The following is a 55,394-nucleotide window of genomic DNA, read 5'->3' on the forward strand; positions in this document are numbered from 1 at the left end:
CCCCCCCCCCCCCCCCCCCCCCCCCCCCCCCCCCCCCCCCCCCCCCCCCCCCCCCCCCCCCCCCCCCCCCCCCCCCCCCCCCCCCCACGCCGGTGCTCGGGTCGTGCCGACGGGGAGGACCGGTGCCCAGGGGAACGGCGGGTCCGGGATGTCTCCGCGCAAGCCCGGCGCGACGGCCTGGCCGGGTCCGGCCGGTGCACGATCAGGGTGATGGCGAGGAACTTCACGACGCGGCCCGCTCGGGCGCGGCACCGGGGCGGGTGCCGGTGCCGGCCTCGGCGTCGGGGTGGGCGATGCCCAGGTGGTCGCGCAGGGTCGTGCCCTCGTAGTCGGCGCGGAAGACGCCCTGTTCCTGGAGCAGCGGGACCACCTTGTCGGCGAACGGGTCGAGCCCGCCGGGGGTGATGTGCGGGACGAGGATGAAGCCGTCGGAGGCGTCCGCCTGCACGAAGTCGTTGATGGTCCGCGCGACGGTGGCCGGGGAGCCGATGAACGTCTGCCGGTTGCCGGTGTTGATGACCAGGTCGCGGATGGACCACTTGTTGGCCTCGGCGAGCTGCCGCCACTCGCGGGCGATGGCCACCGGGTCCCGGTACATCCGCACCTGGGCGCGGCCCCGGGAGATGTGCTCCTCGCTCACCACCGGGTCCACCTCGGGCAGCGGGCCCTCCGGGTCGTACGCCGACAGGTCCCGGTTCCAGACGAACTCCAGGTGCTTGATGGCGGTGGCGCCGCTGACCTGCTGCCGGCGTACCTCCCGGGCGAGTTCGGCGGCCTCCTGGTCGGTGTCGCCGAGGACGAAGGTCGCCGCGGGCAGGATGAGCAGCTGGTCGGGGCGGCGGCCGTACGCGGCGAGGCGGGACTTGACGTCGGTGTAGAAGGCCTGGCCCTCCCTCAGCGTGGAGTACCGGCTGAAGATCGCGTCGGCGCTGGAGGCGGCGAACTCGCGGCCCTCCTCGGAGTCGCCCGCCTGGAAGATGACCGGGCGGCCCTGCGGGGAGCGCGGGACGTTGAACCGGCCGTGGATGTCGAAGTGCTGCCCCTGGTGCACGAAGGCGCCGGCCTTGGCGTCCCGGAGGAAGGTGCCGGTGGCCTGGTCGGCGAGGATCTCGTCGCCGCGCCAGGAGTCGAACAGCTCGTGCGCGGTGGCGAGGAACTCCTTGGCGCGGGAGTAGCGCTCCTCCTGCGGCAGGAAGCCGCCGCGCCGGAAGTTCTCGCCGGTGAAGGCGTCCCAGGAGGTGACCACGTTCCAGGCGGACCGGCCGCCGGAGAGGTGGTCGAGGCTCGCGAACTGGCGGGCCACCTCGTACGGCTCGTTGAACGTGGAGTTGATGGTGCCGGTCAGGCCCAGCCGGTCGGTGACGGCGGCGAGCGCGGCCAGCACGGTGAAGGTGTCGGGGCGGCCGACCACGTCCAGGTCGTAGATCTGGCCGCCCTGCTCGCGCAGCCGGAGTCCCTCGGCGAGGAAGAGGAAGTCGAACTTTGCGCGTTCGGCGGTCCGCGCGAAGTGCGCGAAGGAGCTGAACTCGATGTGGCTGCCGGCGGCCGGGTCGCTCCACACGGTGGTGTTGTTGACGCCGGGGAAGTGCGCGGCCAGGTGGATCTGCTTCAGCGGCTTGCTCATGGCGGTAGGTCGTCCTCTCCGGCGTTCAGGCTGCTGCGTAGCGGTTGGCGGGGCGGGCGAGGCCGAGGAGGCCGCGCAGGGTGCCGGCCTCGTAGGCGTCCCGGAAGCGGGGGGGCCGCCGCAGCTCGGGCACCAGGTCGCGGGTGATCCGGGGCAGGTCGTGCCCGGCGACCGCGGGCCGCAGCCGGAACCCGGTCAGCCCGCCTGCCGCCAACTCCTCCAGCAGGTCGGCGAGTTGGGTGGCCGTGCCGGTGAAGATCCGGGCGTCGCTGGTGTACGGCTCGCCCGCGAGCGTGTCGAGGCGGTCGCGGCGGGCCTCCGCCTCGGCCCGGCTGTCGTCCAGGAAGACGACGAGGTCGCCGAAGACGTGCACGGTCTCGCCGGCGCGGCCCGCCGCCTCCTGCTCGGCGCGGATCTCGGCGACGATCGCCCTGGCCTGGTCCGCGTCGTGCGGGGTGACGTAGCCGATGTCGGCCTGGCGCGCCACGAGCCGGTACGGGACGGTCTGATGGGCGAGGGCGGTGACCAGGGGCTGGCCCTGCGGGGGGCGGGGCGTGATGGACGGGCCCTTGACACTGAAGTGGCGGCCCTCGAAGTCGATGTAGTGCAATTTGTCCCGGTCGATGAAGCGGCCGGTCGCCGCGTCCCGGATCTCGGCGTCGTCCTCCCAGCTGTCCCAGAGCCGACGGACCACTTCCACGTAGTCGGCGGCCTCGTCGAACAGGTCGGTGATCGCCTCCTGCGCGTCCGGGCCGTCGAAGCCGTCGATCCGGGGGACGGTGCGCCGGCCGAAGTGCGCGGCCTCGTCCGGGCGGAAGGTGGTCCGCACGCGCAGGCCCGCGCGTCCGCCGCTGACGTAGTCGAGGGTGGCGATCGCCTTGGAGATGTGGAACGGCTCGGTGTGCGTGGCCACCACGGTCGGGACCAGGCCTATGTGCCGGGTGACCGGGGCGACGCGGGAGGCGATGAGGACCGCGTCGAGCCGGCCGCGGACCTGGTCGGTGCGCTCGTCGGGTGCGAGGAGCCGGGAGGACTGCGGGCCGAGGCCGTCCTCGAGGGTGACGAAGTCGAGCAGGCCGCGTTCGGCCTCGGTGATCAGGTCGGTCCAGTAGCCGGCGGTGAACAGGTCGCGAGGGCGGGCGACCGGCTCGCGCCAGGACGCCGGGTGCCAGCCGGTGCCGTCCAGGGCGACGGCGAGATGCAGGGGTGCCGAGGGAGTTGAGGACACGTCGGTGCCTTCCTTGATGTCCGTACGAGAACACCGGCTCGCGGGGCCGGTGGCGGCCGGGGCGCGCGGCGTCGGCCACGGGCGGGCGCGGCGGGAGGAGCCCCGGGCCGGGGCGAGGGCCGGGGAGAGGTCAGTGGCGACAGAGCGCGGCGGAGACGCGCTGGAGGTCTATGTGCGGCCGGGAGTGCAGACGGACGGAGCGGTACGGGTGCGGGGCGCGCGGCGGGCGTGCCCGCGGGGGCACTCGGGTCACGGCCGTCACCTCCGTCCGTCGGGCGCGGCGGGCCGGGTCGGCGTCCGCCTGGCGGATCTCGTCATGACGTTGAACGTCCGGCTGTCACCGGTTGTTCCCGGGCTGCGCAGGTGCACGATGCGGGAGCGACGGCGCAGGGTGAACCCGATCGACTCGTAGAGCCGGATCGCGGGCGTGTTGTCGGCGGCGGCGTGCAGGAACGGGATGTCCCCGCGGTCCCGGATACCGGCCGCGACCGCGCGCACCAGCCGGGTGGCCAGTCCCCTCCCGCGGTAGGCGGGATCGGTGCACACGGCGCTGATCTCGGTCCAGCCGGGCAGCCGCAGCCTCTCCCCCGCCATGGCGACGAGCCTGCCCCGGTGCCGGATGCCGAGGTAGGTGCCCATCTCGACGGTCCGCCTCAGGAACGGGCCCGGCCGGGTGCGGGCGACCAGGTCGAGGATCTCGGGGACGTCGTCGGCTCCGAGGCGCACCGCCTCCGGAGCAGGTTCGGCCCGCAGCGCGGTGTCCACGAGCTGGACGCCCGCGCCCTCGCCGAGCACCTCCCAGCCGTCGGGAACCCGCTCGACCGGCTTGACCCGTACGGGGTTTCCCGGTCCGGCGAGCGTGTGCAGGTCGGCCCAGGCCGCCGGGTCCGCCGGGTCGGCGAGCGCCGCGAAGGCGTAGGTCTCCGGGCGGTAGCGGGCCGCGCGGCCGTACCGGTCGGCGAGAGGGGCGTGCGGGCCGGCGAGGGCGGCCCAGACGGCGTTGTCCAGGGCGGGAGAATCGGGCGGGGACGGGGCCGCGCCTGCGCGGACGTCGGTCGGATGAGCCACGGAAGCGATGCCCTCTCTCGACTCCATATGACAAATCGACAGCTCGTCAGGAGTTGTCCAGCGGCAGCCCGGGCGGGTTGACCTCCGACTTCGCCACGGACTCGTTCGAGAGACCGTAGGCGGCCAGCCACTTGCCGTACTGCCCGTTCTCGATCAAGTGGTTCAGCGCGTCGGCCAGCGGCTTGGCGAGTCCGCTGTCCTTCTTGGCGGTCGCGGCGATCAGCCCCTGGAGCGTCTCGCCGGCGCCGGAGAAGGTGCCCGCGTCGCGAGTGGCGTTGGGGGTGTTCGCGGTCTGCCGGGCACGGTAGGCGACCGCGGGGTTCGGACCGAAGAAGGCGTCGATCTTGCCGCTGTTCAGCGCCAGCTTGGTGGCGTTCTGGTCCGGGAAGTACTTGACGGTGAGCTTCTTCCCCTCCTTGGCCAGCTTCGCCTTCCACTCCAGGAGGATCTTCTCCTGGTTGGTGCCGGCGCCCACGCTGACCGTCCTGCCGGCGAGGTTCTCGTAGTCGCCGTCGAAGTTCCAGGGGTTCTTCTTCAGCACCTCGAAGGCCAGGTTGTCCTTGCGGTAGGAGGCGAACTCGTACTTCCTCTTGCGCTCCTCGGTGACGGTGACGTTGGAGAAGGCCACGTCGACCTTGCCGCTGTCGACGCCGACGAAGAGGTTCTCCCAGGTGGAGTTCCGGATCTCGGGCTTCAGACCGAGGACCGCGGCGACCAGGCGGCCGAGGTCGGGCTCGGAGCCGGTGAGGGTCTTCTGGTCGCTGCCCACGAAGTTCAGCGGAGCGGAGCCCGAGGGCAGGGCTCCGACGCCGATGACGAGCCTGCCGCTCCGGCGGACGGAGGCGGGCAGTTCGGCGCTGATGGACTTCACTTCGGAGACCTTCAGCGCGGTCTCCTCGGCGGCTCCGTTGGACAGGCGCCCCACCGTCACCGTGCCGGTGGCATCGGTCTTGGTGACGGCCTCGCTGTCGCCTCCGCAGGCGGCGAGCCCGGTGGCGAGGGTGGCGACGGCGGTCATCGCGGTGATGCCGCGGATCAGGGCGCGTCGGGAAAGGTGGATAGGCATGGCGTGGCTGTCCTTGTCTCGCTGATGAGGGTGGTGAGCGGTGTGCCCTGCGGGAGCGTGGAGGGCGGGGTCAGAGCACCTTGCCGAGGAATTCCCGGGTCCGGGCGTGTCGGGGCCGGTCCAGCACCTCGCCGGGCGGGCCCTGTTCGACGATCCGGCCGCCGTCGATGAAGACGACCCGGTCGGCGACCTCGCGGGCGAAGCCGATCTCGTGGGTGACGATGACGAGGGTGGTGCCGCTGGTCGCCAGGTCCTTGATGACGGCCAGCACCTCGCCGACGAGTTCGGGGTCGAGCGCCGAGGTCGGCTCGTCGAAGAGGATGATCCCGGGCCGCAGGGCGAGGGCGCGGGCGATGGCGACGCGCTGCTGCTGTCCGCCGGACAACTGCCGTGGGTAGGCGCCGGTCCTGTCGCCGAGGCCGACGCGGTCGAGGAGTTCCCTGGCGAGTTCCCGGGCCGCCGCCTTGGTCAGCCTGCCGGTGGCGGCGGGGGCGGCGGCGACGTTCTCCAGAACGGTCAGATGCGGGAAGAGGTTGAAGTTCTGGAAGACGAAGCCGATCCGGCTGCGCTGGGCCAGGATGGCGCGCTCGCCGAGTTCCCTGAGCCGGTCCCCGTGCCGCTTCACCCCGATCAGCTCACCGCCCACGCTGACGTGGCCGATGTCGGGCTTCTCCAGGTGGTTGACGACTCTGAGCAGCGTGGACTTGCCGGAGCCGGACGGCCCGAGGATCACCGTGACCTCACCGGGGCGGACGGTCAGGTCGATGCCGTCGAGGACGCGGTGGGAGCCGTACCACTTGTGGACACCGTGTACTTCGAGCGCGGCGGGGACGGTCTTGGGGAGGGTCTGCGTGGTGGTCATACGGCGGCCTCCCGGCGCAGCCGGGCCCGCAGGTCGGCGAGGCCGGCCCGGGCTTTTCCCAAGGGGGTCGGCGGCAGGGTGCGGGTGGCGCCCCGGGCGTAGTACCGCTCGACGTAGAACTGGACGACGGACACGGCGCTGGTCAGGATCAGGTACCAGACGGTGGCGACCATCAGCAGCGGCACGATGTCACCGGGGTAGGTGCTGCCCATCGACTGCACCGCGCCGAACAGGTCGAGCAGCGACACGTAGAAGACCAGGGACGTGCTCTTGATGAGGCCGATCAGCTGGTTGACGTAGTTCGGGGTGATGGACCGGAGGGCCTGCGGGAAGACGATCCGGCGGAACTGGTAGCCCTTGGGCAGGCCGAGCGCGGCGGCCGCCTCGTGCTGTCCCTGGTCGACGGAGAGGATGCCGCCGCGGACCACCTCGGCCGCGTACGCCGCCTCGTTGAGGCTGAGGCCGATGACGGCGATCGTCATGTCGGTGGCCAGCCTGGACTCGTCGAAGGTGACGAAGGCGGGTCCGAAGGGCACGCCGAGGCTCAACGTCTTGTACAGGGCGCTGAAGTTGTACAGGAAGATCAGTACGACGATGAGCGGCACGGAGCGGAACAGCCAGGTGTAGGTCCAGCTGACCGCGCGAGGCACCGGGCTTCCGGAGAGCCGGGCGAGCGCCAGCAGGATGCCGCCGAGGAGCCCCAGGACGGCGCTGAGCGCGGCGACTTCAAGGGTGACGAGGAGGCCGTCGAGGACGGTCGGGCGCAGGAACCAGTAGCGGAAGCGGTCCCACTGGTAGAAGGGGTTCGTGACCAGTCCGTGCAGGATCTGCGCGACGAGCACGAGGACGACGGCGGTGACGATCCACCGCCCGGGCCGACGCGGCGGCTGAAGTCGCTGGGAGGACAAGGGTGTTGACGGCGTGTCGGTGGCGGGCGGCGCCTCGGCTAGGGAGACGGCGGCGCCTGGGGGTTCACTCATGGCGGGCTCCGGCAAAGTCGGTCACCCCGGGGGGCCGCGCGGGAGCGGCGGTGGGCCACGACGGCACTGCGGCACGAGGCGGCGCACGGACGGGCGCGGAACCGGGGGCTGGGCGGACAACGGCACACCGGACGGACGGTGTGCGGCGGGAACGCGGGGGCTGGGAGGAGACGTCAGCCCTGACAGCGGGCAGAGCCCGGTGCGGTACACAGTGCGCTGTTCACGCGGAGCAGATCGACGGCGCGGTCGGCGACGAGGAGTCCGGCGTACGACGGTACGCAGCCCTGGGGGCGGCTCGCGGCCGTCCTGGGAGCTGCGTACATGGCGTCACCTGTCACTGTTCCGGCCCCGTGGGGCCTCGCGCTTACCGAAAACGTCGTCCGGTCCGGTCGTCACCTGGGGCACCCCACCGCGATGCGAGGGTTGCCGGTCAGCGAGCCAGGGCTTGGCGCTGACGCTCATGACCGTTCTGAGCCGTAAGTAAGGCAGTTGCCCGTTCGAATGTCAACGGCCGTCCGCCCAGTGGACATCGGCGACCCGCTCTCACCTGCGAGAAGCGTCCGGGGCGTCCGCCGCATGACCTGCCCAGTCCAGGATCTGGACAGCGGCTCCGGCGGCCTCCAGCCCGTGGCAGCGGCCGTGGTGGCGGCGGGCGATGCCGTCCAGGTCGAGGTGGCGGCCGAAGGCGGGGTGGGCGGCCAGGCGGCGGGCGTAGGCCCACAGGGCGCGGTGGTCGGCGATGCGGTGCACGGCGGAGGCGTCGAGATGGCAGCGGTGCACGGTGTCGAGCTGCACCAGGGTCACCCACAGCTCGACGTCGGCGGCGGTGAGCCGGCCGTCGGCCAGGTACTCCTCGCCGCTCAGCCGCCGCTCCAGCCGGCCCAGGGTGTCCAGCAGCACATCGAGGGCGGCGGCCCGCTCGGCCGGGTCGGCACCGGCGCGTCCGGCGCGCTGCGCGGCCTCCTCGATGCCCTCGGCGCACATCCGCTCGACGGCCTCGATCACGGACTCCAGGCCGGAGGGGTACAGGCAGGTGGGGCCGCCCGGCCGGAACCGGTCCAGGTCGCGCAGGATGTCGAGGGTGTGGGTGCTGACGATGCGTCCGGACCAGTCGTCGCTGAGCACGGGCGCGAGCGCCGGGCCGGTGTAGTGGTGGGCACTCGCCTCGTACAGCGGGCGCAGCGCCGCGTGGCCGCCGCCGGGACAGTCCGGGACAGCGGGCAGGAGGGTGACGGGACAGCGGGCGTCGAGGCCGAGGAGGCTGTGGCCGACGGCGAGGCGCAACCCGTCGGGGCAGGCGGTCGACAGATGGAGCCGGTAGCGGTGCGGCACGGCGTAGTGGCCGCTGCGCGCGTCCCGGCCGATCCGGCCCCGGAAGACGGGCGCGGCGCCACGGACGGACGGGACGGCGGCGAGCGGAGTGATGGACATGCGTCTCCCCTGGTGGTGGGTGTGCGGAGGGGCGCGCCGGCGCGGGCGCGACCGGTCGGTGGGGGCGAAGGGGCGGCCCGGCTCAGCGGTGGCGGCTGATCGCGCTGCACACACGCTGGAGGTCGATGTGGCGGCGGGAGGTGAGCAGGGGTGCGCGCAACGGCGTCCGGCCGGTCCGGCCGATGCCCGTTTCACGGCGCGCCATGATTTCCTACCTGTTCACTAGGATTCCCTCCGTGGAGTGTCGATCGGGCTCCGTGCGACGTCAAGGGGGCGTCCACGCCTGGGGATCGGGGCCGGCGCCGAGGACTCCGCAGAAAGGGAAACATGTGACATAGTACTGGCGTGGCGAAGCGACTGACCTGCGATGTCGTGGTCGTCGGGGCTGGAATGACAGGCGCGGCCTGTGCCCTGTACGCCGCGCGCGCCGGACTCGACGTACGGCTGGTGGACCGGGGCCCGGTGGCCGGCGGCACCACCGGCGCCGGCGAGGGCAACCTGCTCGTCTCCGACAAGGAGCCGGGCCCGGAACTCGCACTCGCGCTGATGTCGGCCCGGTTGTGGGCCGGGCTGGCGCGGGAGCTGGGGGCCGCGATCGAGTACGAACCCAAGGGCGGCCTCGTGGTCGCCCCGGCGCCCGGCACCCTGGCCGCGCTCCGGGAGTTCGCCGCGGACCAGCGGGCCGCCGGCGTCACCGCCGTACCGGTCGACGCCGACCGACTCGCCGAACTGGAACCCCACTTGGCGCCCGGCATGGCGGGCGCGGTGCACTACCCGCAGGACGCCCAGGTCATGCCCGCGCTGGCCGCCGCCCACCTGATCCGTGCCTCCGGCGCCGCCGTGCACACCGGCCGTACGGTGACCGGGGTACTGCGCACCGCGCGGGGGACGGTGTACGGCGTCCGCACCGACCGGGGCGACATCCACGCACCGGCGGTGGTGAACGCGGCCGGCACCTGGGGCGGCGGCCTCGCCTCGCTCGCCGGCGTCCGGCTGCCGGTGCTCCCCCGGCGCGGCTTCGTTCTGGTCACCGAGCCGCTGCCGCGCATGGTCCGGCACAAGGTGTACGCCGCTGACTACGTGGCCGACGTGGCCAGCGACTCGGCCGCCCTGCGCAGCTCACCGGTCGTGGAGGGCACGGCCGCCGGTCCGGTGCTGATCGGCGCCACCCGCGAACGGGTCGGCTTCGACCGCTCGTTGTCGCTGCCGGCGATGCGGGCGCTCGCCGCCGGGGCGATCGGCCTGTTCCCCTTCCTCAAGCGGGTCCGCGCGCTACGGACGTACGCGGGCTTCCGGCCGTATCTGCCGGACCATCTGCCCGCCATCGGACCCGATCCACGGGTGCCCGGCCTGTTCCACGCCTGCGGGCACGAGGGCGCGGGCATCGGACTCGCCCCCGGCACCGGGCAGTTGATCGCGCAGACGCTCACCGGGAAGGCACCGGAGCTGGACCTCACGCCGTTCCGGCCGGAGCGGTTCGACACCGAGGAAGGCAACGTCCAGTGAATCCGCACGAGTTGACGCGAACCCGGCCGGGCCCGGCCCGTACCGTCACCTTCGACGGCCGGCCCCTGGAGGCGCTGCCGGGCCAGACAGTCGCCGCGGCGCTGTGGGCGGCGGGCGTGACGGCCTGGCGCAGCACGCGCGGCGCGGGGCGGCCTCGCGGGGTGTTCTGCGGGATCGGGGTGTGCTTCGACTGTCTGGTGACCGTCAACGGCCGCCCCAACCAACGGGCTTGCCTCGTTCCGGTGCAGCCGGGAGACGTGATCCGCACCCAGGAGGGGACGGGCCGGGACGATGACTGAACGACCGCGTCTCGCCGTCGTCGGCGCGGGCCCGGCCGGGCTCGCCGCCGCACTGGCCGCCGCCGCACGAGGCGTCCAGGTGACCCTCGTCGACGCCGCCGACCAGGCCGGCGGCCAGTTCTACCGGCAGCCCGCCGCCGCCCTCGGCGCACACCGGCCGCAGGCCCTGCACCACCAGTGGCGCACCTGGGAGCGACTGCGGGACGGCCTGGACCGGCACCGTACGGCCGGCCGGATCACCCACCTGACCGACCACCATGTGTGGTGCGTCGAGCGGGACTCCGCCTCCGGTGCGTTCGCCGTGCACGCCCTGCTCGGCCCCGCGCAGGAGGACGGCGTCACCGTCCACGCGGACGCCGTGCTGCTGGCCACCGGCGGGTACGAGCGGGTGCTGCCCTTCCCCGGCTGGACGCTGCCCGGGGTCGTCACCGCGGGCGGCGCGCAGGCCATGCTCAAGGGCGGCCTGGTGCTGCCCGGCCGTAGGGCCGTGGTGGCCGGGACCGGGCCGCTGCTGCTGCCGGTGGCCGCCGGGCTCGCCGCGGCCGGCGCCCGGGTCGCCGCGCTGGTCGAGTCCGCCGGACCCGCCGCGCTGCTCCACCGGGCTCCCGCCCTCGCCGCACAGCCCGGCAAGCTCGCCGAAGGCGCCGGATACGCGGCCCGGCTGCTGCGGCACGGCGTGCGCACCCTGGCCCGGCACACCGTCGTGGCGGCGCACGGCACCGACCGGCTGGAGGCGGTGACGGTGGCCGCGCTCGGCCGGGACGGACGCCTGCGGCCCGGCAGCACCCGGCGCATCCCCTGTGACACCCTCGCCGTGGGCCACGGCATGCTGCCGCACACCGACCTCGCCGAGGCCCTAGGCTGCGCCCTGTCCGGCACCGCCGCACGGGTCGACGCCGAGCAGCGCACCGACGTGCCCGGCGTCTGGGCCGCCGGGGAGGCCACCGGCGTCGGCGGCGCGGCGCTCGCGCTCGCCGAGGGGCACATCGCCGGGCGCTCGGCCGCCGCCCGGCTGCACGGCACCGCCCCCGACCCGCGCGACTGGGCCGCCGCCGCCCGGGCCCGGACCCGGCTGCGCGCGTTCGCCACGGCCCTGGACGCGGTGTACGTCCCGCCGGCGGGCTGGGCGGACCGGGTCCCGGACGACACGGTGGTGTGCCGCTGCGAGGAGGTCACCGCCGGACAGGTGCGCGGGGCCGTCGGCTCGCTGGGCGCCGGTGATCTGCGCACCGTGAAGCTGCTCACCCGGGCCGGGATGGGCTGGTGCCAGGGGCGGATGTGCGCGCCCGCGGTGGCGGGCCTGACCGGCTGCCCGCTCACCACCGGACGACGCCCGTTCGCCCGGCCGGTACCGCTCGGCGTCCTGGCCACCCTGCCGGAACCGGAGTGAGGCCGACGCCCGAACCCCGAGCCGGCGCCCGATTCCCGAGTCGGCCTCCCGAACCCCGAACCGGCCTCCCGAACCCCGAACCGCCTCGCCCCGAGCCGGCGCCCCGAACCGCGAGCCGACCTCCCGAACCGCGAGCCGACCTCCCGAACCGCGAGCCGGCCTCCGAACCCCGAGCCGGCGCCCCGAACCCCGAGCCGGCCTCCGAATCCCGACCCGCCTCCCCCAACCGCTCAGTAATATGTCACACCCCACTGAATGAGGGATCACGCATGAGCAACCCGCAGCACCACCGCCCCTGGCGCGGCATCCTCGTCGCCACCGCCCTCCCCCTGCGCGCCGACCTCTCGGTCGACCTCGACCGCTACGCCGAACACTGCGCCTGGCTCGTCGCGAACGGCTGCGACGGCGTCGTACCGAACGGCTCGCTCGGCGAGTACCAGGTGCTCACCCCCGAGGAGCGCGCCCGGGTGGTGGAGACCGCCGTGGCCGCGATCGGCGGGGAACGGGTGATGCCGGGCGTCGCCGCGTACGGCTCGGCCGAGGCCCGCCGCTGGGCCGAGCGGGCGGCCGAGGCCGGCTGTACGTCGGTGATGCTGCTGCCGCCCAACGCCTACCGCGCCGACGAGCGGTCGGTCCTCGCCCACTACGCGGAGGTCGCGAAGGCGGGCCTGCCGGTGGTGGCGTACAACAACCCGATCGACACCAAGGTCGACCTGGTGCCCGAACTCCTCGCCCGGCTGCACGGCGAGGGGCTCGTCCACGCCGTCAAGGAGTTCTCCGGTGACGTCCGCCGCGCGTACCGCATCGCCGAACTCGCCCCGGAACTGGATCTGTTGATCGGCGCCGACGACGTGCTGCTGGAGCTGGCGGTGGCCGGCGCCAAGGGCTGGGTGGCCGGTTATCCGAACGCGCTCCCTCGCGCCTCGGCGGAGCTGTACCGCGCCGCGCTGGCCGGTGACCTCACCACCGCGCTCCCCCTGTACCGGCAGCTGCACCCGCTGCTGCGCTGGGACTCGAAGACGGAGTTCGTCCAGGCGATCAAGCTCTCCATGGACGTCGTCGGACGGTACGGCGGCCCGGTGCGCCCGCCGCGCGTCCCGCTGCTGCCCGAGCAGGAGGCCGCCGTCCGCGCGGCCACCGAGAAGGCCGTCGCCGCCGGCCTGGCGTGAGAGGAGCCGGACCATGCGCAGCAAGCTCGTCCTGCACGCCGTCGACTCGCACACCGAGGGCATGCCGACCCGCGTGATCACCGGCGGCATCGGCACGGTTCCGGGGGCGACCATGAACGAACGGCGGCTGTGGTTCCGCGAACACCGCGACGACGTCAAGCAGTTGCTGATGAACGAGCCGCGCGGCCACGCCGCGATGAGCGGAGCGATCCTTCAGCCGCCGGCCCGCCCCGACTGCGACTGGGGCGTGGTCTACATCGAGGTCTCCGGCTATCTGCCGATGTGCGGGCACGGCACGATCGGCGTGGCGACCGTGCTGGTCGAGACCGGCATGGTGGAGGTCACGGAACCGGTGACCACCATCCGGCTCGACACCCCGGCGGGGGTCGTGGTCGCCGAGGTCGCCGTGGAGGACGGCGCCGCGCGGAACGTGACACTGAGGAACGTGCCGTCGTTCGCCGTCGCCCTGGGCCGCGAGATCACCTTGCCGGACGGCCGTACCGTCACCTACGACCTGGCCTACGGCGGCAACTTCTACGCGATCCTGCCGCTCGACGCCTTCGGGCTGCCCTTCGACCGGGCCCGCAAGGACGACATCCTCGCGGCCGGCCTGTCCCTGATGGACGCGATCAACGCGGAGGCGGAGCCGGTGCATCCGGAGGACCCCTCGATCCGGGGCTGCCACCACGTCCACCTCTACGCGCCCGGCGCCACGGCCCGGCACTCGCGGCACGCCATGGTCATCCACCCGGGCTGGTTCGACCGCTCCCCGTGCGGCACGGGGACCAGCGCGCGCATGGCGCAACTGCACGCGCGCGGCGAACTCCCGTTGCACACCGAGTTCGTGAACGAGTCGTTCATCGGCACCCGCTTCACCGGCCGGCTGCTGGGCACGGCGGAGGTCGGCGGGGTGCCGGCCGTGCTGCCCAGTTTCACCGGCCGCGCGTGGATCACGGGGACCGCGCAGTATCTGCTGGACCCGACCGACCCGTTCCCGGAAGGGTTCGTCCTCTAGCGTCCTCTAGACTCACCCCGGTGATGCGTGACATGGCACAGGACACCCAGAGCGCCGAGATGCCCGCGCTCCCCCGGCTGGGCGGTCGGCGGAGCAGCTACCGCGAGCGGGTCGCGGACGCCTTGCGCGCCGCGCTGATCGCGGGCGAGCTGCGGCCGGGCGAGGTGTACTCGGCACCCTCGCTGGCCGCCCGGTTCGGTGTCTCGGCGACGCCGGTGCGCGAGGCGATGCTCGACCTCGCCAAGGAGGGGCTGGTCGACACCGTGCCCAACAAGGGCTTCCGGGTCACCGCCGTCTCCGACAAGCAGCTGGACGAGTACACGCACATCCGGGCGCTCGTCGAGATCCCCACCGTGGTGGACCTGGCCCGCACGGCGGACCGCGTCTCGCTGGAGGCGCTGCGCCCGGCGGCCCGGGAGATCGTCACCGCCGCGGTCGCGGGCGACCTGATCGCCTACGTCGAAGCCGACACCCGGTTCCACCTCGGGCTGCTCGCCCTGGCGGGCAACGCCCACCTGGTCGAGGTCGTCGCCGACCTGCGCAAACGCTCCCGGCTGTACGGTCTGACCGCGCTGGTGGAGGCGGGCCGGCTGCTCGCCTCCGCCGAGGAGCACCTGGAGCTGCTCGACGCCCTGCTGGAGCGCGACGAGAAGGCCGTACGCGCGATCATGACCCGGCATCTGGGGCATGTGCGCAGCCTGTGGGCGGCGACGGACTGACCGCGTCCGGCGCCGGACATCTCACGGCCGGAGATTCGCGGCGCGACGCTTTTTGCACGATCAGGCGGCCCGCACGGAACAAAAAACGGCGATTTTGAGCCAGATCGGCGCATCCCCGACCATGGAGCCCGTCCCGGTGATCCCGGGAACGTCAGTTCCATGAGAGGCGCACCACCCATGCACAACACCGGAACCGTCGCACGGTCGGCTCCGGCCCCCGCGGACATCCCCGCGGAGACCCGCACGGCTCCCGTCGAAGACCCGCACGGCGACACCGGCCGGCATGCCCGCCGGTTCGGCCTGCCCGTCGCCACCGCGCTGGTCATGGGCAACATCATCGGCGGCGGCATCTTCCTGCTCCCCGCGTCCATCGCCCCGTACGGCACGGTCAGCCTGGTCGCCTTCGGGGTGCTGACCGTCGGCGCCATCGCGCTGGCCCTGGTCTTCGGCCGGCTCGCCGCCCGGGACCCGCGCACCGGCGGCCCCTACGTCTACGCCCGCGAGGCGTTCGGCGACTTCGCGGGGTTCCTCGCGGCCTGGTCGTACTGGATCACTACCTGGGTGTCGAACGCCGCGCTCGCCGTGGCCGCCGTCGGATACCTCGACGTGCTGATCCCGGTGAACGAGCACCACTGGACCGCCTGTCTGGCCGCGCTGGCCCTCCAGTGGCTGCCCGCCCTCGCCAACTTCGCCGGCACCCGGTACGTCGGCGCCGTCCAGCTGGTGTCCACGGTGCTGAAGTTCGTGCCGCTGCTGCTCGTGGCGGTCGGCGGGCTGTTCTTCTTCGACCCCGACCGGCTCGGCCCGTTCAACTCCAGCGGTCAGGGGGCGATCGGCGCGGTGTCGGCCTCCGCCGCCCTGCTGCTCTTCTCCTATCTCGGGGTGGAGTCCGCCGCCGTCAGCGCTGGCGAGGTCAGGAACGCGCGCCGCAACGTGGGGCGCGCCACCGTGATCGGCACCGCGGGCGCCGCGCTGGTGTACCTGCTGGGCACGCTGTCCGTGTTCGGCACGGTCGCGCACGACCGTCTGGTGACCTCCACCGCGCCGTTCTCGGACGCCGTGAACACGATGTTCGGCGGCAGCTGGGGCGGTACGGCGGTGGCGCTCGCCGCCCTGGTGTCGATGACGGGGTGCCTCAACGGCTGGACCCTGCTGAGCGCCCAGACGCCGTACGCGGCGGCCCGCGACGGCCTGTTCCCGAGCGCCTTCACGCGCCGGCGGCGGGGCGTGCCGACGGTCGGGGTCGGCGTGACGGTCGTCCTCGCCTCGCTGCTCACCGTCTACAACTACCTGTCGGGCTCGGGCAGGGTCTTCGAGGTCCTGGTCCTGGTCACCACGTTCACCGCGACCGTGCCGTACCTGCTGGCCACGGCCGCCCAGATCTTCCACCTCGTGGCCGGCCGGCCCGAGGCGGTCGACCGGGCGCGGCTGGCACGGGACTCCGTGGTCACCGCGGTGGCCTCCGCCTTCTCGGTCTGGCTGATGGCGGGCGCCGGCTACGCGGCCGTCTACCAGGGCGTGCTGTTCCTGTTCGCCGGGATCATCGTCTACGCGGTGATGGCGGCGCGGCGGCAGCGCAAGCAGACATCCCCGGTGGAGGTGCCGTGACCGCCGGCGCCCGCGGAACCCCGCTTTCGCGCCGATGCCGCCACTCGGCGGGTCCCACCGGGTGACCCAGGCAAGCCGGTGCGGGGCCGCGGCCTCGTCCGGCGCCGGGTTGCCCGGTCGCCGCCGGCCCGTCGGCGGCTGCCGGCCCCGTCACGCGCTGCCGGACGCCGTGCGCGGGAGCGTGCTGTGCACTCCCGGCCGGTACTTGGGGATGCGGATCGTGATCTTCATGCCGGCTCCGACGCCGGTCTCGATCACCAGCCCGTGCTCGTCGCCGTAGACCTGCCGCAACCGCTCGTCCACATTGCGCAGCCCGATACCCGCCGAGGGGCTGCCCTCGCCGCGCAGAATGCGGCGGAGCCGCTCCGGTTCCATGCCGACTCCGTTGTCCTCGATGACGATACGGGCCAGCGCCCCCTCGTCCAGCGCGGTGATGCTGATCCGGCTGCGCTCGACGCTCTCCTCCAGCCCGTGCTTGACCGCGTTCTCCACCAGCGGCTGGAGACACAGGAAGGGCACCGTCACGGGCAGCACCTCGGGGGCGATCTGGAGGGTCACGCGCAGCCGCTGCCCGAACCGGGCGCGGACCAGCTCCAGGAACTGCTCGATGGAGCGCAACTCCTCGGCCAGGGTGGTGAACTCACCGTGCCGGCGGAAGGAGTAGCGGGTGAAGTCGGCGAATTCCAGCAGGAGTTCACGGGCGCGCTCGGGATCGGTGCGGACGAACGAGGCGATCGCCGCGAGGGAGTTGTAGATGAAGTGCGGCGAGATCTGCGCGCGCAGCGCCCGGATCTCCGCCTCGATCAGTCCCGTGCGGGCCCGGTCGAGTTCCGCGAGTTCGAGCTGTACGGAGACCCAGCGCGCCACCTCCCCGGCGGCCCGGAGCAGGGACGCCGACTCCCGGACGCCGAGCACGACGAGCGCGCCGAGCACCCGCCGGTCGACGGTGAGCGGCACGGCGGCGCCCCAGCGCACGGGACAGTCCGGGTCCGCGCAGCCGACGGCGAAGGTCTGGGCGCGGCCGGTGTCCAGCACCTGGCGGACCCGGTCCAGGACGGCGTCCTCGTGGTGGCGGCCCGGCCCGTCCCAGGCCAGCGGCCGATCGTGGTCGGTGAGGCCGAGCGCGGCCGTGCCGAACAGCGGCCGGAGCCGCCGTACCGCCTTGCGGGCCGCGTCCTCGGTGAGTCCGGCGCGCAGCGGGGGCGCGGCCTCCGACGCGGTGTGCAGGGTGTGGAAGGTGGCGCGCTCGACGGGGGTACCGGAGTCCGTCCCGCCCTCGGCGGCACGGCGGGCCAGCAGGCGTCCGACGGCCAGACCCCCGGCGAACGACAGCGGGGCTCCGGCGGCGAGCAGGGCGAACTCGTTCATGCGCGGGCCCTGTCGGCGGCGGGCCGATGGATCGTCATGGGGCGGTCACTCCTCGGCGGGTGGTGGGCGCGCCCTGGCCGGCCGGGCGTTCGGGCAGGTGGAGGCGGGCCATGGCGGCCTCGGTGCCGGCGGGGACACGGTCCCGGGTGGCCAGGGAGACCAGGATCATGGTCAGGAAGCCGAGCGGTACGGACCACACGGCCGGCCAGGCGAGCAGGGTGTGCGCCCAGCCGTCGGTCAGCGGGCCGGCGATGGTCAGGGCGACCGCGACGAGGGCGCTGCCGCCGCCGGTGAGCAGCCCCGCGATGGCGCCGGGCGCGGTGAGTCCGCGCCACCATATGCCGAGCACCAGCAGCGGGCAGAAGGAGGAGGCGGCCACCGCGAAGGCGAGTCCCACGGCATTGGCGACGGGCAGGTTGCCGGCGGCCACGCTCACCGTGACGGGCACGACGACCGCGAGGAGTGTCGCCAGCCGGAAGTGGCGGACGCCGAGCGAGGGCAGCACGTCCTGGCTGAGCACGCCCGCGACGGACAGGGTGAGCCCGGAGGCGGTGGACAGGAAGGCGGCACAGGCGCCGGCGGCGATCAGCGCGCCGAGCAGATCGCCGCCCGGGCCGCCGACGAGCCGTTCCGGCAGGACGAGCACGGCCGCGTCCGTGGTGCCGGTGAGCAGCAGGTCGGGGGCGTAGATCCGGCCGAGCAGGCCGTAGAGGGGCGGCAGCAGGTAGAAGCCGCCGACCAGGGCCAGCACGATCACGGTGGTGCGCCGGGCGGCGCGGCCGTCGGGGTTGGTGTAGAAGCGGACGAGGACGTGGGGCAGTCCCATGGTGCCGAGGAAGGTGGCGAAGATCAGCCCGTACGTCGTGTACAGCGGGTGATCGTTCTCGCCGCCCGACAGGGGCGCCGCCCAGCTGGAGGCTCCGCTGTGCCGTCCGTCGTCGGACTCACGCTCGGGCACCGGTGAGTCGGGCGGGAACCGGAGGGTCGTCCCGGCCCGGACCTCGTGCACCCCGGGGTCCAGCAGCAGGCGGCCGTTGTCGTAGCCCTGTCCGTCCACGGCGCCGGTCGCGACGGCCCGCAGCGGCGCCTCGATCCGGATGCGGACGGTGGTCTCCACGGTGACCTGGGTGTGCCGGCGGAAGGTCGGCGGTTCGTCGAGGGCGCCGGCGGGGCGCGGGTCGCCGTGCCAGGCGAGCACCAGGAAGATCGCGGGCACGAGGAGCGCGGTCAGTTTCAGGCAGTACTGGAAGGCCTGGACGAAGGTGATGCTGCGCATGCCGCCGGCGGCCACGGCGAGGGTGACGACGACGGCGACGAGCACGCCGCCGAGCCAGCGCGGCGCGCCGGTGACCAGGCCGAGGGTGAGGCCCGCGCCCTGGAGCTGGGGCAGCAGGTAGAGCCAGCCGACGCCGACGACGAGCACGCTGGCGACGCGCCGGGCGGCCTTCGACTCCAGCCGTGCGTCGGCGAAGTCGGGCAGGGTGTAGGCCCCGGAGCGGCGCAGCGGGGCGGCGACGAACACGAGCAGCACGAGATAGCCGGCGGCGTAGCCGACGGGGAACCACAGCATCTCGACGCCCTGGGCGGCGACGAGTCCGGCGATGCCGAGGAAGGAGGCCGCCGACAGGTACTCGCCGCTGATGGCCATCGCATTGAGGTACGGCGGAACGGTACGGGAGGCGACGTAGAAGTCGGAGGTGGTGCGGGAGATGCGCAGCCCCGTCGAGCCGATCACGAGGGTCGCGACGACCGCCGCCGACACGGCCACGATGCCGTACGTCTGGTTCACCCGGCGGCCCCGGGAGCGCGGGCGGGCCGGTGTGGCTGGGCGTCGGTCACCGTCAGGCCCTTTCGGCGAGGTCCGCGGTGTCCCGTTCGTTGCGTTCGGCGCGTACGACGTACCAGCGGCCGATGACGACGAGCGCGGGGTAGACGGCGACGCCGAGAACGGCCCAGACGATCAGGGCGCTGCCCGGCCAGGCCCCCGTGTCCGGCAGGGCCGTGAAGACGAGGGGCAGCGGACCGAGAAGGACGACGAGCAGACCGAACGCCAGGAGTCCCAGGCGGAGTTGACGACGTATCAGGGATCGCAGCGCCAGGGAGGCGACGGCCGGCCCCTCCTCGCCCACCCGGACGGAACCGGGGCGGGCAGCTCCATGGCCCTCATGACTCCCATGGCCTCTGTGGCTTCCGTGGTCCGCGCGGGCCGCACGCGGAGTCCCCGTGACCACTTCACGTCGAGGAGTCCCAGGTGCACTCATGCCGCGTCCTCCGACCGCGATGATCACACTTCGCAGTGGAGTGTACGCACCAGGAAACCAAAGTGACAGCTTCCGGTCAGCGACCGTTGCCGGACCGGTCCGCGATGGCCTTCTCTGCGAGAAGATCCCACACTTCACGGGCATTCCGCCGACTCACGACCAGCACAGAGGTGCCGACCGTGACCTCGAATCTCCCCCCATCGACCCGGAATTCGTCGATGCAGGCGAGGGAGACGAGATGGCGCCGGTGAATCCGCACGAAACCCCTCCCCCGCCAGCACTCCTCCAGCGTGGACAACGGAATCCGCACCAGGTGGCTGTCCTGGCGGGTGTACAGCCGGGCGTGGTCGCCCTGCGCCTCGGCGTGGGTGATGTCGGCGACGGACAGGAACCGGGTCACGCCCTCGCGCTCCACCGGGACACGGTCCGCGAGCGGCCGGGCCCCGGAGCGCCCCGGCCGGGCGGCGCGGTCGGCCGCGACCAGCTCGGCGACCCGCCGGACCGCCTCGGCCAGCCGCTCGCGCCGCAGCGGCTTCAGCAGATGGTCGACGGCCCGGATACCGGACGCCCGCAGGGCGTACTCCTCGTGCTCCGCGTGCGCGGTGACGAAGACGATCCGTGGCGGCTCGGCGAGCCCGGCGAGAAGCCGTGCGAGGTCCATCCCGCCGAGCCCCGCCATGCGGATGTCCAGGAACACCGCATCGACGCCCGCAGCACCGCCCGGCCCCCGCCGGCCCAGCCGCCGCAACGCCTCGGCCCCTTCGAGGACCCCCTCCGCCGACCGCACCCGGGGATCGGCCCGCAGCAGGAACAGCAGTTCGGCGAGCGCCGGTTCCTCGTCGTCGACGGCCAACACCCGAAGCATGGCGACTCCTCCAGGAAGCGGACGGAGGGGGCCGTGAACGTGTGGCGTCCCCGTGCGGGAGCACGGGGTGGGGGGTCGGCGGGTTCAACCGCGTGTCGGGGACCACACGGCGAAAGGCCGCGCCGGATTCCTCCGACACGGCCTCTGACCTGCTTCTCACAAGTCGGGACGACAGGATTTGAACCTGCGACCCCTTGACCCCCAGTCAAGTGCGCTACCAAGCTGCGCCACGTCCCGCCGCGGTCTCACGCGGAGCGTTCCGCGTGATCGCGCAGGTCAACATTACCGCACCTGGGCGGGTGCCCGTGTCGGCCCCGGTACGGGGTCCGGTGCGGACGGGTGGCCGGTGCGGCGGACCGGGACGAGGAGGGCGGCGCCGGTCGCGGCCAGGCAGAGGAGGGCGAGCAGGGCCCAGCCGTGGGTGTAGCCGGAGGCGTACGGCAGTCCCGAGGGCTGGAGCCGGCCGGTCACCAGGACGCTGGTGAGCGCGGCCCCGATCGAGCCGCCGATGGTGCGGATGTTGGCGTTCATCCCGGTCGCGGCGCCGGTCTGTTCCGCCGGCACGCTGCCCACGATGAGGTTGGCCATCGAGGCGAAGGCGAGTCCGATGCCGAGGCCGAACAGGCCCGAGACGACGGCCACCTGCCACTGCTCGTCATGCCACAGGGTGAGGAAGCCGCAGGCCAGCGCGCCGAGAGCGGCACCCGCGGTGAGCAGCGCCTTGGCGCCGACGCGGGGCTCCAGGCGGCCCGACAGGACGCCGGAGAGGAACATCGCGACCAGCATCGGCAGCATGAGCAGGCCGGAGGCGGTGACGCTGGCACCGAAGCCGTATCCGGCCGCGGACGGCGTCTGGACGAAGCCCGGCAGGAAGGACCAGATGGAGTACATGCCGGCGCCGAACAGCAGCGCGGCCGTGTTGGTCGTCCACACCGCGGGCAGCCGCAGCACCCGCAGATCGATGAGCGGTGTGCGCGAGCGGGCCTCGGTCACCAGCCATACCCCGAACAGCACGACGGCGGCGGCGAACAGGCCGAGCACCTTGCCCGAGCCCCAGCCCCACTGCCCAGCCTGGCTCAGCGGCAGCAGCAGGGCCACCAGCCAGCCGGAGAGCAGCACGGCCCCGACCCAACTGACCTTGCCCTCCGCCCGCTTGGGCGACTCGGGGACGTAGCGCAGCGCGATCAGGACGGTCGCGGCGACGATCGCCACCGGGATCCAGAACAGCCAGCGGTAGTCGAGCGCGGACACGATGGGACCGGCGGCCACGATGCCGACCCCGCCGCCGGCGGCGATCACGGCGGAGAGGTTGCTGATGCTGCCGCTGACCTCGCCGGGGGCGAACTCGTCCCGGATGATGCCGAAGGAGAGCGGGAACAGCGCGCCGCCGACGCCCTGGACGACCCGGGCGATGATGAGCACGCCGATGTTCGGGGCCAGCGCGGCGACGAGACAGCCCGCGAGGACGGCCACCAGGACGGCGACGAGGGTCCGCTTCTTGCCGGCGAGGTCGCCGACCCGGCCGAGGATCGGGGTGAAGACCGAGGCGGACAGCAGATAGGCCGTCATCACCCAGGTCGCGGTGGACTGGGAGGTGTGCAGGGCGTGCTGGACGGTCGGCAGGGCCGGCGCGATCAGCGACTGGAGCATGGAGAACACGCCTGCACCGGTCGCGAGGACCGTGAAGGTGAGGCGAGTGGACGCGCGGGGCATGAAGGAGCCTCTCCGAAAACAGGGATGCGGAGGGATGACAGGGACGCGGAGGTTCGAGTACTGAGTCGCGTACCGAGAGGCGCGGTCGTACGGGCCGGGCCAGGGAGTGTGCGGAGCCGGCCGCGCGGGCCGCGTCCGGCCACGGCGGAGCCGACCCCGCACTGTTAAAGTGGAGGTACGCCTCCACTGTAGCGGAGGTGAACCTCCGGTTCCAGTCGATTCCCTCCCGGGAGGCAGCAGTGACGGCCACGCCGTTCCCCGTCAGCGAGATCGTGGCGGCCCGCCGGCCGCACCGTAAGGACGCCGCCCGCAACTACGACGCCCTGCTCAGCGCAGCGCGCGAGGCGTTCGCGGAGCACGGCGCCGAGGCCTCCCTGGAGGACATCGCCCGCCGGGCGGGCGTCGGCATCGGCACCCTGTACCGGAACTTCCCGACCCGCCGCGACCTGTTCGAGAGCGTCTACGCCGACGAGGTCAACGCCCTGTGCCAGGCGGCCGTCGAGCTGGCCGACCGGGAGCCCTGGGAGGCGCTGACGGCCTGGCTGAACCGGTTCGCCGGATACATGGTCACCAAGCGCGCCGTGCGCGAGGCCCTCGACGGCGAGTCGGACATCTTCCAGTCCTGCCGCGACTCCATGTACGAGGCCGGCGGCCCGCTGCTGGAGCACGCGCAGCAGGCCGGTGTCGCCCGGGCGGACATGGACTTCGGCGATCTGCTGCGGATGGTCGCCGGGATCACGGCGACGGTGTTCGAGGACGACGCCCAGCGCGACCGGGTCCTCGCCATCGCCCTGGACGGAGTCCGCACGGCCCGCTGACCCGCTCCTCGATGGCCGCGTTCTACTTGATGACCGCGTTCGCCACCACCACCACGACCCCCAGCAGCGCGTCCCCCGGCCCCATGAGGACGGCGGTCGGCCAGCGGCGTGCCGACCAGCGGGCGGTGACGAGGCCGATCCCGAAGAGGATCACGATGTTGAGGACGAACGCCGCGTACTCGACGCCCTTCGCGGACCACCACCCCCAGCGCGCGCCCGCGAGCAGGAAGACCGTGGGCAGCACGGCCGTGACCAGGGGCCACTCGTTGCGCATCGCGAGCAGGACGTCCCATCGGCCGTGCGGGGTGCGCTCGGCGATGTAGTGGGCGTAGCCGTGGGCGAGGGCGGAGGCGCACGCGGTCACCAGCACCCAGGCCGCGTCGTAGCCACGGACGTCGGCGGACGTGTGCCCGTACCGGGTGAGCGCCGCGACCATCGAGCTGGCGAGGACGGCGCCGTACACGCCGCCGAACAGGACGATCTCCCGCGTGTCGTGCCGCCGGGCCGGCCGCCGTGGAGTCAGCCATGCCCCCATCATCCGGGCCCCACACCCCCGCCAGCCGGCGCTTCCCCGACGAAGTCTCCTCCGACCAGGCCCGATGCCCCACACCCGGGAGGTGGTCCGGGAGTCGCCGGACGGCCGACAGCTCCGCGGGGTCTGGCAGTTCACGCCGGGCGCGGTCACGGACACGGAGGCGGACGAAACGTTCGTGGTGATCAGCGGCTCGGCGACCATCGAGGTCGAGGACGGGCCGACGCTGACGGTGGGCCCGGCGACAGGGCGGTGCTCCGCGCGGGCGACCGTACGACGTGGACCGTGCACGAGACGCTGCGCAAGGCCCACGCGATCAACCTGTGATGAGGCCGTGGCAACCCGTGAGGCCTGGCAACCCGTGAGGCCCGGCAACCCGTGAGGCCCTGTCGGTCTCGGGGCTGTCTCAACCCGTGAGGCCGTCCCCGGGCGGCCCTGTCGTCCCGCGGATCTCCAGCGTCGGCGCGGCCAGCCGCACCCGTCCCTCGCGCTCCGGCCGTTCGAAGCGGTCCAGCAGGCAGCGGGCGGCGCGCCGGCCCACCTCGTGCGGAGCGGTGTCGACGGTGGTCAGCCAGAGGTGCCGCAGCCGGGAGACGCTGGTGTTGTCGTACCCGGTCACCGACAGGTCGCCGGGCACCCGCAGCCCCAGCTCGCCGGCCGCCGACAGCGCGCCCACCGCGGCCATGTCGTTGACGGCGAAGAGCGCCGTGGGCCGCTCGGTACGGCTGAGGAGGCGGACGGTTCCGCGGTAGCCGCCCTCCTCGGTCAGGTCGCCGGGTTCGACGAGCGGTTCGGCGCCGTGCGCCCGCATCGCCGTCTCGAAGCCCCGCCGGCGCAGGGCGCCGACGGCGCCGTGGCCCGCGAGGTGCGCGATCCGGCGGTGGCCGAGCCCGAGCAGGTGCTCGGTGGCGAGCCGGGCGCCTTGCTCGTCGTCCCCGGCGACGACGTCCACGCCCGGTGGCTGCGCCTCGCGCGCGCCCGCCACGACCACCGGCATCCGCCGCGCGAGCGCGCCGAGCCCGCCCGCGTCCGGGACCGTGCCGACGACCACCAGTCCGTCGACGCCCAGGTCCAGGAAGGGCTCGGCGAGGTCGTGGCCCATCCGCCGGCCCAGGCGGGCGTCGGCGAGGAGCATGTGCAGACCGGCCGTGTGCAGCAGGGAGTTGAGCCCGTCGAGCAGGTCCACGAACCAGGGGTTGCGCAGGTCGTCCAGGAGCACGCCGATGGTGCGGGTGCGCTGCTCGCTCAGGCTGCGGGCAGCCGCGTTGGGCCGGTAGCCCAGCTCGCGTACGGCCCGCAGGACCGCCTCCCGCTTCTCGGGGCGCACCGGGCCGGAGTCGCGCAGCACCAGGGAGACGAGCGACTTCGACACGCCGGCCCGTTCGGCCACGTCGCGGATCGTCGGCGGTCTCATGGGATGGACCGTTCCATGGGGCGTGCCGCGCTGTCAAAGGGTTGACACGCTGGTCATGTCCGAACAAAGGTGGCCTGGACCGCTGATGGACCGGTCCAAAAGAGAGGTGCTGTCATGGTGGACGCGCTCGGTGTCGCCGTCATCGGGTTCGGCTGGATGGGCCGGGTGCACACCCAGGCGTACGCCCGGCTCCCGCACCACTATCCCCGACTCCCGCTGCGGCCCCGGCTGGTCACGGTCGCCGAGGAGGTGCCGGGGCGGGCGGAGGAGGCCGCCGAGCGGTTCGGGTTCGCGTCGGCGACCCGCGACTGGCGCGAGGTGGTCGCCGATCCGCGCGTCCAGGCGGTGAGCGTCACCGCGCCGAACTTCCTGCACCGGGAGATCGGCGTGGCGATGGCCGAGGCCGGCAAGCACCTCTGGATCGAGAAGCCGGTGGGCCTGACCGCCGGGGACGCCCGCGCGGTCGCCGACGCCGTCGCCGAGGCCGGCGTGCGGGGCACGGTCGGCTTCAACTACCGCAACGCGCCCGCCGTCGAGGCCGCCCGCGAGCTGATCGCCTCCGGCGGCATCGGCACGGTCACCCACGTCCGCATCCGTCTCTTCAGCGACTACGCGGCCCACCCGGACGGCGCTCTGACCTGGCGGTACGAGCGCGAGCGCGGCGGCAGCGGAGTGCTGGGGGACCTGGCCTCGCACGGCGCCGACCTGGCCCGCTTCCTGCTCGGCGACATCGCCTCGCTCACCGCCGACACGGCGGTCTTCGTCCCGGAACGCGCCCGTCCGAGCGGCGCGACGGCCGGCCACGCCCTGGCCGCCGGCGGCGAGCCGGGCCCGGTCGAGAACGAGGACTACGTCAGCTGCCTGCTCCGCTTCGCCTCCGGCGCCCGCGGCGTCCTGGAGGCCTGCCGCGTCTCGGTCGGCGAGCAGAACAACTACGGCTTCGATGTGCACGGCACCCGGGGCGCGGTGTTCTGGGACTTCCGCCGGATGAACGAACTGAAGGTGAGCCGGGGTACGACGTACCAGGACCAGCCGGTGAGCACGGTGTACGTCGGCCCGGGCGCCGGCGAGTTCGCCGCGTTCCAGCCGGGCGCGGCCAACGCGATGGGCTACGACGACCTGAAGGTGATCGAGGCCTACCGCTTCGTCCGCTCCATCGCCGAGGGCACCCCGTACGGCACCACGCTCGCGGACGCGGTGCACAGCGCGACCGTGCTGGACGCGATGGCGGAGTCGGCCGCGAGCGGGGCGTGGGTCACCCTGCCGGGGTCGTAGGCATGTTGTACGGCGTGACCACCTGGATCGCGGACGGCAGGACCGGCCCGGCCGGCGGCAGCGCGCCGTGGAAGCGCATCACCTCGTGACAGGCCTCGCGCAGATCGTGCCGCAGGTCGTGGTGGAGCACGGCGGACAGGCGGTGCTCGCGCAGCAGCCGGGTGTTGTCGTGGTCCAGGTCGTGCGCGACGAACACGGCGCAGTCGCGGCCGAGGTCGGCGAAGGCCCGCAGGGTGGCGTTGTTGCCGCCGCCGATGGAGTAGACCGCCCGGATCTCCGGGTCGCGTTCCAGGGCGGCGCGGACCAGGTCGTACTGCGTTGCGTCCAGGCCCTGCCCCTCGGTGATCTCCACCAGCGCGCGCTCGGGATGCCGGGCCCGCATCACGCTGCGGAAGCCCATCTCGCGCTCCTCCTCGTTGCGGAAGAAGCCGCTGCTGAGGCTGGTGAGGACGTTGCCGGGCCGGTCGCCGAGCCACTGGCCCATCAGGTAGGCGGCGGTCGCGCCGGCCGCCCGGTTGTCGATGCCGACGTAGCCGACGCGTCCGCTCGCGGGCAGGTCGGTGACGAGGGTGACGACCGGGACGCCGGCGGCGGTCAGCCGGCCGACGGCCGCGGTGACCTCTGGGACGTCCGGCGCCTTGAGGATCACGCCCTGTGAGCCGCGCCGGGCGATCCGGTCGAGCGTGCCGACCAGTTCGCGGACCGGGCCGGTCTCGCGGAAGTGGAAGCGGGAGCGCACGACGGCCGGGTGCAGGGCGGGCAGTTCGGCCTCAAGGGCGGCGCGTACGGCGGTGGTGAACCGCTCGGGCGCCTGCGCCACGATGTCGACCATGAAGGTACGGCCGACCAGCCGGACCTGGGTGCGCTGCCGGTCGAGATCGGCGATGGCCCGGTGCACCTCCCGCGCGGTGCTCTCCCGCACCCCTCCCCTGCCGTTCAGCACCCGGTCCACGGTGGCCTCGCTGAGACCGGCCTGACGTGCGATCTCCCGGATCGGGAACGGGTGGCCCATGGACCGGCTCCTTGAGGGGTTTTTGATGGCCGCGTGCTGGTTGTTCGAGGGGTTTGTACTGACAAGAATGACAGGACCGCGCCGCTCCCGGTACCAGAAGCGCGGCGCTCCCGTGACCGAAAGAGGGACACCGATGTCCGTCGCCGCCGTGCCAGGCCGCGCCTGGCTGTCCGAGCAGGACTGCGATCTCGGCGCGTTCCGCGCCCTGGTCGAGCGGACCACGGACCCGGCCGGCTACCCGCACGCCGCGTCCGTCGAGGAGAACGTCCTCGTGTACGAGGGTGAGCGGCTGCGGACGGCCGGTGACCGGTCCGCGCTGGGGGCGGAGCTGGTACGGGCGTTCGCCGAGGGCCCCGGGATCGTCGTCGTCCGGGGTGCCTTCCCGGAGCCGGAGGTCGTCGACCGGGTCACGGCGGTGTTCGAGGCGCTGATCGCCGAGCAGCGGGCCACGGGCGCGACGGCGGGCGACCACTTCGCCGCGCCGGGCGCCAACGACCGGGTGTGGAACGCGCTGGAGAAGACGGCCCTGTACGACGCGGAGGCGTTCGCCGACTACTACGCCAACGACGTCCTGGCCCTGCTCGCCGCGGCCTGGCTGGGCCCCGGCTACCAGGTCACCTCCCAGGTCAACGTGGTCAACCCGGGCGGCGCCGGACAGACCGCGCACCGGGACTACCACCTGGGCTTCCTGAGCAACGCGGTGGCCGCCGCCTACCCCGCGCACGTGCACCGCCTCTCGCCCGCGCTCACCCTCCAGGGCGCGGTCGCCCACTGTGCCATGCCGGTGGAGTCCGGTCCGACGCTCTACCTGCCGTACTCCCAGCTCTACGAGCCGGGCTATCTGGCCTGGCGGCTCCCTAAGTTCCAGGAGTACTTCGCGGCCCACCACGTGCAGCTCCCGCTCGCGAAGGGCGACGCGGCCTTCTTCAATCCGGCGCTCTTCCACGCGGCCGGCGCCAACCGGACGGCGGACGTCCGGCGGACGGCCAACCTGCTGCAGATCTCGTCCGCGTTCGGCCGGGCGATGGAGACCGTGGACCGGGAGGCCGTGGTGAACGCGGTGTTTCCGGTGCTGCTGCGGCGCAAGGAGGCGGGCGCGTCCGAGGAGTGGCTGGAGAACGTGATCGCCGCGAGTGCCGAGGGCTACCCCTTCCCCACCAACCTGGACAGCGACCCGCCGGTCGCCGGGCTGGCCCCGCCGGCGCAGGCGGACCTGGTGCGGCGGGCACTGAGGGAGACATGGCGGCCCGGGCGGCTGCGCGAGGAACTGCGAGCGGCGGCGGAACGCCGGGAGAGCTGAGGCAGGGCATGGGACTTCTCGACGACAAGGTCGTTCTCGTCAACGGCGGCAGCCAGGGCGTGGGGGCCGCGATCGCGCGGGCCGCCGTCCGCGAGGGAGCCGTCGTGGCGGTCAGCGGGCGGCGCCCGGAGCCGGGGGAGGCTCTGGTGACGGAGCTGTCGGCGGCCGGCGGCAAGGCGATGTACGTCCAGGCCGATCTGGCGGACGCCGAACAGGCCAAGGCATCGGTCGCCGAGGTCGTGGACGCGTACGGCCGGATCGACTGCCTGGTGAACTCGGCCGGGCTGACCTCGCGGGGCACGCTGCTGGACACCACGCCGGAGCTGTTCGACGCGCACATCGCGGTCAACCTCAAAGGGCCGTTCTTCGCGATGCAGGCGGCGGTCGCCGACATGACGGCCCGCAAGGCGCCCGGCACGATCGTCAACCTCATCACCTCGTCGGCGCACGGCGGACAGCCGTTCCTCGCGCCGTACGTCGCCGCCAAGGCCGGCCTGGTGGGCCTGACCCGGAACGCGGCGCACGCCCACCGCTGGGACCGGATCCGGATCAACGGCCTGAACATCGGCTGGACCGCGACCGAGGGCGAGGACGCCACCCAGCGCGCATTCCACGGCGCCGGCGACGACTGGCGGGAGCGGGCCGCGGCCCGCCTGCCGATGGGCAAGCTCGGCCAGCCGGACGAAATCGCGGACTTCGTGGTCTTCCTGCTCTCCGAGCGGTCGGGGGTGGTCACGGGGTCGGTGATCGACTGGGACCAGAACGTGCTCGGCGGCCTCGACTAGAACTCCGCACCAACCCTAGGAGCAGTACCGCATGCGTATCGGAATCCTCGGCCTCGGCCGCATCGGCGCCTTCCACGCCGAGACCCTCTCCGGACTGGACGCCGTCGAGTCGCTCGTCGTCGCCGATCCGTTCGCTGACGCGGCCAAGGCCGCCGCCGAGCGGTTCGGTGCCGAGGTCGCGGACTCGCCGGAGGCCCTGCTGGCGGCCGGCGTGGACGGCCTCGTCGTCGCGGCCGCCACCGACGCCCATCCGGCGCTGATCCGGACCGGCGTCGAGGCCGGCGTCCCGGTCTTCTGCGAGAAGCCGGTCGCCCGCACCATGACGGAGGGCGTCGAGGTGCTGAAGGCCGTGCGGGACAGCGGCGTGCCGATCCAGATCGGCTACAACCGGCGCTTCGACGCGGGCTTCGCCGCCGCGCGGGCCGCCGTACAGGCCGGTGAGCTGGGCATGCTGCACACGGTCCGCTCGACCACCCTGGACCCGGCACCGCCGCCCGCCGCGTACATCGCCGCGTCCGGCGGCATCTTCCGCGACTGTTCCGTGCACGACTTCGACATCATCCGCTGGGTGACGGGCCGTGAGGTCACCGAGGTGTACGCGGTGGGCGGCAACCGGGGCGCCGACTACATCAAGGCGGCGGGCGACGCCGACACCACCGGAGCGATCCTGACCCTGGACGACGGCACAATCGCGGTGGTGTCCAACTCCCGGCACAACAAGCGGGGTTACGACGTACGCATGGAACTGCACGGCTTCGCCGACTCGATCGCCGTCGGCCTGGACGACAAGCTGCCGCTGCGCTCGGTCGAGCCCGGTGTGACCTTCCCCGCCGGCACCCCGCACGACTTCTTCATGGACCGCTTCACCGACGCCTACCGCGCCGAACTGACCGCGTTCACCGAGGTCGTGGCGGGCACCCGGCCCTCCCCGTGCACCGTCGAGGACGCCCTGGAGGCCGGCTGGATCGCCGAGGCCTGCACGCTGTCCCTGCACGAGCACCGGCCGGTGACGCTAGCGGAGGTACGTGCGGCGTGACCGCACGGTGACGGCGCCGGGCACCTGCCCGGCGCCGTCGGCGTGTCGGTCAGCCTCAGTACACAGCCTCAGTACCGGATCAGCCGCAGTACCGGATCAGCCACTCGTCCGGGTTGTAGGTGTCCCGCGCCGGGTCCGGCACCGTCGCCGGCTTCGTCTCCACCGTGTCCTGCGGGTGTATCCGCTCGGGCAGCGCGCCGAAGCGGTCTCGGCGCCGGGCCGCGGCGTCGGCCGCGTCCTGGGATGTGGTGCGAGCGTCCGTACGGTGTGTCATCTCGTCCTCCCGTCCGCGCGGGCGTTCCCCGTTGTCAGTCAGAACGCCCGCGTGCCCCCGTTGGTTCCCGGTCACTCGGTGACCGAATCCCTCGGAACAGCGCAGGAACCGGGCCGCGGTCGTCGGCACCGCGGCCCGGTTCCGGTGAGTGAGACCCTTCCGCCCTCAGGCCCCGCAGGACCGCAGGAAGCGCCGGGTGCGTACCGCGATCGGCAGCGGCTTGTCCGGCTCGCACGGGTACATGTCCTGCTCGACGATCGCGAACAGTTCCACGCCCAGCTTCTGCGCCGCCTCCAGCACCGGCCCCAGCTCCGGGACCCCGGAGGGCGGCTCGCACATCACCCCGCGCTGCACGGCCGGCCCGAACGGCACCCCGCCCGCGGCCACCTCGGCGAGGATGTCCGGGTCGACCTGCTTGAGGTGCAGGTACCCGATGCGCTCGCCGTAGGTCTCGATCAGCTTGACGCTGTCCCCGCCGCAGTAGGCGTAGTGCCCGGTGTCCAGGCAGAGGTTGACCAGCTCGCTGTCGGTCGAGTCCAGGAAGCGCTCGACGTGGTCCTCGGTGTCGATGTGGGTGTCGGCGTGCGGGTGCACGACGATGTCCAGGCCGTAGGTCTCCTTGACCTCGTGGCCGAGCCGTTCCATGCCCTTCGTCAGGTGCGCCCACTGCTCGGCGGTCAGCTCGGGCGGCTCCAGGATCTCGGCGGTCTTGTCGTCCCGCCAGAAGGAGGGGATGACCACCAGGTGCCGGGCGCCCATCGCCTGGGTGAGCGCGGCGACCTGACTGACGTGCGCCCAGGTCTCCTCCCAGACGGCCGGGCCGCGGTGCATGCCGGTGAAGACCGTGCCCGCCGAGACCTTCAGGTTCCGCCGGGCCACCTCCTCGGTGAGCCGCGCCGGGTCGGTGGGGAGGTAGCCGTAGGGGCCGAGTTCGATCCAGTCGTAACCGGCCTCGGCGACCTCGTCGAGGAAGCGTTCCCAGGGCACCTGCCGGGGGTCGTCGGGGAACCAGACGCCCCAGGAGTCGGGGGCGGAGCCGACCCGGATGCGGTCGAGCGGAGTGGGGTGCGCCATGATCAGGGGGTTCCTTCCGGGGAGGTCGCCACGGGTGCGGTGAGGTCGCCCTCCTCGGGCAGTTCCTCCACGTCGACGCCGCGGACCTGGGCCAGCTCGTGCTTGAGCGCGGCGAGTTCGGTGCCACCGGCCATGTGGTTGGTCAGCTCCTCCAGGCCGATCCCGCTGCGTTCGGCGCTCAGTTCCAGGGTGCCGAGGCGCAGGACGCTGAAGTGGTCGCCGACCATGTAGGCGTGGTGGGGGTTGTGGGTGATGAAGATGACGCCGAGGCCGCGGTCCCGGGCGGCGGCGATGTACTTCAGCACCACGCCGGACTGCTTGACGCCGAGGGCGGCGGTGGGCTCGTCCAGGATGAGGACGCGGGCGCCGAAGTAGACGGCGCGGGCGATGGCCACGCACTGGCGCTGGCCGCCGGAGAGGGTGCCGATGGGCTGTTCCAGGTCGTCCAGGACGATGCCCATGTTGCGCAGTTCCTGGTCGGCGGTCTCCTTCATGCGGGCGATGTCGAGACGCCGCAGCGGCCAGGGGCCCTTGGTCATCTCGGAGCCGAGGAAGAAGTTCCGCCACACCGGCATCAGCGGGACGGTCGCGAGATCCTGGTAGACGGTGGCGATGCCCCGGTCCAGGGCCTCGCGCGGGGTGGAGAACCGCACCTGCTGTCCGTCCACGAGGAACTCGCCCTCGGTGTGCTGGTGCAGCCCTGAGATGATCTTGATGAGGGTGGACTTGCCGGCGCCGTTGTCGCCGAGCACGCAGGTGACCTGGCCGGCGTGGACCTTCAGGTCGACGCCGTGCAGGGCGCGGATGTTGCCGTAGGACTTGCCGGCGGCGCGCAGTTCGACCAGGGGTCCGTCCTGGGCGGGCGCGCTGTCCTGGAGGACGGCGCCATGGGTTCCGGTGGTGTTGTCGGTCATCGCTTACCTCCGGGTCGCCGTGCGCTGGACCCACAGATTGATCAGGACGGCGCCGAGGAGCATCACGCCGAGGAAGGCCTTGAACCAGTCGGGGTTCCAGCCGGCGTAGACGATGCCCTGCTGCACCATGCCGAACATGAAGGCGCCGAAGACCGGGCCGATCGCGGAGCCGTAGCCGCCGGTGAGCAGACAGCCGCCGATGACGGCAGCGGCTATGTAGATCAGCTCCTGGCCCACGCCCTCGCCGGACTGCACGGTGTTGAACGAGAACAGGTTGTGCATGCCGACGAACCAGGCGCCGAAGCCGACCAGCATGAACAGGGTGATCTTGGTGAACTTCACCGGGACACCGACCGCGCGGGCGCTGTCCTTGTTGCCGCCGACGGCGAAGATCCAGTTGCCGTACTTGGTGCGCAGCAGCACCCAGGTGGCGAGGGCCGCGAAGACCAGCCACCACACCACGGTGATCTTCACCTGGACCCCGCCCACGTCGAAGGAGGAGGCGAAGATCTTCCGGGCCTGGCCGAAGCCGTCCATGTCGCTGATGTCGTCGGTGGCGACGTTGCCGGTGACCAGCTTGGTCACGGCGAGGTTGGCGCCCTGGAGGATCAGGAAGGTGCCGAGGGTGACCAGGAAGCTGGGCAGCCCGGTCTTCACCACCATCCAGCCGTTGAAGGCGCCGATCGCCAGGGACACGATCAGGGCGACGATCACGCCGGTCCAGACGTTCACCGTCAGCTGGTAGCTGAGCATGCTCGCGGTGAGCGCCGAGGAGATCACGGCGACGCCGGACGAGAGGTCGAACTCCCCGCCGATCATCAGCAGGGCCACCGGGAGGGCCATGATGCCGATGGTCGAGGACTGGTACAGGATGTTCGCCATCGAGCTGCCGTCGCGCACCGGCGGCGCCGCGATCAGGAAGAAGACCAGGACGGCGACGGCGCCGAGGAAGACGCCCACCTCGGGCCGGGCCAGCAGCCTCAGCGCCAGCGGGCGCCGGGCGGTGCGGCCGTCGGACTGCTTCGGGCCGGACGCCGGCGGCCCGCCCACCGCCGGCTCAGCCTGCTGGGTCATGCTCATCACCGGGTGCCCTTCGCGGCGAACTCGGCGACCTTGTCGACGTTGGACTTGTCCACGAAGGCCGGGCCGGTGAGCACGGCCTGCTCACCGCCGCCGCTGTAGTTGCCGTTGTTCTTGTAGAGCCACAGCGAGTCGACCGCCAGGTAGCCCTGGAGATAGGGCTGCTGGTCGACGGCGAACTCGATGGTGCCCTTCTGCACCGCCTTGACCAGGTCCTTGTTGAGGTCGAAGGTGGCCACCTTCGCCTTGCTGCCCGCGTCGCCCACCGACTGCACCGCGGTCAGGGCGAAGGGGGCGCCGAGGGTGACGACGGTGTCGACCGACTTGTCCTGCTTCAGCTTGGCCGTGATGGTCGACTTCACGGACGGCATGTCGGTGCCGTTCACATACAGGGTCTCAGTGGTGCCCTTGAACGTCTTCTTCACGCCGTCGCAGCGCTGGGTGAGGCCCACGTTGCCCTGTTCCTGGATCACGCAGACGATCTTCTTCGCGCCGGTGGTGTTGAGCTTGTTGCCGAACGCCTCGCCCGCCACGCTCTCGTCCTGCCCGAAGAACTCCAGCAGGCCGAGCTTCTTCCAGTCGCTCAGTCCGGAGTTGAGGCCGACCACCGGGATGCCGGCCTGCTCGGCCTTGGCGATCGCGCCCTTCATCGCGTCGGGCTTGGCCAGGGTGACCGCGATGCCGTCGACCTTCTGGTCGATCGCGTTCTGCACGTAGTTGGCCTGGTTGCCCGCGTTGGGGTCGGCGGAGTAGATCAGCTTGATGTTGTCCTTGGCCGCAGCGGCCTCCGCGCCCTTGCGGACGGTGTCCCAGAAGGTGTCGCCGGGCGCCTGGTGGGTGACCAGGGCGACGGTCATGCGGGGGGTGTCGGCCTTGCCCGCGGAGGGGTTCGCCGCTTCCTCCTCGGCCTTCTTGCCGCCGGAACTGCTGGAGCAGCCGGCCAGGGTGAGGGCTGCCGCGGCGGCCAGGGCCACGAGGGGGGCCAGTCTGCGGGAGCGGGGACGAGAAGAGCGGTCCATCTTTCCAGCACCTCACTGTGCGTGCGACGGGGCAAGGACGCTGTTGCGTTGGGACGGGATACAAGCCTCTGTCGAGCCCGCTGTCAATACTTTGTTAAGACATCATTTCACAAGCAGGTCCGAATGTAAGTACAAATCATTGACACCTTGGGCGTCCGGGACCTACACCTGAGAGGCATGAGCCCAGTACACCGCGCCCCGCAGCGAACGGCACCGGGTGATCGCGCGCTGGATCCCGTGGCCTTCGCCCTGGACCGGTCGAGCCCGGTGCCGTTGTACTACCAGCTCGCCCAGCAGCTGGAGGCGGCCATCGAGCGCGGTGTGCTGGTCCCGGGGAACCTGCTCGGCAACGAGGTCGACCTGTCGGTGCGGCTCGGGCTGTCCCGGCCGACCGTCCGCCAGGCGATCCAGTCCCTGGTCGACAAGGGGCTGCTGGTGCGCCGCCGCGGGGTCGGCACGCAGGTGGTGCACAGCCAGGTCAAACGCCCGCTGGAACTCAGCAGCCTCTACGACGACCTCGAGTCGGCCGGACAGGGCCCGGCCACCCGGGTGCTGCGCAACGAGCGGATCGCGGCGTCCGCCGACGTGGCCGCCGCCCTGGGCCTCCCGGAGGGTGCCGAGGTCGTCGTACTGGAGCGGTTGCGCTCCACACACGGCCGGCCGGTGGCGTTCCTGCGCAACCACCTGCCCGCCTCCCTGCTCGAACTCGGCACCGAGCGGCTGGAGTCCACGGGTCTGTACCGGATGCTGCGCTCCGCCGGGATCTCCCTGCACAGCGCCCGCCAGTCCATCGGCGCCCGCGCCGCGAGCGCCGAGGAGGCCGCCCTGCTGGAGGAGCGGGAGGGTGCGGCCCTGCTCACCATGCGGCGCACCGCCTACGACGACGCGGGCCGGCCGGTGGAGCACGGCAGCCATGTCTACCGGGCGTCCCGGTACGCCTTCGACTTCCAACTGCTGGTCAGGAGCTGAAACGGAACGATCTCTTTCACACAGCCCCCTCGGCCGCCCCGGCCGTGGGGGCCGTTGCGTCCCCCCGCCTGTCAACGATGCAGGTGACGGTGACGATTACGTTTCGGGCAAGAGACACCTCAATGCGACCGGAGCTATTGACGCATGAGCGGACATGGGGCTGTTATTACGCCCACGATGTTCGGTCGAGTTGGTTTCTGAGCGGTTTCGAGCCTTTCGGTGATCAACTCATCCCCTTGGCCGAACCCTGTATGCATCAGGAGCCGCCATGCGCCTCTCGCCCTCCGGTCTCTCCGTCCCGGGTCCCAGCCGACGTTCCCTGCTGCGCGGAGCGGGCGGTGCCGCCCTGCTCGCCGGCGCCGGCATACCCCTGCTGTCCGCCTGTGGAGGCAGCGGTTCCGGCTCCGACCCGAAGACCGTCACCCTGGGCTCGAACGCCTCGGACGCGGTGCCCAAGAAGGCCTTCGAGAGCGTCTACGCGGCCTTCAAGAAGCAGTCGGGCCTCACCGTCGATGTGAACACCAAGGACCACAACACCTTCCAGGAGCAGATCAACTCGTATCTCCAGGGCACGCCGGACGACGTGTTCAACTGGTTCGCCGGATACCGCATGCAGTTCTTCGCGGCGAAGAAGCTGGCCACGCCGATCGACGACGTGTGGGCGAAGATCGGGGACAACTTCCCGGAGGCGATGAAGAAGCTCAGCAAGGGCGAGGACGGCAAGTACTACTTCGTGCCGCTGACCACGTACCCCTGGGCGGTCTTCTACCGCAAGAGCGTCTTCCAGCAGCACGGCTACAAGGTTCCCGCCACCTGGGACGACTTGGTCGCCCTGTGCAAGCAGATGAAGAAGGACGGCCTCGTCCCGATCGCCTTCGGCGACAAGGACGCCTGGCCGGCGATGGGTACCTTCGACCAGATCAACTTCCGCCTGAACGGCTACGACTTCCACGTCGAGCTGATGGCCGGCAAGGCGTCCTGGACCGACGCCAAGGTGAAGGACGTCTTCGACCACTGGGCCGAGATCCTCCCCTACCACCAGGACGGCTTCATGGGCCGTACCTGGCAGGACGCCGCGCAGACCCTGGTCGCGAAGAAGGCCGGCATGTACCTCCTCGGCTCCTTCGTGGCCCAGCAGTTCACGAACAAGGCCGACCTGGACGACCTCGACTTCTTCGCCTTCCCGGAGATCAACTCCGCGTACGGCCAGGACACCGTCGAGGCGCCGACCGACGGCTTCATGGTCAGCAAGTCCCCGAAGAACCACGAGGGTGTCGTCAAGCTCCTGGAGTACCTGGGCAGCCCGGCGGCCGAGGAACTGTACCTGAAGACCGACCCGAGCGTCGTCGCCGCCTCCAGCAAGGCCGACACCTCCTCCTACTCGGCGCTCCAGAAGAAGGCGTTCGAGATGATCGGCAGCGCCAAGAGCCTCACCCAGTTCATGGACCGCGACAGCCGCCCCGACTTCACCTCCACGGTGATGCAGCCGGGCTTGCAGAAGTTCCTCCAGAACCCCAAGGGCGTGGACAGCCTGCTGTCGTCCATCGAGCGCCAGAAGAAGACCATCTTCGCGTCCTCGTGAGCGCCCCGATGACCACCGACACGACGACGAAGACCCCGGAGCCGGCGGCCGTGCCGGCTCCGGGGGCCGCGCCCGCGAAGAAGCGGGTCTCGCAGGGACACCGACGCCTGCTGACCCGCCGTGACCGGATCACGCTCGCCCTCATGGCGGGCGTGCCCACCGTCCTGCACGTGATCCTCGTCTGGGTCACCGCCCTCGCCTCGATCGTCCTCGCCTTCACCACCTGGGACGGCATCGGGTTCGACTCGATCAAGTGGGTCGGCCTGGACAACTTCAAGCAACTCTTCACCGACAACCCGCAGTTCTGGCCGGCCGTCCAGCACAACGTCATCTGGTTCGTCGCGCTGATCCTGATCCCGACGCCGTTCGGCCTGTTCCTCGCGGTCCAATTGGACAAGCGGATCCGGTTCAGCCGCGTCTACCAGACCGCGTACTTCCTGCCCGTCGTCATCTCGATGGCGTGCATCGGCTTCGTCTGGCAGCTGGTCTACAACCCGGACACGGGCCTGATCAACAGCATCATCGGCGCCAACAAGCCCGGCCACTACATCGACTGGATCGGCGACCCCGACCTCAACCTGTGGGCCGTCCTCATCGCCGCGTCCTGGCGGCACGCCGGCTACATGATGATCCTCTACCTGGCCGGTCTGAAGAGCGTCGACCCGTCGCTCAGGGAGGCGTCCGCGCTGGACGGCGCAAACGAGTGGCAGACGTTCAAGAACGTCATCTTCCCGACCCTGCGCCCGACCAACACGGTCGTCCTCGTCGTCACCATCATCGAGGCACTGCGCGCTTTCGACCTGGTCTTCGTCTTCAACAAGGGCGCCCAGGGCACCGAGTTGCTGTCGATCCTGGTCACCAACAACATCATCGGCGAGTCCAGCCGTATCGGATACGGCTCCGCCATCGCCGTCGTCCTGCTGGTGATCTCCCTCGCCGTCATCATCCCGTACCTGATCGCCACCTTCCGGAAGGAGCGGCGCGCATGAGCACCGTGAGCGCCCTGGGCAAGCGGCGTACGCCCATCCGGCCGGCCCGGGTCCTGCTGCACGTCTTTCTCGCGGGCACAGCCCTGGCCTGGCTGGCGCCCCTGCTCTGGGCGGTCTTCTCGGCCCTGCGCCCGTACAGCGAGACCAGCGCCAAGGGATACGTCTCCTGGCCGGACACGCTGAACTTCGACAACTTCACGAACGCGTTCCAGCAGTCGGACATGCTGCACTACTTCGGCAACACGCTGATCATCGCGGTGCCGGCCGTGCTGCTGACGCTGTTCCTGTCGTCGATGGTCGCCTTCTACGTCAGCCGTTTCGACTTCCGGGTCAACCTGGCGCTGCTGCTCGTCTTCACGGCGGGCAACCTGCTGCCCCAGCAGGTCATCATCACCCCGCTGTACCGGCTGTACCTGCTCACGGACCTGCCGGGCATCACCGCGAGCGGCAAGCTGTACGACTCCGCGCTGGGCCTCGTCCTGATCCATGTGGCGTTCCAGTCCGGCTTCTGCGCGTTCGTGCTGAGCAACTACATGCGCTCGCTGCCGCACGAGCTGACCGAGGCCGCGCTGGTCGACGGCGCCTCGGTGTGGCGGCTGTACTGGCAGATCACGCTGCCGCTGTGCAAGCCGGCGATGGCCGCCCTGGCGACCCTGCTGTCCATCTGGATCTACAACGACTTCTTCTGGGCCCTCGTGCTGATCTCCACCGGCGAGAACATGCCGATCACCTCGGCGCTGAACAACCTCTCCGGCCAGTACTTCACCGACCCGAACCTGGTCGCCGCCGGTGCCCTGCTGACCGCGATCCCCACTCTGATCGTGTACTTCGTGCTCCAGCGCCAGTTCGTCAGCGGCCTGACCCTGGGCTCCAACAAGGGCTGACGGGCCCGCACCCGAAAGAGACCACCGTGAAGCGCACCCTGTCCGTTCCCGGTATCGCCTACGGCGGCGACTACAACCCCGAGCAGTGGCCCGAGGAGGTGTGGGCCGAGGACATGCGCCTGATGCGCGAGGCCGGGGTGAACCTGGTCAGCGTCGGCATCTTCTCCTGGGCGCTGCTGGAGCCGTCCGAGGGCGTGTACGACTTCTCGCGCATGGACAAGATCCTGGGCCTGCTGCACGAGAACGGCATCGCCGCCGACCTCGCCACGCCCACGGCGGCGCCGCCGGCCTGGTTCTTCCGCGCCCACCCGGAGGCCCTGCCGGCCGACCGGGACGGCCGTACCCTCTCCTACGGCAGCCGCCAGACGTTCTGCCCGTCCAGCCCCGCCTACCGGCAGGCCGCGCTGCGCGTCGCGGGCGCGCTCGCCGAGCGGTACGCGGACCACCCGGCGGTCCGCATGTGGCACGTGCACAACGAGTACGGCTGCCACAACGCGGCCTGCTACTGCGACACCAGCGCGGCGGCGTTCCGACGCTGGCTGCGCGACCGGTACGGCGACGACCTGGCGGCGCTCAACCACGCCTGGGGCACCGCGTTCTGGTCCCAGTGGTACTACGACTGGGAGGAGATCCTTCCGCCGCGCGCCACCGGCGCGGTGTCCAACCCGACGCACCAGCTGGACTGGCGGCGGTTCTGCTCCGACGAGCTGCTGTCGCTGTACACGGCGGAACGGGACGTGCTCCGCGCGGCGGCGCCCGCGATCCCGGCCACCACCAACTTCATGGTGAACTTCAGCTTCGACGCGCTGGACTACTGGCGCTGGGCCCCCGAGCTGGACATCGTCTCCAACGACCACTACCTCCGGTCCACGGACCCCGAGCCGCAGATCGACATCGCGCTGAGCGGCGATCTGACGCGCTCGCTCGCGGACGGCCCGTGGCTGCTGATGGAGCACTCGACCGGCGCGGTGAACTGGCAGCCCGTCAACCGGGCGAAGAACCCTGGGCAGCTGCGCAGGGACGCGCTCGCCCACGTGGCGCACGGCGCGGACGGCATCGCGTACTTCCAGTGGCGGCAGTCGAAGGCGGGTGCCGAGCAGTGGCACTCGGCGATGGTGCCGCACGCCGGGACGGACAGCCAGATCTGGCGGGACGTGGTCCGGCTCGGCGCCGACCTGAAGGCGCTGGCCGAGGTGCGCGGCAGCACCGGCACCGCCGAGGTGGCGATCGTCTGGGACTGGAACGCCCGCTGGGCCCTGGAACTCCCCTCCCAGCCGAGCGGCGAGCTGTGCTACCTGGACCTGGTCCGGGCCTGGTACGAGCCGCTGTGGCGGTCGGGCGTGGCCGTGGACTTCGTCCGCCCCGACGCGGACCTCACCGGCTACCGGCTGGTGCTGGCCCCGAACCTGTACCTGGTCGACGAGGCGGGCGCGGCGAACCTCACGTCGTACGCCGCGGGTGGCGGCACCCTCGCGGTCGGCTTCCACAGCGGGGCCGTGGACGAGAACTGCCATGCCCGGCTGGGCGGTTACCCCGGAGCGTTCCGGGAGGTGCTGGGCGTCCGCTCCGACGAGCCGTTCCCGCTGCTGCCCGGGGAGCCGGTCGCGCTGACGGGTGCCGTGCCGGACGGGGCGACGGGCACCCTGTGGTCGGAGCGGGTGCGGCTCGCTGGTGCGGAGGCGGTCGCCTCGTACGCCGACGGGCCGCTGGCCGGGGTTCCGGCGGTGATCCGGCTCGCGCACGGCACCGGGTCCGCCTGGTACCTGGCCACCCTGCCGGACCCGGCCACGATGGCCGCGCTGCTGGACCGCGTCCGCGACGAGGCGGGCGTGACGCCGGTGCGGACCGCCCCGCCCGGGGTGGAGGTGGTCCGCCGGCGCGGCCCGGAGGCGGACTACCTGTTCGTCATCGACCACATCGGTCAGGGCGCGGAAGTACCGGTGTCCCCGGGTTCGTTCGAGCTGCTGACCGGCAAGGAGACGACCGGCACGGTCACCGTCGCACCCGGTGACGTGGCCGTCGTACGGGAGCCGCGCGGCCTGTGAGCCGCGCCGTCGTACGGAAGGCGGCGCGGCTCAGTGAACCCCCGCCGTCGTACGGAAGGCGGCGCGGCTCAGTGAACCCCCGCCGTCGTACGGAAGGCGGCGCGGCTCAGTGAACCCCCGCCGTCGTACGGAAGGCGGCGCGGCTCCGTGCGCCGCGTCCAGCCTGGCGCGCTGTTCCTCAGTGAGTTCCAGGTCGACGGCGGCGAGACTCTCGTCGAGCTGGGCCACCGAGGAGGCGCCGACGAGCGGGAGCACGGGCAGCTCACCGCCCATCTGCCAGGCGAGCACGACCTGGTTGACGGTCGCCCCGGTCTCCCGGGCCACCTCACGGAGCACCGCGAGCCGCGCCGGGGTGCCGGGGTGGTCGTAGTCCGGCGGCAGCGGCTTGTCGGCGCGGGTGTAGGCGCCGGTGAGCAGCGGCGAGTAGGCGACCAGGGTCAACTCCGGTTCCGCGCGGAGGTAGTTCAGGAGCCGGGCGTCCGCGCCGCCGAGGCTGCCGTCGGAAAACAGGTCGCTCGGCACGTCCGTGCGCGGGCGCAGATAGCTGTGCTGGTACTGGAGCACCTCGTACCCCGGCAGTCCGGCCACCGCCGCGAGGGCGCGGGCCCGTTCCACCGTCCACACGGCGTGGTTGCTGACGCCGAGCAGGCCGACGGTGCCCTCGGCGACGAGCGCGGCCTCCGCCGGGTACGACGCCGGGGCGGGGGTGTACCGGCTGGTCTACCGAGCCGCGCCGCACGGCTCCCGGGTGACGGTACTGTCCCTGCCGCCGGGCGCCTGGCGGATCACGGCCGGCGGCGGCGCGACCGCCGTGCGCCGGACGGCCGGCCGGGTCCGGGTGCCGGCCGCCCCGGGCAGCCTGGTGACCGTCACCGTGGAGCGCGGCTGAACGCGCCGTGGCCCGTTCCCCGTCGGTTCGGGGAGCGGGCCACGGCGCGGGGCGCGTCAGACGGCTGGGAGCGTGGTCTCCTGCTCGAAGCGCGCGTGGAAGCGGCGGGTGTGGTCCACCTGGCGTTCGGGGCCGGTCAGGGTGACCGTCGCCGTCAGCCGGGCGTCGCCGCTGGACGCCGCCAGACGCAGCTCCAGCTCGCCCGGTTCGACCACCCGGCGCCCGTCGCGGCCGGTGAAGGAGGCCAGGTCGGCCGGCACGGTCACGCGCAGCCGGCGGGCCTCGCCCGGGGCCAGCGGGACCCGGGCGTAGCCGACGAGGCGCTGCACCGGCTGGACGACGGAGGCGACCGGGTCGTGCAGATAGAGCTGGACGACTTCGGTGCCCTCCCGCTCCCCCGTGTTGCGCACGGTCAGGGCGAGGGAGAACGCGCCGCTCGTGTCCGCCTCCGGCCGGTCGACCGTCAGCTCGCCCCAGTCGAAGGACGTGTAGGACAGGCCGTGTCCGAACGGGAAGGCCGCCGTGGGGTCGATGTTGGACACGTCGCTGGCCTGGGCGAGCCGGGCGCCGAGGTAGCCGGCGGGCTGGCCGCCGGTACCGCGCGGCACGCTGACGGGCAGCCGTCCGGACGGGTTGGTCCGGCCGCTGAGCACGCCGGCGATGGCGGTGGTGCCCTCCACCCCGGGGAAGAAGGACTGCACGATGGCGGCGGCCTCGTCCACGGCGCGGCCGAGGGCGTAGGGCCGGCCGGCCAGCAGGACCGTCACCACCGGTGTGCCGGTGTCGAGCAGCGCGTCGAGCAGGCGCTGCTGGGCGCCGGGCAGGGCCAGGGACTCGGCGTCGCAGCCCTCGCCGCTGGTGCCCCGGCCGAAGAGGCCCGCGCGGTCGCCGAGGGCCGCGACGACGACGTCGGCCCGGCGCGCGGTGTCGACGGCCTCGGCGATGCCGAGGAGGTCACCGTCGTCCACGCCGGTGCCGCGTACGACGGTGAACTCCGCGCCGGGGAACTCGCGCCGGAGGGCGTCCTCCAGGGTGGGCAGGTCGATGCCGGGCGGGGTCTGCGGGTGGTGCACGCCGACGTGCTGGGGGAAGGAGTAGCAGCCCAGTACGGCCGTGGGCTCGGTCGCGTTGGGGCCGATCAGGGCGATGCGGCGCGGCCGGCCGAGGGGCAGGGTGCCGTCGTTGCGCAGCAGGACGACCGCTTCCTCCGCCACGGTGCGGGCCAGTTCCCGGTTCTCGGGGGTGTCCAGGTCGACGGTGCCGCGCAGGGTGTCGGGGTCGTCCAGGTCCGCTTCCCCGAGGGCGGCCGGGACCGGGTTCCAGTCCGCGTCGAGCAGGCCGAGCCGGGCCTTCTGGAGGAGCACCCGGCGCAGCGCGCGGTCGATCAGCGCCTCCGGCACCCGGCCGGCGGCGACGGCTTCGGCGAGGGGCGCGCCGAACGTCTTGACGGTGGGCAGTTCCACGTCGACGCCCGCGCGCAGGGCCGTACCCGCCGCCTCCGCCCAGTCGCCGGCGACGCCGTGCAGGGTGCTGAGGAAGGCGATGCCGAAGTAGTCCGCGACGACCGTGCCCGCGAAGCCCCAGGTGTCCCGCAGCAGCCCGGTGAGCAGGTCTTCGTCGGCCGCCGACGGCATCCCGTCGGTGTCGGTGTAGGCGTGCATGACGGAGTCGGCCGCGCCCTCTCGCACGGCCATCTCGAAGGGGGGCAGCAGGACGTCGGCCCGCTCGCGCGGGCCCATGCCGACGGGCGCGAGGTTGCGCCCGGCGCGCGAGGCGGAGTACCCGGCGAAGTGCTTCAGGGTGGCGACGACACCGGCGGACTGAAGACCCTGGACGTAGGCGGTGCCGATGCTGCCGACGAGGTAGGGGTCCTCTCCGATGGTCTCCTCGACGCGGCCCCAGCGGGCGTCCCGCACCACGTCCAGGACGGGCGCGAGGCCCTGGTGGACGCCGACGGACCGCATGTCGCGGCCGATGGCGGCGGCCATCCGGCGGATGAGGGCGGGGTCGAAGGTGGCGCCCCAGGACAGCGGGACGGGGTAGGCGGTGGCACCCCAGGTGGCGAATCCGGCCAGGCACTCCTCGTGGGCCAGGGCGGGGATGCCGAAGCGGTTCGCGGCGGCGATCCGGGTCTGGGTGCGCAGCAGCGAGAGCGCGCCGAGCGCGGGGTCGACGGGCGCCGTGCCGAAGGGGCGGGTCAGCTGGCCGAGCCCGGCCGGCAGGAGCGCGTCGAGGTCGACGGCCTCCTCCATGTCGTGCTGGTGCGGGGCGACTTCGCCACCCTCGTCGGACGCGCCGACCCACACGCCGTACAGCTGGGCGATCTTCTCCTCGACGGTCATCGCGTCGATCAGCGCGGACACACGGGTGCCGATGTCCTGGGTCGGGTCGTTCCAGAGGGGGATTTCGGGGGTGGTCTCTACGGCCACGTTGGTGGTCACTTTCCTCCCATGCCCATCAGGCCCTGGACGAGGGCCCGTCGGGCGAACAGGTAGACGAGCAGGACGGGCACCATGGACAGCGTCACGGCTCCCAGCAGGCCGGGGATGTCGATGCCGTGTTCGGTCTGGAAGTTGTACAGACCCAGGGTGATGACCTTGGTCGAGTCGGACTGGGTCAGCACGAGCGGGAACAGGAAGCCGTTCCAGGCCTGGAGCGCGGAGAACACCACGACCGTGGACAGGCCGCCGCGCGAGAGCGGGACGACCAGCTGGAAGAACATCCGCCGCGGGGTCGCTCCGTCCACGGTCATGGCCTCGAACAGCTCCGGGGAGATGTCGCGCATGGTCCCGCTGAGGATGAGCGCGGACATCGGCAGGCAGAACGCGGCCGTGGGCAGGATGACCCCGAGCAGGTTGTCGTACAGGCCCGCCTCGCTGATCAGGTAGAACATCGGCACGATGACGGCCTGGGCGGGGATGGCGAGGCCCAGCAGGAACAGCCGGAAGATCTGCGAGGTGACACGGGTGCGGCTGCGTACGATCGCGTAGGCCAGGGGCGGTACGAGCAGCAGCACCACGCCGACGACACAGACGGTGACGACGATGGTGTTGAGGAAGTACTGCCCGAAGCCCGAGTCGAACGCCCCGGTGTAGTTGTCGAGGGTGAAGTCGCCGGGGAAGGACAGCGGGCCCTTCTTCGCGTAGTCCTGCCGGGAGCGCAGGGTCGCGGCGAGCATCACGTACAGCGGCAGACCCACCAGGACGAGCCAGACGATCGAGCCCGCTCCGGCCAGGTGGTTGGGGCGGCGCCTCATGACACCCCCTCCATGTCGCTGCGCATCTTGTCGTAGCCGGAGACGCGGACGACGATCAGCGAGACCACCGTGGCGGCCACGACCAGGCAGAGGGCGATGGCCGAGCCGGCGCCGAAGTCGAAGCCCTTGAAGGCCTTCTGGTACATGTAGTAGGCGCTGATCGTGGTGTCGGTGCCCGGTCCGCCCTGGGTCAGGATGAGCACGGTCTCGAACGTGGTGAGCCCGCCGACGATCATCAGGATCATCGAGGTGACGACCGAGTTGCGCAGCTGCGGCAGGGTGATGTGGAAGAACTGGCGGTAGCGTCCCGCGCCGTCGATCTCCGCCGCCTGGTACAGCACCGGCGGGATCGCCCGGGCGGCGCCCTGGTAGATCAGCGTGTGGAACGGCGTGAACTGCCAGGTGCTGACGAAGGCCAGCACCCCGATGGCCGAGGCCTGCTCACCGAACAGGTTGCCGTCCCCGAACAGCCAGGTCATGCGCGCGGGGATGCCGAAGTTCGGGTCGAGCAGCGCCCGCCAGAGCACGGACACGGCGGTGGAGGACAGCAGCAGCGGGATGAAGTAGATCGCCGAGAGGACGGCGCGGTTGCGCTGGTGTCCGGCGGCCCAGACGCCGAGCACGATGCTCAGCGGGGTCTGGATGGCCACGCCCAGGGCGGTGAGCAGCAGGGTGAGCCAGATGCTCTTGATCATGACGGGGTCGTCGAGGATGCGCTCCCAGTTGTCCGTCCCGACGAACTGCGGTGACCCCAGGCCGTTCCAGCTCATGAAGGACAGCACCGCCACCATGATCAGCGGTACGAGGGCGAAGAGGGCGAAGAACAGGGTGGCGGGCAGCGCCCAGCCGAAGCCGGGGCGCGTGCCGCGTGCGGTGTAGGAGTCCTCCGGCCGCCGCCGGGCCTTTTTGGCCACGGCGGAGGGCGGAGCGCTCGTGAGCTGTGTGGTCATGAGCGGTTCATTCGGTCGGGAGGGCCTGCATGGCCTTGATGAAGCCGTCCGTGTCGAGCTGTCCGTTGAAGAACTGCTGGACGGCCTGGTGGATCGGCGTCATGGCCGACGGCGGGAAGGCCTGGTCCCAGGACAGCTGGAAGGACTTGGCCTTGGCGACGAGGTCGTACTGGAAGCGGGAGTACTCGGGGCTGGCCGAACTGTCCAGGAACTTCGGGGTGTTGGTGGTCGTGGGCAGGTTGCCGATGGCCATCTGCGCCTTGACGAACTCGTCGGAGTACATCAGCTTCAGGAACTCGGCGACCGCCTCGGGGTGCTTGGTCTTCTTCAGCACCGAGTAGAAGTTGTTGGTGTTGCCGACGACGTCGGTCGGGTCACCCTTGCCGCCGGGGATCGTCGGGAACGTGCTGTAGCCGAGGCCCTTGGCGGCGAAGTCCTTCGCGTCCTGCTGCTGCTGCGCGTAGTACCAGGACCCCATCAGCTCGAAGCCGGCCTTGCCCTGGGCCACCAGCGCGGGCGAGGCGCCGTTGGTGTACTTCACCGAGTCGTAGTTCTTGCCGAAGGCGCCGGTGTCGACCAGCTCCTTGAGCATGCCCAGCGCCTTCTTGCTGTCCGCGCTCGCCCAGGCGTCCTTGTCGCCGCTCAGGGCCTTCTGGAACAACTCCGGGCCGGCCACGCGGTCGTAGACGTACTCGAACCACATCAGCGTCGGCCACTGGTCGCCGCCGCCGAGGGCGATGGGGGTGACACCCGCGGACTTGAGCTTCTTGACGGCGTCGAGCAGTTGGTCCCACGTCTGGGGCTGCTTCACGCCCGCCTTGTCGAGCACGTTCTTGTTGTTGAACAGCAGCACCGGCTGGGTGCCGCGCATGGGGATGCCGTACGGCTTCCCGTCGACGACCGCGCTGTTGTAGACGCTGGGCAGGAACTTGTCGTCGAGGTTCGGGTCCTTCTTGACGAAGTCGTCCAGCGGCATCAGCAGCCCGGCCTTGACGAACGGCTGGATGCTGCCGCCGCCCCAGTTGAAGAAGACGTCCGGCGCCTGCGGCGTGTTGATGATCGTCTGCAACTTCTGCTGATAGTCGGCGCCGGGGATGGTGTCCAGGACGGCCTTGACCTTCGACGTCTTGTTGAACGTGTCGACGATCTGCTTCTCGACCTTGTTGCTGGCGTCCCCGTACACCAGCACATGGATCTTGCCGTCGTTCGAGGAACCCCCGCCGCTGCCGTTCCCGCAAGCGGCGAGACTCGCAGCCAGCGCGAGCGTCGCGCCGCAGGCGAGTACCCGGGGCATCCGTGTACGCATGATCATCCGCCTTCCGAAAGTTTCGGCTCCAGACCCGAAAGTCATGCGCTGGACAGTAGGAGCGGAGAGAAGAAATGGTCAACGGTCGTGCACCTACGCGGCCAAACCGTTATCCGGCCGCGTGGCCTATGCTGCGGCCATGCGCGAAGAAGCCCAGGTCGGTCGGAGAGTCACCTTGGCGGCCGTGGCGCGAGAGGCCGGCGTCTCGCTGCCGACAGTTTCGAAGGTCCTCAACGGTCGTTCGGATGTGTCTCCGGCGACCCGCGTCAAGGTCGAGCGCCTGCTGGAGGCCCACGGCTACCGCCGGCGCACCCCCGGAGCGCCGCAGGCCCCGCTCATCGAGATCGTCTTCCACGAGCTGGAGAGCGTCTGGGCGATGGAACTCATCCGCGGCGTGGAGAACGTCGCCAAGCAGAACGACGCGACCGTCGCCCTCACCGAGAGCGGGACCCGGCAGGCTCCCGGGCCCGAGTGGATCGGGGGCGTGCTGCGCCGACGGCCCCTCGGCGTGCTGCTGGTCTTCTCCACGGTGCCGGAGGACGTGAAACGGCAACTGCGGTCCCGGGCCATTCCGTTCGTCATCGTGGACCCGGCCGGCGATCCCGACCCCGACGTCCCGTCCGTGGGTTCGGCCAACTGGGCCGGAGGAGTCGCCGCCACCCGCCACCTCACCGACCAGGGGCACGAGCGCGTCGCCATCATCACCGGTCCTGAGGACCTGATGTGCTCGCTGGCCCGGCTGGACGGATACCGCTCGGCGATGGCGATGGCCGGTCATGAACCGGACCCGGGCCTGGTGCGGTTCGGCGACTTCCACGTCCAGGGCGGCTTCGAACACGCCATGGACCTGCTGCGGCGCCCCGACCGCCCTACGGCGATCTTCGCCGGCAGCGACCTCCAGGCGCTGGGCGTCCTGGAGGCGGCCCGGGTCCTCGGCCTGAGCGTGCCCGGGGACCTGTCGGTGGTGGGCTACGACGACGTACCACCGGCCCGCTGGTCGAGCCCGCCGCTGACCACCGTGCAGCAGCCGCTCCAGCGCATGGCCGAGGAGGCGGCCCGGATGCTGCTCCGCCCGACGGACCCCAAGAAGGCGGCCCTGCGCATCGAACTGGCCACGCACTTGGTGATACGGCAGAGCACCGCACCACCCGGGGGCGACTGAAGGGGGGGGCGCGTCCCGCCCGCGCCGGAGGACGACGGCCAACTCCGACACCGCTCGCTCTCGGCGCTCACCTCGACGGCTCGGTGTCGGCGAACTGCTCGCTCATCGAACGCGGGACGCCGCGAAACCGCCGAGGAGACACATGCCCCGCACGCGCCCGGCGCCGCGCTGGTGGGCACCGGCGCGGCGGAACCGGACGACCCGCTCGCCGCGGTGAGCATCGCCGCAGCTCGACGGGGTCGACCGGCTCGCCGCGCTGAACATCGCCGCAGCCGAACCGGCCTACCGGGTGGGGCCGCCGCCCAGCCGGTTCGGCACGCCGCGGACATGCGCGTAGGGCACCGGACACGGCAAGCGGCACGTCGTCCGTCGTATCGGGCACAGCAAAGGTGACCGGCCGGCCGTCGACGGCCGGTCGGTCACCCCGGGACGGGCAGGTGTACCCGCGCTACTCGGCGCCCCCGGCGCGCGCCCGGCCCGCCAGTTCGGACTGGAGCGTGCGGTACGCCGGCTTCGGGCGGTAGTCCTCGTCGAACAGGTTGGCGGCGCCCTCGCCGGGGAACGTGCCGGGGACCCAGGAGTACCTGTCGGTGAAGCCCCAGACGGTGAACGAGACGCAGTGGCGGGTGCGCAGGCAGGCGTCGAGCAGACGGCCGTAGCCCTCGGCCTGCGTGGTCAACTTGCCGGCGTCGGCCGGAAGTCGCATGCGGACGTCCGCCTCCGTCACTGCGGTGGCCAGACCGAGCTTGTCGAAGCGGGCGAAGTTGGCCGCCATGTCGGTGGGCAGGCCGTACTGGATGCCGAGGTGCCCCTGGAAGCCGACCCCGTCGATGGGAACGCCCTCCGCGCGCAGGCGGCTGACCAGGTCGTACACGGCGTCGCTCTTCGGGCCCGTCCACTCGGTGTTGTAGTCGTTGTAGAACAGCAGGGCGTGCGGGTCGGCCTGATGGGCCCAGCGGAAGGCGTCGGCGATGTAGCCGGGACCGAGCTTGCGCAGCCAGATGCTGTCGCGCAGGGTGCCGTCCTCGTTGAACGCCTCGTTCACCACGTCCCATTGCCAGACTCTGCCCTTGAAGTGCCGGACGGTGTCGGTGATGTGCCGGTGCAGGATCGCGCGCAGCTGGTCGGCGCTGAAGTCGCCGGAGGTGAGCCAGGACGGCAACTGGTTGTGCCAGACCAGGACATGGCCACGCACCTTCTGTCCGTGCCGGCGCGCGAAATCGACCAGGCGGTCGGCGGCGGCGTAGTCGTACTCCCCCTGCCGGGGCTCGACGACCTCCCACTTCATCACGTTCTCCGGGGTGACGGTGGAGAACTCGGAGCCCGCGAGCCGGCGATAGGCGGTGTCGTCGGCGAGCGCGGACATGTCGACGGCGGTCCCGATCCGCAGGTGGTCGTCGGCGGCGAGCTGCCGCAGTGGACGGTCCGGTACGGCGGTGCCGCCCGAGGCGCTTGCGGGGTTCGCGGCGACGAGGGGAAGCAGGGCCAGGCAGCAGGCCGAGGCGGCGGCCGTGACGGCGCGGGGCAGGTTCACAGGCACTCCTGAGCGAATCGAAACTTTCGAATTACCTGACGAGCGTTGCGCCACGCTAAACAGACGCCATTTCCGCGTCAACCATCGCGTCGGCAGTCATTTCCGCCATCACATCAGGCCGCCTCGCAATTTTCGGTCATACACCCGGGTTGTGCCCGGCTAGTTTCGATGAAGTTTCGGAAACAGACGCATTGACCGCCCTTTCAAACCCGCCCCATACTCTCCAGCAATCGAGCCCTCCCTCCCACGGGGACGGCCCAGCCATGACACGTGGCGCGAGCATGACAACTCCAACCCCCACCTGCGTCCAGGAGGAACCATGGACATGGAGCACGCCCTCTCCCGCCCGATGAGCCGCCGGGGCTTCATCAACCGCGCCGGCGCGCTCGCGCTGGCCACGTCCGCGTCCGGGCTGCTGCTGCCCGACACCGCCCACGCCGCCACGGTCATCACCACCAACCAGACCGGCACCAACAACGGGTTCTACTACTCGTTCTGGACCGACGGCGGCGGGTCGGTCTCGATGACCCTGAACTCCGGCGGCAACTACAGCACTTCGTGGACGAACTGCGGAAACTTCGTCGCCGGCAAGGGCTGGAGCAACGGCGGACGCAGGAACGTGCAGTACTCGGGCAGCTTCAACCCGTCCGGCAACGGCTACCTGGCGCTGTACGGATGGACCTCGAACCCGCTCGTCGAGTACTACATCGTCGACAACTGGGGCACCTACCGGCCCACCGGCACGTACAAGGGCACGGTCACCAGCGACGGCGGCACCTACGACGTCTACCAGACGACGCGGTACAACGCCCCCTCCGTGGAAGGCACCAAGACCTTCAACCAGTACTGGAGCGTCCGGCAGTCCAAGCGGACCGGCGGCACCATCACCACCGGCAACCACTTCGACGCCTGGGCCCGCTACGGCATGCGGCTGGGCAGCTTCAGCTACTACATGATCCTCGCCACCGAGGGCTACCAGAGCAGCGGCTCCTCCAACCTCACGGTGAGCGGCTGACCCTCCCCTTCCCTCCGTTCGACCCCCCACTGCGGCCACGCCGCCCACCCGAGGAGGACCCACCCGCATGCGCGCCGCACCACGACCCCTGCTGACCGGACTGGCCGTCGCCGCGACCGCCGTGGCGAGTACGGTCACCGCCGTCACCGACGCCGCCCCGGCGCACGCCGCCGCCTGTTCCGGGTACGTCGGGCTCACCTTCGACGACGGCCCGTCCAACGACCACACCCCGGCCCTGCTCAACGCCCTGAGGCAGAACGGCCTGCGGGCCACGATGTTCAACGAGGGACAGTTCGCGGCCGCCTACCCGGCCCAGGTCCGGGCCGAGGCCAACGCCGGGATGTGGATCGGCAACCACAGCTACACCCATCCCCATCTGACCCAGCAGAGCCAGGCGCAGATCGACTCCGAGATCTCCCGCACCCAGCAGGCCATCGCCGCGGCCGGCGGCGGTACGCCGCAACTGTTCCGCCCGCCGTACGGCGAGACCAACGCCACCGTCCAGGCGGTGGAGGCCAAGTACGGCCTGAAGCAGATCATCTGGGACGTCGACTCGCAGGACTGGAACGGCGCGAGCACCGACGCGATCGTGCAGGCCGTGTCCCGGTTGGCCAACGGCCAGATCATCCTCATGCACGAATGGCCGGCCAACACGCTCGCGGCCATCCCGCGCATCGCCCAGACGCTGGCCAGCAAGGGCCTGTGCGCCGGCCGCATCTCCCCGCAGACCGGCCGCGCCGTGGCGCCCTGACCTCGGGCACCGACGGGTGAGGGGCGGCTCCGGACGCCACCGGAGCCGCCCCTGACCGTCCCCCGCTTTGGCGAGAAACCGCACGTCGCAGGCGTGCCGTGGGACGACATGCGCGTTACGCCGTTCGAGCGCATCCTGAGAGCGGCCCAACCAGGTGCCACAGACCGACCTACGGGAGGTGCTGTGATCCTGATTGCCCTGCTCGTGCCCGTCCTGATGATCGCGTTTCTCTTCATCACACCGGCACTCGAAGAGTTCCTGTTCCCCCGTCCCGAGACCAACGACATCGCCGGGCCCCCGAGTCTCGGAATCGCGCACCACCTCGTACACCCGAGGCATGAGGGAGAGTAGCGAGCCTGCACACAGACGGCACGGGCCGCCCACCCACGGGGGACGTGGGGTGGGCGGCCCGGCCGTGTACGCGGTCGAGGCGGTGGCTGGTTCGGGTCGGGCGTCAGTCGATGGCCGGGGCGGCGCCGTATTCCTCGTCGGTGACGGGGGCCAGCCAGTGCACGACGTCGTGGTCGGCGTCGCTCTCGTTGATGGCGACGTGGACCATCAGCCGGTTCGGCGCGGCGCCGTGCCAGTGCTCCTCATCGGCCTCGAACAGCACCCGGTCGCCGGGCCGGATGACCTCGATCGGTCCGCCCCGGCGCTGGCACAGACCGATTCCTTCGGTGACGAAGACGGTCTGGCTCAGCGGGTGGCGGTGCCAGTGGGTGCGTGCGCCGGGCATGAAGTGCACCAGGTTGGCGCTGACCCGGGACGGGTCGGGCGCGGCGGCGACGGCGTCGATGTAGACGTCGCCGGTGAACCAGTCGGCGGGACCCTTGACGGTGTCGATCGAACTACGGGTGATCTGCAAGGCCGTTTCTTTCTCTGTAGGCGTCATGGATGGGGGGCACCGCCGGGCCGCCCGCTCGCGGGTTCGCGAGGGCGACTGCGCGTCCCGGACGAGCCGCGGCGTGGGGTCAGGGCTTGAGGAGGGCCTTGATGGCGCGGCGCTGGTCCATCGCCTGGTAGCCCTCGGCGACCTGCGCCAGGGGCAGCGTGAGGTCGAAGACCTTGCCCGGGTTGATCCGCCCCGACAGCACGCGGTCGATCAGGTCGGGCAGGTAGCGGCGCACGGGGGCGGGGCCGCCACGCAGGCCGACGTGGGAGAAGAACAGTTCCTGGCCGTCGATCGCCACCTCGTGGGGGACACCGACGAAGCCGACGTTGCCGCCCGGCCGGGCCGAGTGCAGGGCCTGCCGCATGGCCTCGGCCGTACCGACGCACTCCAGGACGGAGTCGGCACCGATCCCGTCGGTGAGGTCCTTGATCCGGGCGACGCCGTCCTCACCGCGCTCGGTGACGATGTCGGTGGCGCCGAACTCCCGGGCGAGCTTCTGGCGGGACTCGTGGCGGCTCATGGCGATGATCCGCTCGGCGCCCATCTCCTTCGCGGCGATCACCGCGCACAGCCCGACCGCGCCGTCACCGACGACCACGGCGGTGGAGCCGGGCCTGACCTCGGCGGCCTCGGCGGCGTACCAGCCGGTGCCCATCACGTCGGAGACGGCCAGCAGTCCGGGCCAGAACTCCTCGCCCGGCACCTCGCCGGTGGCGACCAGGGTGCCCTGGGCGTTCGGGATGCGCACGTACTCGGCCTGGCAGGTGCTCATGAACTCGCGGTTCAGGCAGTTGGACTGCCATCCGTTGCGGCAGTTGGCGCAGGTGTTGTCCGAGGTCGCGAACGAGCCCACGACGAACTGGCCGGGCTCGACCGCGGTGACCTCAGTCCCGACCGCCTCGACGAAGCCGACGTACTCGTGCCCCATGGGGTGCGCCTCGCCGGTCGCGTCGAGGCCACGCCAGGGCCACAGGTCGGAGCCGCACACACAGGTGACGGCCGTGCGGATGACGGCATCCGTCGGCTTCAGGATCTTCGGGTCGTCCAAGGTCTCGAAGCGCACGTCGCCGGGGGCGTGGATCACTGCTCCGCGCATGGGGGGAAGTCCTTACGTTCGTTGAAGGGGGTGCGGCCTGCGGGCGGCCCTTGGGCCGCCGCTGCCGTGTAAAGGCATCGGTCGGGCGGGCGGGCGCAGGAGCGTCGTCGCCCCTCGCGCGCTGCCCGGCCGAGTACCCCTCGGGCGGCGGCGCCGCTCAGGGAGTGCCTCTGCTCCCAGGTAACCGCTCATCCCGGCGCCCAGCGAGTCACCAGCGAAAGGTGTACTGCCAGTACATCCCTCCCACGACGGGCAGGCCGTACGGTCGAAGGCATGGACAACCGTGAGGAGGTCCGCGAGTTTCTGACCTCGCGGCGAGCCAGGATCACCCCGGAGCAGGCCGGCCTGCCCGCCGGCTCCCGGCGGCGCGTGCCCGGGCTGCGCAGGAGCGAGGTCGCCGCGCTGGCCGACATGAGCGTGGAGTACTACGCGAAACTCGAACGGGGCAACCTGGCCGGCGTCTCCCCCGCCGTCCTCGAAGCCGTCGCCCGCGCGCTACAGCTGGACGACGCCGAACGCGCCCACCTCCTGCACCTCGCCCAGGCCGCCGACGGCTCCGACGTCCTCACCCGCCCCCGGCGCCGCGCCTCCGCCCGGCAGTGGAACCCGCACGCCAGCCTGCAATGGACCCTCGACGCGATCACTGCCGGGCCCGCGATCGTGGGCAACGGCCGGATGGACGTCCTGGCCGCCAACCCGCTCGCCCGCGCCTTCTACACCGACCTGTTCGCCAACCCCGACAACCAGGCGAACCTGGCCCGCTTCAACTTCCTCGACCCGGCCTCACGCCGGTTCTACCCGGACTGGGAGCGGTTCGCCGACATGGCCGTGGCCATACTGCGCCGCGAGGCCGGCCGTGACCCGTACGACAAGGACCTGCACGACCTCATCGGGGAGCTGTCCACGCGCAGCAAGGACTTCCGCACCCGCTGGGGCGCCCACAACGTCCGCCGCCACGGAACCGGCACCAAGCGGTTCCGCCACCCGGCCGTCGGCGACCTCACCCTCGCCTACGAGTCGCTGGACCTCGCCGCCGAACCGGGACTCAGCATGACCATCTACACCGCCGAACCCGGCTCCCCCTCGGAACAGGGACTGCGCCTGCTCGCCTCCCTGGCCGCCACGGAAGACGCCGGCCAGGCAGCACGGCGCCACACCGCCTGAACGCGGTCAGGGCCGGCTTCGGATGTTTCCGAAACCGGCCCTGACCCGCGACTCTCACAAGTCGGGACGACAGGATTTGAACCTGCGACCCCTTGACCCCCAGTCAAGTGCGCTACCAAGCTGCGCCACGTCCCGTCGCACTCACCCGCGGTGCCCCGCGTGATCGCGCGGACAGAACTTTACCCCACGCCCGGGGGTGCGCCGA

51 protein-coding genes, 2 tRNA genes, 3 pseudogenes and 1 riboswitch are annotated in these 55,394 nt (G+C 71.8%); of the genes and pseudogenes, 24 read left to right on the top strand and 32 right to left on the bottom strand.

The window, feature by feature from the left end:
* Positions 1 to 223: 223 nt before the first annotated feature.
* The 9 genes from ACZ4WH_RS26265 to ACZ4WH_RS26305 form a co-directional block, all read right to left on the bottom strand.
* A complete protein-coding gene (locus tag ACZ4WH_RS26265) occupies positions 224 to 1,624 on the bottom strand; it encodes an NtaA/DmoA family FMN-dependent monooxygenase (RefSeq protein WP_468184729.1) in 1,401 nt (466 codons plus the stop codon).
* Between the two features lie 25 nt (positions 1,625 to 1,649).
* Positions 1,650 to 2,852 carry an LLM class flavin-dependent oxidoreductase gene (locus ACZ4WH_RS26270; protein WP_468184732.1) on the bottom strand — a complete coding sequence of 401 codons (1,203 nt, stop codon included), beginning with the start codon at positions 2,850 to 2,852 and terminating at the stop codon, positions 1,650 to 1,652.
* 130 nt (positions 2,853 to 2,982) lie between these two features.
* Positions 2,983 to 3,114 carry a putative leader peptide gene (locus tag ACZ4WH_RS26275; RefSeq protein ID WP_351799807.1) on the bottom strand — a complete coding sequence of 44 codons (132 nt, stop codon included), beginning with the start codon at positions 3,112 to 3,114 and terminating at the stop codon, positions 2,983 to 2,985.
* Entirely contained in the window at positions 3,111 to 3,920 is an 810-nt protein-coding gene (locus ACZ4WH_RS26280) for a GNAT family N-acetyltransferase (RefSeq protein WP_468184734.1), read from the bottom strand. Before ACZ4WH_RS26280 ends, ACZ4WH_RS26275 begins: the two co-directional genes overlap by 4 nt.
* 46 nt (positions 3,921 to 3,966) lie before the next feature.
* Positions 3,967 to 4,986, bottom strand: a complete 1,020-nt coding sequence (locus ACZ4WH_RS26285) for an ABC transporter substrate-binding protein (protein WP_468184737.1) — start codon at positions 4,984 to 4,986, stop codon at positions 3,967 to 3,969.
* Between the two features lie 70 nt (positions 4,987 to 5,056).
* Positions 5,057 to 5,848 (bottom strand): amino acid ABC transporter ATP-binding protein, encoded by a 792-nt coding sequence (locus ACZ4WH_RS26290; RefSeq protein ID WP_468184739.1) that lies wholly within the window; start codon positions 5,846 to 5,848, stop codon positions 5,057 to 5,059.
* The gene (locus tag ACZ4WH_RS26295) at positions 5,845 to 6,828 is read right to left on the bottom strand and encodes an amino acid ABC transporter permease (RefSeq protein WP_468184742.1); all 984 of its coding nucleotides are present in this window, start codon (positions 6,826 to 6,828) and stop codon (positions 5,845 to 5,847) included. The genes ACZ4WH_RS26290 and ACZ4WH_RS26295 overlap by 4 nt, the downstream gene beginning before the upstream one ends.
* Positions 6,829 to 7,183: 355 nt before the next feature.
* Positions 7,184 to 7,294: riboswitch (SAM riboswitch) on the bottom strand.
* A gap of 77 nt (positions 7,295 to 7,371) precedes the next feature.
* Positions 7,372 to 8,259: a glutathione S-transferase C-terminal domain-containing protein gene (locus tag ACZ4WH_RS26300; protein ID WP_468184744.1), complete on the bottom strand. Its 888-nt coding sequence runs from the start codon at positions 8,257 to 8,259 to the stop codon at positions 7,372 to 7,374.
* Between the two features lie 82 nt (positions 8,260 to 8,341).
* Positions 8,342 to 8,464 (bottom strand): putative leader peptide, encoded by a 123-nt coding sequence (locus tag ACZ4WH_RS26305; protein ID WP_468184747.1) that lies wholly within the window; start codon positions 8,462 to 8,464, stop codon positions 8,342 to 8,344.
* Positions 8,465 to 8,604: 140 nt separating this feature from the next.
* Here ACZ4WH_RS26305 and ACZ4WH_RS26310 point away from each other — a divergent pair, with 140 nt between their 5' ends.
* The 7 genes from ACZ4WH_RS26310 (at position 8,605) to ACZ4WH_RS26340 (ending at position 15,965) form a co-directional block, all read left to right on the top strand.
* Positions 8,605 to 9,765, top strand: a complete 1,161-nt coding sequence (locus ACZ4WH_RS26310) for an NAD(P)/FAD-dependent oxidoreductase (protein WP_468184749.1) — start codon at positions 8,605 to 8,607, stop codon at positions 9,763 to 9,765.
* Positions 9,762 to 10,064 (top strand): (2Fe-2S)-binding protein, encoded by a 303-nt coding sequence (locus ACZ4WH_RS26315; protein WP_468184752.1) that lies wholly within the window; start codon positions 9,762 to 9,764, stop codon positions 10,062 to 10,064. The genes ACZ4WH_RS26310 and ACZ4WH_RS26315 overlap by 4 nt, the downstream gene beginning before the upstream one ends.
* Entirely contained in the window at positions 10,057 to 11,454 is a 1,398-nt protein-coding gene (locus ACZ4WH_RS26320; protein ID WP_468184754.1) for an FAD-dependent oxidoreductase, read from the top strand. Before ACZ4WH_RS26315 ends, ACZ4WH_RS26320 begins: the two co-directional genes overlap by 8 nt.
* A 269-nt stretch (positions 11,455 to 11,723) precedes the next feature.
* Complete coding sequence (locus ACZ4WH_RS26325) at positions 11,724 to 12,623, top strand: dihydrodipicolinate synthase family protein (protein WP_468184757.1); 900 nt, start codon at positions 11,724 to 11,726, stop codon at positions 12,621 to 12,623.
* A 13-nt stretch (positions 12,624 to 12,636) separates the two neighbouring features.
* Positions 12,637 to 13,638 (top strand): proline racemase family protein, encoded by a 1,002-nt coding sequence (locus ACZ4WH_RS26330; RefSeq protein WP_468184760.1) that lies wholly within the window; start codon positions 12,637 to 12,639, stop codon positions 13,636 to 13,638.
* Positions 13,639 to 13,670: 32 nt separating this feature from the next.
* Positions 13,671 to 14,357 carry a GntR family transcriptional regulator gene (locus tag ACZ4WH_RS26335; protein WP_468184762.1) on the top strand — a complete coding sequence of 229 codons (687 nt, stop codon included), beginning with the start codon at positions 13,671 to 13,673 and terminating at the stop codon, positions 14,355 to 14,357.
* Between the two features lie 177 nt (positions 14,358 to 14,534).
* Positions 14,535 to 15,965, top strand: a complete 1,431-nt coding sequence (locus ACZ4WH_RS26340; RefSeq protein ID WP_468184765.1) for an amino acid permease — start codon at positions 14,535 to 14,537, stop codon at positions 15,963 to 15,965.
* Positions 15,966 to 16,115: 150 nt separating this feature from the next.
* Here the strand turns inward: ACZ4WH_RS26340 and ACZ4WH_RS26345 are convergent, their stop codons facing one another.
* From ACZ4WH_RS26345 to ACZ4WH_RS26370, 6 genes are all read right to left on the bottom strand, one after another.
* Positions 16,116 to 17,333 (bottom strand): sensor histidine kinase, encoded by a 1,218-nt coding sequence (locus ACZ4WH_RS26345; RefSeq protein ID WP_468184767.1) that lies wholly within the window; start codon positions 17,331 to 17,333, stop codon positions 16,116 to 16,118.
* A 34-nt stretch (positions 17,334 to 17,367) separates the two neighbouring features.
* Entirely contained in the window at positions 17,368 to 19,122 is a 1,755-nt protein-coding gene (locus ACZ4WH_RS26350; RefSeq protein WP_468184770.1) for a sodium/solute symporter, read from the bottom strand.
* 52 nt (positions 19,123 to 19,174) lie between these two features.
* The gene (locus ACZ4WH_RS26355) at positions 19,175 to 19,462 is read right to left on the bottom strand and encodes a hypothetical protein (protein WP_468184772.1); all 288 of its coding nucleotides are present in this window, start codon (positions 19,460 to 19,462) and stop codon (positions 19,175 to 19,177) included.
* A 208-nt stretch (positions 19,463 to 19,670) separates the two neighbouring features.
* Positions 19,671 to 20,459: a LytR/AlgR family response regulator transcription factor gene (locus ACZ4WH_RS26360; RefSeq protein WP_468184775.1), complete on the bottom strand. Its 789-nt coding sequence runs from the start codon at positions 20,457 to 20,459 to the stop codon at positions 19,671 to 19,673.
* A gap of 163 nt (positions 20,460 to 20,622) precedes the next feature.
* Positions 20,623 to 20,696, bottom strand: a tRNA-Pro gene (locus ACZ4WH_RS26365).
* Positions 20,697 to 20,741: 45 nt separating this feature from the next.
* On the bottom strand, positions 20,742 to 22,172 hold the full coding sequence (locus ACZ4WH_RS26370) for an MFS transporter (RefSeq protein ID WP_468184777.1): 1,431 nt from the start codon (positions 22,170 to 22,172) through the stop codon (positions 20,742 to 20,744).
* A gap of 239 nt (positions 22,173 to 22,411) precedes the next feature.
* Between ACZ4WH_RS26370 and ACZ4WH_RS26375 the strand changes: the two genes are divergently transcribed.
* On the top strand, positions 22,412 to 22,990 hold the full coding sequence (locus ACZ4WH_RS26375; RefSeq protein WP_468184780.1) for a TetR/AcrR family transcriptional regulator: 579 nt from the start codon (positions 22,412 to 22,414) through the stop codon (positions 22,988 to 22,990).
* A 22-nt stretch (positions 22,991 to 23,012) separates the two neighbouring features.
* Here the strand turns inward: ACZ4WH_RS26375 and ACZ4WH_RS26380 are convergent, their stop codons facing one another.
* Positions 23,013 to 23,528, bottom strand: a complete 516-nt coding sequence (locus ACZ4WH_RS26380) for a hypothetical protein (RefSeq protein WP_468184782.1) — start codon at positions 23,526 to 23,528, stop codon at positions 23,013 to 23,015.
* Between ACZ4WH_RS26380 and ACZ4WH_RS26385 the strand changes: the two are divergent.
* A pseudogene (locus tag ACZ4WH_RS26385) lies at positions 23,479 to 23,849 on the top strand (cupin domain-containing protein). The gene ACZ4WH_RS26380 and the pseudogene ACZ4WH_RS26385 sit on opposite strands and share 50 nt — an antisense overlap.
* Positions 23,850 to 23,928: 79 nt before the next feature.
* Here the strand turns inward: ACZ4WH_RS26385 and ACZ4WH_RS26390 are convergent.
* Positions 23,929 to 24,936: a LacI family DNA-binding transcriptional regulator gene (locus ACZ4WH_RS26390; RefSeq protein WP_468184785.1), complete on the bottom strand. Its 1,008-nt coding sequence runs from the start codon at positions 24,934 to 24,936 to the stop codon at positions 23,929 to 23,931.
* 114 nt (positions 24,937 to 25,050) lie between these two features.
* Here ACZ4WH_RS26390 and ACZ4WH_RS26395 point away from each other — a divergent pair, with 114 nt between their 5' ends.
* Positions 25,051 to 26,211: a Gfo/Idh/MocA family protein gene (locus ACZ4WH_RS26395; protein ID WP_468184788.1), complete on the top strand. Its 1,161-nt coding sequence runs from the start codon at positions 25,051 to 25,053 to the stop codon at positions 26,209 to 26,211.
* Here the strand turns inward: ACZ4WH_RS26395 and ACZ4WH_RS26400 are convergent.
* Complete coding sequence (locus ACZ4WH_RS26400) at positions 26,192 to 27,223, bottom strand: LacI family DNA-binding transcriptional regulator (RefSeq protein ID WP_468184790.1); 1,032 nt, start codon at positions 27,221 to 27,223, stop codon at positions 26,192 to 26,194. The genes ACZ4WH_RS26395 and ACZ4WH_RS26400 overlap by 20 nt on opposite strands.
* 133 nt (positions 27,224 to 27,356) lie before the next feature.
* Here ACZ4WH_RS26400 and ACZ4WH_RS26405 point away from each other — a divergent pair, with 133 nt between their 5' ends.
* From ACZ4WH_RS26405 to ACZ4WH_RS26415, 3 genes are read left to right on the top strand one after another with little or no spacing between them, the layout of a single operon-like run.
* A complete protein-coding gene (locus ACZ4WH_RS26405; protein WP_468184793.1) occupies positions 27,357 to 28,523 on the top strand; it encodes a phytanoyl-CoA dioxygenase family protein in 1,167 nt (388 codons plus the stop codon).
* 8 nt (positions 28,524 to 28,531) lie between these two features.
* Entirely contained in the window at positions 28,532 to 29,308 is a 777-nt protein-coding gene (locus ACZ4WH_RS26410) for an SDR family oxidoreductase (protein WP_468184795.1), read from the top strand.
* Positions 29,309 to 29,339: 31 nt separating this feature from the next.
* Complete coding sequence (locus ACZ4WH_RS26415) at positions 29,340 to 30,344, top strand: Gfo/Idh/MocA family protein (RefSeq protein WP_468184797.1); 1,005 nt, start codon at positions 29,340 to 29,342, stop codon at positions 30,342 to 30,344.
* Between the two features lie 79 nt (positions 30,345 to 30,423).
* Here the strand turns inward: ACZ4WH_RS26415 and ACZ4WH_RS26420 are convergent, their stop codons facing one another.
* The 5 genes from ACZ4WH_RS26420 to ACZ4WH_RS26440 form a co-directional block, all read right to left on the bottom strand.
* Complete coding sequence (locus ACZ4WH_RS26420; protein WP_468184800.1) at positions 30,424 to 30,618, bottom strand: hypothetical protein; 195 nt, start codon at positions 30,616 to 30,618, stop codon at positions 30,424 to 30,426.
* A 165-nt stretch (positions 30,619 to 30,783) separates the two neighbouring features.
* A complete protein-coding gene (locus ACZ4WH_RS26425) occupies positions 30,784 to 31,692 on the bottom strand; it encodes a sugar phosphate isomerase/epimerase family protein (RefSeq protein WP_468184803.1) in 909 nt (302 codons plus the stop codon).
* 2 nt (positions 31,693 to 31,694) lie between these two features.
* Positions 31,695 to 32,606, bottom strand: coding sequence for an ATP-binding cassette domain-containing protein (locus tag ACZ4WH_RS26430; protein ID WP_468184805.1), 912 nt, complete (start codon positions 32,604 to 32,606; stop codon positions 31,695 to 31,697).
* 3 nt (positions 32,607 to 32,609) lie between these two features.
* On the bottom strand, positions 32,610 to 33,686 hold the full coding sequence (locus ACZ4WH_RS26435) for an ABC transporter permease (protein ID WP_468184807.1): 1,077 nt from the start codon (positions 33,684 to 33,686) through the stop codon (positions 32,610 to 32,612).
* Positions 33,686 to 34,705, bottom strand: coding sequence for a sugar ABC transporter substrate-binding protein (locus tag ACZ4WH_RS26440; protein WP_468184810.1), 1,020 nt, complete (start codon positions 34,703 to 34,705; stop codon positions 33,686 to 33,688). The genes ACZ4WH_RS26435 and ACZ4WH_RS26440 overlap by 1 nt, the downstream gene beginning before the upstream one ends.
* A gap of 177 nt (positions 34,706 to 34,882) precedes the next feature.
* On the opposite strand from ACZ4WH_RS26440, the gene ACZ4WH_RS26445 reads away from it, so the two are divergent.
* The 5 genes from ACZ4WH_RS26445 (at position 34,883) to ACZ4WH_RS26465 (ending at position 41,174) form a co-directional block, all read left to right on the top strand.
* Entirely contained in the window at positions 34,883 to 35,674 is a 792-nt protein-coding gene (locus ACZ4WH_RS26445; protein ID WP_468184812.1) for a GntR family transcriptional regulator, read from the top strand.
* Between the two features lie 268 nt (positions 35,675 to 35,942).
* The gene (locus tag ACZ4WH_RS26450) at positions 35,943 to 37,256 is read left to right on the top strand and encodes an ABC transporter substrate-binding protein (RefSeq protein WP_468184815.1); all 1,314 of its coding nucleotides are present in this window, start codon (positions 35,943 to 35,945) and stop codon (positions 37,254 to 37,256) included.
* 8 nt (positions 37,257 to 37,264) lie between these two features.
* On the top strand, positions 37,265 to 38,245 hold the full coding sequence (locus tag ACZ4WH_RS26455; protein ID WP_468184818.1) for a carbohydrate ABC transporter permease: 981 nt from the start codon (positions 37,265 to 37,267) through the stop codon (positions 38,243 to 38,245).
* Positions 38,242 to 39,129, top strand: a complete 888-nt coding sequence (locus ACZ4WH_RS26460) for a carbohydrate ABC transporter permease (RefSeq protein ID WP_468184820.1) — start codon at positions 38,242 to 38,244, stop codon at positions 39,127 to 39,129. Before ACZ4WH_RS26455 ends, ACZ4WH_RS26460 begins: the two co-directional genes overlap by 4 nt.
* Positions 39,130 to 39,155: 26 nt before the next feature.
* Positions 39,156 to 41,174, top strand: a complete 2,019-nt coding sequence (locus tag ACZ4WH_RS26465) for a beta-galactosidase (protein WP_468184823.1) — start codon at positions 39,156 to 39,158, stop codon at positions 41,172 to 41,174.
* Between the two features lie 147 nt (positions 41,175 to 41,321).
* Here ACZ4WH_RS26465 and ACZ4WH_RS26470 read toward each other — a convergent pair.
* Positions 41,322 to 41,852: pseudogene (locus ACZ4WH_RS26470) on the bottom strand (aldo/keto reductase); the annotation flags it as partial.
* On the opposite strand from ACZ4WH_RS26470, the gene ACZ4WH_RS26475 reads away from it, so the two are divergent.
* Positions 41,830 to 42,063 carry a hypothetical protein gene (locus tag ACZ4WH_RS26475; RefSeq protein WP_468184825.1) on the top strand — a complete coding sequence of 78 codons (234 nt, stop codon included), beginning with the start codon at positions 41,830 to 41,832 and terminating at the stop codon, positions 42,061 to 42,063. The pseudogene ACZ4WH_RS26470 and the gene ACZ4WH_RS26475 overlap by 23 nt on opposite strands.
* Positions 42,064 to 42,119: 56 nt before the next feature.
* On the opposite strand, the gene ACZ4WH_RS26480 is transcribed toward ACZ4WH_RS26475, so the two are convergent.
* Genes ACZ4WH_RS26480 through ACZ4WH_RS26495 form a run of 4 tightly spaced genes read right to left on the bottom strand, consistent with a single transcriptional unit; the run spans position 42,120 to position 47,581 of the window.
* Positions 42,120 to 44,504, bottom strand: coding sequence for a beta-xylosidase/alpha-l-arabinosidase (locus ACZ4WH_RS26480; RefSeq protein ID WP_468184827.1), 2,385 nt, complete (start codon positions 44,502 to 44,504; stop codon positions 42,120 to 42,122).
* Complete coding sequence (locus ACZ4WH_RS26485) at positions 44,501 to 45,319, bottom strand: carbohydrate ABC transporter permease (protein WP_468184830.1); 819 nt, start codon at positions 45,317 to 45,319, stop codon at positions 44,501 to 44,503. The genes ACZ4WH_RS26480 and ACZ4WH_RS26485 overlap by 4 nt, the downstream gene beginning before the upstream one ends.
* Complete coding sequence (locus ACZ4WH_RS26490) at positions 45,316 to 46,269, bottom strand: carbohydrate ABC transporter permease (RefSeq protein WP_468184833.1); 954 nt, start codon at positions 46,267 to 46,269, stop codon at positions 45,316 to 45,318. The genes ACZ4WH_RS26485 and ACZ4WH_RS26490 overlap by 4 nt, the downstream gene beginning before the upstream one ends.
* 7 nt (positions 46,270 to 46,276) lie before the next feature.
* Entirely contained in the window at positions 46,277 to 47,581 is a 1,305-nt protein-coding gene (locus tag ACZ4WH_RS26495; protein WP_468184835.1) for an ABC transporter substrate-binding protein, read from the bottom strand.
* A gap of 133 nt (positions 47,582 to 47,714) precedes the next feature.
* Between ACZ4WH_RS26495 and ACZ4WH_RS26500 the strand changes: the two genes are divergently transcribed.
* Entirely contained in the window at positions 47,715 to 48,737 is a 1,023-nt protein-coding gene (locus ACZ4WH_RS26500; RefSeq protein ID WP_468184838.1) for a LacI family DNA-binding transcriptional regulator, read from the top strand.
* Between the two features lie 448 nt (positions 48,738 to 49,185).
* On the opposite strand, the gene ACZ4WH_RS26505 is transcribed toward ACZ4WH_RS26500, so the two are convergent.
* A complete protein-coding gene (locus ACZ4WH_RS26505) occupies positions 49,186 to 50,271 on the bottom strand; it encodes an endo-1,4-beta-xylanase (protein WP_468184841.1) in 1,086 nt (361 codons plus the stop codon).
* A 319-nt stretch (positions 50,272 to 50,590) separates the two neighbouring features.
* Here ACZ4WH_RS26505 and ACZ4WH_RS26510 point away from each other — a divergent pair, with 319 nt between their 5' ends.
* The 3 genes and pseudogenes from ACZ4WH_RS26510 (at position 50,591) to ACZ4WH_RS26520 (ending at position 52,388) form a co-directional block, all read left to right on the top strand.
* Positions 50,591 to 51,286, top strand: a complete 696-nt coding sequence (locus ACZ4WH_RS26510; RefSeq protein ID WP_365708514.1) for a glycoside hydrolase family 11 protein — start codon at positions 50,591 to 50,593, stop codon at positions 51,284 to 51,286.
* A gap of 67 nt (positions 51,287 to 51,353) precedes the next feature.
* Positions 51,354 to 52,034: pseudogene (locus ACZ4WH_RS26515) on the top strand (polysaccharide deacetylase family protein); the annotation flags it as partial.
* Between the two features lie 186 nt (positions 52,035 to 52,220).
* The gene (locus tag ACZ4WH_RS26520) at positions 52,221 to 52,388 is read left to right on the top strand and encodes a hypothetical protein (RefSeq protein WP_468184844.1); all 168 of its coding nucleotides are present in this window, start codon (positions 52,221 to 52,223) and stop codon (positions 52,386 to 52,388) included.
* A gap of 103 nt (positions 52,389 to 52,491) precedes the next feature.
* Here ACZ4WH_RS26520 and ACZ4WH_RS26525 read toward each other — a convergent pair whose 3' ends face one another.
* Together ACZ4WH_RS26525 and ACZ4WH_RS26530 are read right to left on the bottom strand one after the other, a co-directional pair.
* Positions 52,492 to 52,902, bottom strand: coding sequence for a (R)-mandelonitrile lyase (locus ACZ4WH_RS26525; protein WP_468184845.1), 411 nt, complete (start codon positions 52,900 to 52,902; stop codon positions 52,492 to 52,494).
* A 106-nt stretch (positions 52,903 to 53,008) separates the two neighbouring features.
* Positions 53,009 to 54,025 (bottom strand): zinc-dependent alcohol dehydrogenase family protein, encoded by a 1,017-nt coding sequence (locus tag ACZ4WH_RS26530; protein WP_468184847.1) that lies wholly within the window; start codon positions 54,023 to 54,025, stop codon positions 53,009 to 53,011.
* A gap of 273 nt (positions 54,026 to 54,298) precedes the next feature.
* On the opposite strand from ACZ4WH_RS26530, the gene ACZ4WH_RS26535 reads away from it, so the two are divergent.
* A complete protein-coding gene (locus tag ACZ4WH_RS26535; RefSeq protein WP_468184849.1) occupies positions 54,299 to 55,189 on the top strand; it encodes a helix-turn-helix transcriptional regulator in 891 nt (296 codons plus the stop codon).
* 61 nt (positions 55,190 to 55,250) lie between these two features.
* Here the strand turns inward: ACZ4WH_RS26535 and ACZ4WH_RS26540 are convergent.
* Positions 55,251 to 55,324, bottom strand: a tRNA-Pro gene (locus ACZ4WH_RS26540).
* Positions 55,325 to 55,394: the final 70 nt, after the last annotated feature.

Source organism: Streptomyces sp. NPDC029138 (assembly GCF_055564375.1).

Coding starts and splice junctions, on each gene's coding strand:
- ACZ4WH_RS26400 (WP_468184790.1), bottom strand. CDS start 27,223: ATGGGCCACCCGTTCCCGATCCGGGAGATCGCACGTCAGGCCGGTCTC.
- ACZ4WH_RS26395 (WP_468184788.1), top strand. CDS start 25,051: ATGGTGGACGCGCTCGGTGTCGCCGTCATCGGGTTCGGCTGGATGGGC.
- ACZ4WH_RS26495 (WP_468184835.1), bottom strand. CDS start 47,581: ATGATCATGCGTACACGGATGCCCCGGGTACTCGCCTGCGGCGCGACG.
- ACZ4WH_RS26490 (WP_468184833.1), bottom strand. CDS start 46,269: ATGACCACACAGCTCACGAGCGCTCCGCCCTCCGCCGTGGCCAAAAAG.
- ACZ4WH_RS26425 (WP_468184803.1), bottom strand. CDS start 31,692: ATGGCGCACCCCACTCCGCTCGACCGCATCCGGGTCGGCTCCGCCCCC.
- ACZ4WH_RS26415 (WP_468184797.1), top strand. CDS start 29,340: ATGCGTATCGGAATCCTCGGCCTCGGCCGCATCGGCGCCTTCCACGCC.
- ACZ4WH_RS26405 (WP_468184793.1), top strand. CDS start 27,357: ATGTCCGTCGCCGCCGTGCCAGGCCGCGCCTGGCTGTCCGAGCAGGAC.
- ACZ4WH_RS26285 (WP_468184737.1), bottom strand. CDS start 4,986: ATGCCTATCCACCTTTCCCGACGCGCCCTGATCCGCGGCATCACCGCG.
- ACZ4WH_RS26535 (WP_468184849.1), top strand. CDS start 54,299: ATGGACAACCGTGAGGAGGTCCGCGAGTTTCTGACCTCGCGGCGAGCC.
- ACZ4WH_RS26430 (WP_468184805.1), bottom strand. CDS start 32,606: ATGACCGACAACACCACCGGAACCCATGGCGCCGTCCTCCAGGACAGC.
- ACZ4WH_RS26500 (WP_468184838.1), top strand. CDS start 47,715: ATGCGCGAAGAAGCCCAGGTCGGTCGGAGAGTCACCTTGGCGGCCGTG.
- ACZ4WH_RS26370 (WP_468184777.1), bottom strand. CDS start 22,172: ATGCCCCGCGCGTCCACTCGCCTCACCTTCACGGTCCTCGCGACCGGT.
- ACZ4WH_RS26410 (WP_468184795.1), top strand. CDS start 28,532: ATGGGACTTCTCGACGACAAGGTCGTTCTCGTCAACGGCGGCAGCCAG.
- ACZ4WH_RS26435 (WP_468184807.1), bottom strand. CDS start 33,686: ATGAGCATGACCCAGCAGGCTGAGCCGGCGGTGGGCGGGCCGCCGGCG.
- ACZ4WH_RS26265 (WP_468184729.1), bottom strand. CDS start 1,624: ATGAGCAAGCCGCTGAAGCAGATCCACCTGGCCGCGCACTTCCCCGGC.
- ACZ4WH_RS26440 (WP_468184810.1), bottom strand. CDS start 34,705: ATGGACCGCTCTTCTCGTCCCCGCTCCCGCAGACTGGCCCCCCTCGTG.
- ACZ4WH_RS26340 (WP_468184765.1), top strand. CDS start 14,535: ATGCACAACACCGGAACCGTCGCACGGTCGGCTCCGGCCCCCGCGGAC.
- ACZ4WH_RS26420 (WP_468184800.1), bottom strand. CDS start 30,618: ATGACACACCGTACGGACGCTCGCACCACATCCCAGGACGCGGCCGAC.
- ACZ4WH_RS26485 (WP_468184830.1), bottom strand. CDS start 45,319: ATGAGGCGCCGCCCCAACCACCTGGCCGGAGCGGGCTCGATCGTCTGG.
- ACZ4WH_RS26510 (WP_365708514.1), top strand. CDS start 50,591: ATGGACATGGAGCACGCCCTCTCCCGCCCGATGAGCCGCCGGGGCTTC.
- ACZ4WH_RS26380 (WP_468184782.1), bottom strand. CDS start 23,528: ATGATGGGGGCATGGCTGACTCCACGGCGGCCGGCCCGGCGGCACGAC.
- ACZ4WH_RS26305 (WP_468184747.1), bottom strand. CDS start 8,464: ATGGCGCGCCGTGAAACGGGCATCGGCCGGACCGGCCGGACGCCGTTG.
- ACZ4WH_RS26290 (WP_468184739.1), bottom strand. CDS start 5,848: ATGACCACCACGCAGACCCTCCCCAAGACCGTCCCCGCCGCGCTCGAA.
- ACZ4WH_RS26335 (WP_468184762.1), top strand. CDS start 13,671: ATGGCACAGGACACCCAGAGCGCCGAGATGCCCGCGCTCCCCCGGCTG.
- ACZ4WH_RS26450 (WP_468184815.1), top strand. CDS start 35,943: ATGCGCCTCTCGCCCTCCGGTCTCTCCGTCCCGGGTCCCAGCCGACGT.
- ACZ4WH_RS26390 (WP_468184785.1), bottom strand. CDS start 24,936: ATGAGACCGCCGACGATCCGCGACGTGGCCGAACGGGCCGGCGTGTCG.
- ACZ4WH_RS26460 (WP_468184820.1), top strand. CDS start 38,242: ATGAGCACCGTGAGCGCCCTGGGCAAGCGGCGTACGCCCATCCGGCCG.
- ACZ4WH_RS26320 (WP_468184754.1), top strand. CDS start 10,057: ATGACTGAACGACCGCGTCTCGCCGTCGTCGGCGCGGGCCCGGCCGGG.
- ACZ4WH_RS26295 (WP_468184742.1), bottom strand. CDS start 6,828: ATGAGTGAACCCCCAGGCGCCGCCGTCTCCCTAGCCGAGGCGCCGCCC.
- ACZ4WH_RS26345 (WP_468184767.1), bottom strand. CDS start 17,333: ATGAACGAGTTCGCCCTGCTCGCCGCCGGAGCCCCGCTGTCGTTCGCC.
- ACZ4WH_RS26325 (WP_468184757.1), top strand. CDS start 11,724: ATGAGCAACCCGCAGCACCACCGCCCCTGGCGCGGCATCCTCGTCGCC.
- ACZ4WH_RS26455 (WP_468184818.1), top strand. CDS start 37,265: ATGACCACCGACACGACGACGAAGACCCCGGAGCCGGCGGCCGTGCCG.
- ACZ4WH_RS26360 (WP_468184775.1), bottom strand. CDS start 20,459: ATGCTTCGGGTGTTGGCCGTCGACGACGAGGAACCGGCGCTCGCCGAA.
- ACZ4WH_RS26445 (WP_468184812.1), top strand. CDS start 34,883: ATGAGCCCAGTACACCGCGCCCCGCAGCGAACGGCACCGGGTGATCGC.
- ACZ4WH_RS26530 (WP_468184847.1), bottom strand. CDS start 54,025: ATGCGCGGAGCAGTGATCCACGCCCCCGGCGACGTGCGCTTCGAGACC.
- ACZ4WH_RS26300 (WP_468184744.1), bottom strand. CDS start 8,259: ATGTCCATCACTCCGCTCGCCGCCGTCCCGTCCGTCCGTGGCGCCGCG.
- ACZ4WH_RS26330 (WP_468184760.1), top strand. CDS start 12,637: ATGCGCAGCAAGCTCGTCCTGCACGCCGTCGACTCGCACACCGAGGGC.